Origin of the sequence: Pseudomonas sp. Choline-02u-1 (assembly GCF_002836515.1) — a bacterium.
Taxonomy (GTDB): domain Bacteria; phylum Pseudomonadota; class Gammaproteobacteria; order Pseudomonadales; family Pseudomonadaceae; genus Aquipseudomonas.
The window spans coordinates 1-57,671 of sequence record NZ_PJBC01000002.1; the positions used below are offsets into that span (position 1 = coordinate 1).

The 57,671-nt window shown below is 58.1% G+C and carries 49 protein-coding genes (1 of these 49 running past the window's edge); 37 read left to right on the forward strand and 12 right to left on the reverse strand.

Features of this window, described 5'->3' with window-relative positions; genetic code table 11:
* Positions 1-16 precede the first annotated feature (16 nt).
* Positions 17-943, reverse strand: coding sequence for a GGDEF domain-containing protein (locus CXF97_RS01140; protein ID WP_101155384.1), 927 nt, complete (start codon positions 941-943; stop codon positions 17-19).
* Positions 944-1,099: 156 nt separating this feature from the next.
* On the opposite strand from CXF97_RS01140, the gene CXF97_RS27885 reads away from it, so the two are divergent.
* Positions 1,100-1,318 (forward strand): hypothetical protein, encoded by a 219-nt coding sequence (locus tag CXF97_RS27885; RefSeq protein ID WP_157830849.1) that lies wholly within the window; start codon positions 1,100-1,102, stop codon positions 1,316-1,318.
* Here the strand turns inward: CXF97_RS27885 and CXF97_RS01145 are convergent.
* The 4 genes from CXF97_RS01145 to CXF97_RS01160 are packed head-to-tail and all read right to left on the reverse strand — an operon-like array spanning position 1,305 to position 4,841.
* A complete protein-coding gene (locus tag CXF97_RS01145) occupies positions 1,305-2,045 on the reverse strand; it encodes a YciK family oxidoreductase (protein ID WP_101155386.1) in 741 nt (246 codons plus the stop codon). The two genes, CXF97_RS27885 and CXF97_RS01145, sit on opposite strands and share 14 nt — an antisense overlap.
* A gap of 28 nt (positions 2,046-2,073) precedes the next feature.
* A complete protein-coding gene (gene mupP, locus CXF97_RS01150) occupies positions 2,074-2,745 on the reverse strand; it encodes an N-acetylmuramic acid 6-phosphate phosphatase MupP (protein WP_016770929.1) in 672 nt (223 codons plus the stop codon).
* Between the two features lie 4 nt (positions 2,746-2,749).
* Entirely contained in the window at positions 2,750-3,448 is a 699-nt protein-coding gene (gene ubiG / locus CXF97_RS01155) for a bifunctional 2-polyprenyl-6-hydroxyphenol methylase/3-demethylubiquinol 3-O-methyltransferase UbiG (RefSeq protein WP_007908399.1), read from the reverse strand.
* A gap of 58 nt (positions 3,449-3,506) precedes the next feature.
* Positions 3,507-4,841, reverse strand: a complete 1,335-nt coding sequence (locus tag CXF97_RS01160; protein WP_101155388.1) for a TRZ/ATZ family hydrolase — start codon at positions 4,839-4,841, stop codon at positions 3,507-3,509.
* Between the two features lie 108 nt (positions 4,842-4,949).
* On the opposite strand from CXF97_RS01160, the gene mtnA reads away from it, so the two are divergent.
* The 24 genes from mtnA to CXF97_RS01285 all read left to right on the forward strand — a co-directional run bounded on the left by mtnA (position 4,950) and on the right by CXF97_RS01285 (position 37,184).
* Entirely contained in the window at positions 4,950-6,026 is a 1,077-nt protein-coding gene (gene mtnA, locus CXF97_RS01165) for an S-methyl-5-thioribose-1-phosphate isomerase (protein ID WP_039760044.1), read from the forward strand.
* A 434-nt stretch (positions 6,027-6,460) separates the two neighbouring features.
* Positions 6,461-9,118 (forward strand): DNA gyrase subunit A, encoded by a 2,658-nt coding sequence (gyrA, locus tag CXF97_RS01170; RefSeq protein WP_101155389.1) that lies wholly within the window; start codon positions 6,461-6,463, stop codon positions 9,116-9,118.
* Positions 9,119-9,348: 230 nt separating this feature from the next.
* Positions 9,349-10,434 (forward strand): 3-phosphoserine/phosphohydroxythreonine transaminase, encoded by a 1,086-nt coding sequence (serC, locus tag CXF97_RS01180; RefSeq protein WP_101155391.1) that lies wholly within the window; start codon positions 9,349-9,351, stop codon positions 10,432-10,434.
* On the forward strand, positions 10,434-11,528 hold the full coding sequence (pheA, locus tag CXF97_RS01185; protein WP_016770924.1) for a prephenate dehydratase: 1,095 nt from the start codon (positions 10,434-10,436) through the stop codon (positions 11,526-11,528). Before serC ends, pheA begins: the two co-directional genes overlap by 1 nt.
* Before the next feature lie 12 nt (positions 11,529-11,540).
* Positions 11,541-12,653 carry a histidinol-phosphate transaminase gene (gene hisC, locus CXF97_RS01190; protein ID WP_016770923.1) on the forward strand — a complete coding sequence of 371 codons (1,113 nt, stop codon included), beginning with the start codon at positions 11,541-11,543 and terminating at the stop codon, positions 12,651-12,653.
* A 28-nt stretch (positions 12,654-12,681) separates the two neighbouring features.
* Positions 12,682-14,889: a bifunctional prephenate dehydrogenase/3-phosphoshikimate 1-carboxyvinyltransferase gene (locus CXF97_RS01195; protein WP_256589668.1), complete on the forward strand. Its 2,208-nt coding sequence runs from the start codon at positions 12,682-12,684 to the stop codon at positions 14,887-14,889.
* Positions 14,886-15,575 (forward strand): (d)CMP kinase, encoded by a 690-nt coding sequence (cmk, locus tag CXF97_RS01200; protein ID WP_024013869.1) that lies wholly within the window; start codon positions 14,886-14,888, stop codon positions 15,573-15,575. The genes CXF97_RS01195 and cmk overlap by 4 nt, the downstream gene beginning before the upstream one ends.
* A 119-nt stretch (positions 15,576-15,694) precedes the next feature.
* Positions 15,695-17,380: a 30S ribosomal protein S1 gene (gene rpsA, locus CXF97_RS01205; RefSeq protein WP_016770920.1), complete on the forward strand. Its 1,686-nt coding sequence runs from the start codon at positions 15,695-15,697 to the stop codon at positions 17,378-17,380.
* Positions 17,381-17,572: 192 nt separating this feature from the next.
* Entirely contained in the window at positions 17,573-17,851 is a 279-nt protein-coding gene (locus CXF97_RS01210; RefSeq protein ID WP_101155395.1) for a hypothetical protein, read from the forward strand.
* A 153-nt stretch (positions 17,852-18,004) separates the two neighbouring features.
* Positions 18,005-18,301 (forward strand): integration host factor subunit beta, encoded by a 297-nt coding sequence (gene ihfB, locus CXF97_RS01215; protein WP_007950920.1) that lies wholly within the window; start codon positions 18,005-18,007, stop codon positions 18,299-18,301.
* 30 nt (positions 18,302-18,331) lie between these two features.
* On the forward strand, positions 18,332-18,571 hold the full coding sequence (locus tag CXF97_RS01220) for a LapA family protein (protein ID WP_101155397.1): 240 nt from the start codon (positions 18,332-18,334) through the stop codon (positions 18,569-18,571).
* A gap of 222 nt (positions 18,572-18,793) precedes the next feature.
* Positions 18,794-19,870, forward strand: a complete 1,077-nt coding sequence (rfbB, locus tag CXF97_RS01225) for a dTDP-glucose 4,6-dehydratase (protein ID WP_101155399.1) — start codon at positions 18,794-18,796, stop codon at positions 19,868-19,870.
* Positions 19,867-20,760, forward strand: a complete 894-nt coding sequence (gene rfbD / locus CXF97_RS01230) for a dTDP-4-dehydrorhamnose reductase (RefSeq protein ID WP_101155401.1) — start codon at positions 19,867-19,869, stop codon at positions 20,758-20,760. Before rfbB ends, rfbD begins: the two co-directional genes overlap by 4 nt.
* Positions 20,757-21,647 carry a glucose-1-phosphate thymidylyltransferase RfbA gene (gene rfbA / locus CXF97_RS01235; RefSeq protein ID WP_101155403.1) on the forward strand — a complete coding sequence of 297 codons (891 nt, stop codon included), beginning with the start codon at positions 20,757-20,759 and terminating at the stop codon, positions 21,645-21,647. The genes rfbD and rfbA overlap by 4 nt, the downstream gene beginning before the upstream one ends.
* Before the next feature lie 51 nt (positions 21,648-21,698).
* Positions 21,699-22,622: a glycosyltransferase gene (locus CXF97_RS01240; protein ID WP_101155405.1), complete on the forward strand. Its 924-nt coding sequence runs from the start codon at positions 21,699-21,701 to the stop codon at positions 22,620-22,622.
* Complete coding sequence (locus CXF97_RS01245) at positions 22,619-23,581, forward strand: SDR family oxidoreductase (protein ID WP_101155407.1); 963 nt, start codon at positions 22,619-22,621, stop codon at positions 23,579-23,581. The genes CXF97_RS01240 and CXF97_RS01245 overlap by 4 nt, the downstream gene beginning before the upstream one ends.
* A complete protein-coding gene (locus tag CXF97_RS01250) occupies positions 23,578-24,597 on the forward strand; it encodes a glycosyltransferase family 4 protein (protein WP_101155409.1) in 1,020 nt (339 codons plus the stop codon). Before CXF97_RS01245 ends, CXF97_RS01250 begins: the two co-directional genes overlap by 4 nt.
* Positions 24,598-25,039: 442 nt before the next feature.
* The gene (locus tag CXF97_RS01255) at positions 25,040-25,867 is read left to right on the forward strand and encodes an ABC transporter permease (protein WP_101155411.1); all 828 of its coding nucleotides are present in this window, start codon (positions 25,040-25,042) and stop codon (positions 25,865-25,867) included.
* Positions 25,857-27,281, forward strand: a complete 1,425-nt coding sequence (locus CXF97_RS01260; protein WP_101155413.1) for an ABC transporter ATP-binding protein — start codon at positions 25,857-25,859, stop codon at positions 27,279-27,281. The genes CXF97_RS01255 and CXF97_RS01260 overlap by 11 nt, the downstream gene beginning before the upstream one ends.
* Positions 27,282-27,283: 2 nt before the next feature.
* The gene (locus tag CXF97_RS01265) at positions 27,284-29,887 is read left to right on the forward strand and encodes a methyltransferase domain-containing protein (RefSeq protein WP_178081131.1); all 2,604 of its coding nucleotides are present in this window, start codon (positions 27,284-27,286) and stop codon (positions 29,885-29,887) included.
* The gene (locus CXF97_RS01270) at positions 29,884-33,702 is read left to right on the forward strand and encodes a glycosyltransferase (RefSeq protein ID WP_101155417.1); all 3,819 of its coding nucleotides are present in this window, start codon (positions 29,884-29,886) and stop codon (positions 33,700-33,702) included. Before CXF97_RS01265 ends, CXF97_RS01270 begins: the two co-directional genes overlap by 4 nt.
* On the forward strand, positions 33,703-34,959 hold the full coding sequence (locus CXF97_RS01275) for a hypothetical protein (protein ID WP_218239538.1): 1,257 nt from the start codon (positions 33,703-33,705) through the stop codon (positions 34,957-34,959).
* A 24-nt stretch (positions 34,960-34,983) separates the two neighbouring features.
* Entirely contained in the window at positions 34,984-36,084 is a 1,101-nt protein-coding gene (gene wecB, locus CXF97_RS01280; protein ID WP_101155419.1) for a non-hydrolyzing UDP-N-acetylglucosamine 2-epimerase, read from the forward strand.
* Positions 36,084-37,184: a glycosyl transferase gene (locus CXF97_RS01285; protein WP_101155421.1), complete on the forward strand. Its 1,101-nt coding sequence runs from the start codon at positions 36,084-36,086 to the stop codon at positions 37,182-37,184. The genes wecB and CXF97_RS01285 overlap by 1 nt, the downstream gene beginning before the upstream one ends.
* 161 nt (positions 37,185-37,345) lie before the next feature.
* Here CXF97_RS01285 and CXF97_RS01290 read toward each other — a convergent pair whose 3' ends face one another.
* Both CXF97_RS01290 and CXF97_RS01295 read right to left on the reverse strand, forming a co-directional pair.
* Complete coding sequence (locus tag CXF97_RS01290; protein WP_101155423.1) at positions 37,346-38,269, reverse strand: acyltransferase; 924 nt, start codon at positions 38,267-38,269, stop codon at positions 37,346-37,348.
* A gap of 6 nt (positions 38,270-38,275) precedes the next feature.
* Positions 38,276-38,476: a hypothetical protein gene (locus CXF97_RS01295; RefSeq protein WP_101155425.1), complete on the reverse strand. Its 201-nt coding sequence runs from the start codon at positions 38,474-38,476 to the stop codon at positions 38,276-38,278.
* Positions 38,477-38,712: 236 nt separating this feature from the next.
* Here CXF97_RS01295 and CXF97_RS01300 point away from each other — a divergent pair, with 236 nt between their 5' ends.
* From CXF97_RS01300 to fabF, 3 genes are all read left to right on the forward strand, one after another.
* Positions 38,713-40,707, forward strand: coding sequence for a nucleoside-diphosphate sugar epimerase/dehydratase (locus tag CXF97_RS01300; RefSeq protein WP_101155427.1), 1,995 nt, complete (start codon positions 38,713-38,715; stop codon positions 40,705-40,707).
* Between the two features lie 110 nt (positions 40,708-40,817).
* Complete coding sequence (locus CXF97_RS01305) at positions 40,818-41,156, forward strand: helix-hairpin-helix domain-containing protein (RefSeq protein WP_101155428.1); 339 nt, start codon at positions 40,818-40,820, stop codon at positions 41,154-41,156.
* 205 nt (positions 41,157-41,361) lie between these two features.
* On the forward strand, positions 41,362-42,636 hold the full coding sequence (gene fabF / locus CXF97_RS01310) for a beta-ketoacyl-ACP synthase II (protein WP_101155441.1): 1,275 nt from the start codon (positions 41,362-41,364) through the stop codon (positions 42,634-42,636).
* Between the two features lie 39 nt (positions 42,637-42,675).
* Here the strand turns inward: fabF and CXF97_RS01315 are convergent, their stop codons facing one another.
* Complete coding sequence (locus tag CXF97_RS01315) at positions 42,676-42,843, reverse strand: DUF2897 family protein (protein WP_016770901.1); 168 nt, start codon at positions 42,841-42,843, stop codon at positions 42,676-42,678.
* A gap of 130 nt (positions 42,844-42,973) precedes the next feature.
* Entirely contained in the window at positions 42,974-44,338 is a 1,365-nt protein-coding gene (eat, locus tag CXF97_RS01320) for an ethanolamine permease (RefSeq protein ID WP_101155443.1), read from the reverse strand.
* A 907-nt stretch (positions 44,339-45,245) separates the two neighbouring features.
* Here eat and kdpF point away from each other — a divergent pair.
* From kdpF to CXF97_RS01355, 6 genes are all read left to right on the forward strand, one after another.
* Entirely contained in the window at positions 45,246-45,335 is a 90-nt protein-coding gene (kdpF, locus tag CXF97_RS01330; RefSeq protein WP_007899818.1) for a K(+)-transporting ATPase subunit F, read from the forward strand.
* Between the two features lie 8 nt (positions 45,336-45,343).
* Positions 45,344-47,038: a potassium-transporting ATPase subunit KdpA gene (kdpA, locus tag CXF97_RS01335; RefSeq protein WP_101155446.1), complete on the forward strand. Its 1,695-nt coding sequence runs from the start codon at positions 45,344-45,346 to the stop codon at positions 47,036-47,038.
* 10 nt (positions 47,039-47,048) lie between these two features.
* Positions 47,049-49,106 carry a potassium-transporting ATPase subunit KdpB gene (gene kdpB, locus CXF97_RS01340; RefSeq protein ID WP_101155448.1) on the forward strand — a complete coding sequence of 686 codons (2,058 nt, stop codon included), beginning with the start codon at positions 47,049-47,051 and terminating at the stop codon, positions 49,104-49,106.
* A 124-nt stretch (positions 49,107-49,230) separates the two neighbouring features.
* Positions 49,231-49,776 (forward strand): potassium-transporting ATPase subunit KdpC, encoded by a 546-nt coding sequence (gene kdpC, locus CXF97_RS01345; protein ID WP_101155450.1) that lies wholly within the window; start codon positions 49,231-49,233, stop codon positions 49,774-49,776.
* A gap of 145 nt (positions 49,777-49,921) precedes the next feature.
* Entirely contained in the window at positions 49,922-52,573 is a 2,652-nt protein-coding gene (locus tag CXF97_RS01350) for a sensor histidine kinase KdpD (protein ID WP_101155452.1), read from the forward strand.
* A 48-nt stretch (positions 52,574-52,621) separates the two neighbouring features.
* A complete protein-coding gene (locus CXF97_RS01355; RefSeq protein ID WP_101155454.1) occupies positions 52,622-53,320 on the forward strand; it encodes a response regulator in 699 nt (232 codons plus the stop codon).
* 207 nt (positions 53,321-53,527) lie between these two features.
* Here the strand turns inward: CXF97_RS01355 and CXF97_RS01360 are convergent, their stop codons facing one another.
* Positions 53,528-54,565, reverse strand: a complete 1,038-nt coding sequence (locus CXF97_RS01360) for a patatin-like phospholipase family protein (RefSeq protein WP_101155456.1) — start codon at positions 54,563-54,565, stop codon at positions 53,528-53,530.
* Positions 54,566-54,780: 215 nt separating this feature from the next.
* Between CXF97_RS01360 and CXF97_RS01365 the strand changes: the two genes are divergently transcribed.
* The 3 genes from CXF97_RS01365 (at position 54,781) to CXF97_RS01375 (ending at position 56,866) form a co-directional block, all read left to right on the forward strand.
* The gene (locus CXF97_RS01365; protein ID WP_016770894.1) at positions 54,781-55,059 is read left to right on the forward strand and encodes a hypothetical protein; all 279 of its coding nucleotides are present in this window, start codon (positions 54,781-54,783) and stop codon (positions 55,057-55,059) included.
* Positions 55,060-55,164: 105 nt separating this feature from the next.
* Positions 55,165-55,923 carry a CHAD domain-containing protein gene (locus tag CXF97_RS01370; protein ID WP_101155458.1) on the forward strand — a complete coding sequence of 253 codons (759 nt, stop codon included), beginning with the start codon at positions 55,165-55,167 and terminating at the stop codon, positions 55,921-55,923.
* 148 nt (positions 55,924-56,071) lie between these two features.
* Positions 56,072-56,866: an acyl-CoA thioesterase II gene (locus CXF97_RS01375; protein ID WP_101155460.1), complete on the forward strand. Its 795-nt coding sequence runs from the start codon at positions 56,072-56,074 to the stop codon at positions 56,864-56,866.
* 1 nt (position 56,867) lies between these two features.
* Here the strand turns inward: CXF97_RS01375 and CXF97_RS01380 are convergent, their stop codons facing one another.
* Together CXF97_RS01380 and CXF97_RS01385 are read right to left on the reverse strand one after the other, a co-directional pair.
* Positions 56,868-57,233: an Mpo1-like protein gene (locus CXF97_RS01380; RefSeq protein WP_042607903.1), complete on the reverse strand. Its 366-nt coding sequence runs from the start codon at positions 57,231-57,233 to the stop codon at positions 56,868-56,870.
* 203 nt (positions 57,234-57,436) lie between these two features.
* Positions 57,437-57,671, reverse strand: partial view of a methyl-accepting chemotaxis protein gene (locus CXF97_RS01385; protein WP_101155462.1) — the 3' end only. Its footprint extends 1,247 nt past the window's final position; 235 of the gene's 1,482 nt are visible here — the last part of the coding sequence; its start codon lies off the right edge, out of view — the gene reads right to left on this strand; the stop codon is at positions 57,437-57,439.

Here is a 57,671-nt window from a genome sequence, read left to right on the forward strand (position 1 = left end):
GCTCCCACGATTATTTTCAGCCAGCCATTGCCAGCCGATTACGCCCCTCGCGCTTTGCAACATAGAGCGCACTGTCGGCCCGGCGCAGCAAACTGTCCGCCGACTCACCCGGCAACAGCGTCGAGCATCCCAGGCTTACGGTGATCTCGATCAATCGGCCATCGGCAAAATATTCCTCTGACTGCGTCGCCTGGCGCAAACGCTCACCGACCATCGCCGCTGCTTCGCGTCCGGTGTTGGAGAGCAGGATCAGAAACTCCTCGCCACCATAACGAAACACCATGTCGACGTTGCGCAGCTGCGCCTTGATCGATGCTGCAATAGCTTTGAGCACATCATCACCAGCGCCATGACCGTGTTCGTCATTGACCCGTTTGAAGTGGTCGATGTCGAGCATCAGCACTGACAGCGGCTGCGCATGCCGGCGCGACATGTCGATCTCGCGCTGCAAGGTCTGCTCCATGGCCACACGGTTGCCGGCGCCGGTCAGAGGATCGCGCAAAGCGCTTTGGGTTGCGGCGCGATAGAGCAGGGCGTTGCGCATCGGGTACAGCAAGCAGGACAGCAGTGACTCGAGTTCGCCCTGTTCCTTGTCGTTGAAACGCTGATTGCGGCGAAACACCAGCTCGCCCATGTGCTCACCTTCGTGGCTCAGGGTGTAGCTGACCGGATGATGGCCGCGCGTGCCGAACTCCAGACGCAGGTCACTGGCCTGATGCACATAGCTGAGGGCATCCAGCGGCACCAGGCGTTGGATTTCACGAAAGAACAGGCCAAGGATGCGTTGTGGCTCAAGGCTGGTTTGCAGCTGCAGGCTCATTTGCTGACGAAGTTGCGCCAGGCTGGTCGGGCGCTCGATCCGCGCCGGCAGTTGACCGAAGCCCAGGCGCTGCAATTTGGCACTGTCAAAGTCAATTGCATGGGTCTGGGAAGGCGATTTCATATGGCGTGAGCCCCTAAGCAGTAAGTCTGTCTTACAGGCTGGGTGAGAGCGGCTATGGGCTGCGCGTCGTACTGATCCATCAGTCCCGTAGGACGTTTGGCGTAAGTTTAGTCTGCCGCAAGACGATCAGTCAGCTATCGAAATCGGCGTTGCCCCATGGCCATCACACGGCATGTTTTGAGGGAATTTAGAGCGAAACACGTGCCATTCGGTTCGATTTTATTTAAAGCTTTTCGAATCAATGACTTGCTGGCGGCTGCGGAACTGCCGCGCTGGATAATTGGCGGCGGCGCGAAGCTAATGATCAACAATGACTTGCCGCGACAGCATTCTGCCGCGGCAACAAATGCGACGTATGGCGTTATTGGGCGTTGAAAGCCTGGCCGTTAACGCCCGCACTGTCGGGGCCCATCAGGTACAGATAGACCGGCATGATCTCCTGCGGCGTCGGGTTGTTCAGCGGGTTTTCCCCCGGATACGCCTGAGCGCGCATGCTGGTGCGGGTGCCGCCGGGGTTGATGCTGTTGGAACGCACCGGCGCCACGCCTTCGACTTCGTCGGCAAGGGTTTGCATCAGGCCTTCGGTGGCAAACTTCGACACACCATACGCGCCCCAGTACGCACGACCCTTGCGCCCGACGCTGCTGGAAGTGAATACCACCGAGGCGTCCTGCGAGAGCTTGAGCAGTGGCAGCAGGGTGCTGGTCAGCATGAACATTGCGTTGACGTTGACCTGCATCACGCGCATGAAGTTTTCGCCGGAGAGCTGTTCGATTGGCGTGCGCGGACCGATGATCGAAGCGTTGTGCAACAGGCCATCGAGGTGGCCGAACTCGGTTTCGATCATCGCTGCCAGCTCATCGTACTGATGGGGCAGGGCGGTCTCGAGGTTGAACGGTATCACCGCCGGTTGTGGATGGCCGGCGGCCTCGATTTCGTCGTAGACCTCGGTCAGGTTGGCTTCGGTCTTGCCCAGCAGCAACACGGTCGCGCCGTGAGCAGCATAGGTTTTCGCCGCAGCCGCGCCGATGCCGCGCCCGGCACCGGTAACCAGAATGACCCGATCCTTCAGCAGTTCAGGGCGAGCGGTGTAATCAAACATAAAACCCTCATAGTCCTTTTGATTTTGATCAGCAGCTGCACAGCGCGCTGTCGAGCACCTTGCGCAACTCCAGCGGATGATCCACCACCACGTCCGCGCCCCAATGCCGTGGGTTGTCGTCGGGGTGAATGTAGCCGTAGGTCACCGCAGCGGTCTTGGTGCCGGCGTCGCGACCCGACTCGATATCGCGCAGATCATCGCCGATAAACAGTACCGTCGACGGATCCAGATCAAGCATCTTGCACGCGAGGATCAATGGCTCCGGATCCGGCTTGCTGTTCTTCACGTGATCGGGGCAGATCAGCAGCGCCGAACGCTCGGCCAGCCCCAGGCGTTGCATGATCGGCTCGGCGAAACGCACCGGTTTGTTGGTGACCACGCCCCAGATCAGGTTGGCTTTCTCGATATCGGCGAGCAGTTCGCCCATGCCGTCGAACAATTTGCTGTGCACCGCGCAACCGACCAGATAACGCTCTAGAAACTCCAGGCGCAGCTCTTCGAAGCCTGGCGATTCCGGGTCCATCGAGAACGTCACTGCAACCATCGCCTTGGCGCCGCCGGAAATCTCGTCGCGGATATGCTTGTCGTTGATCGGCGGCAAACCACGATCGGCGCGCATCGCCTGGCAGATGGCGATGAAGTCCGGCGCGGTGTCGAGCAGCGTGCCGTCCATGTCGAAAAGTACCGCTCTGATGGCCATCGGCTTATTCCTCGCGCAGGGTCTGGATCATGTAGTTGACGTCAACATCGTTGGCCAGCTTGTAGTGTTTGGTCAGCGGGTTGTAGGTCAGGCCGATGATGTCCTTGACGGTCAGGCCGGCCATGCGGCTCCAGGCGCCGAGCTCGGACGGGCGGATGAATTTCTTGAAATCGTGAGTGCCGCGCGGCAGCAGCTTCATGATGTATTCGGCGCCGATGATTGCGAACAGGTACGCCTTCGGATTGCGGTTGATGGTCGAGAAGAACACCTGGCCGCCCGGCTTGACCATGCGGAAGCAGGCGCGGATCACCGAGGATGGATCCGGCACGTGCTCGAGCATTTCCAGGCAGGTTACGACGTCGAACTGCTCGGGCATTTCTTCGGCGAGGGCTTCGGCGGTGATCTGGCGATATTCGACGCTGACCCCGGATTCCAGCTGATGCAGTTGTGCAACCGCCAGCGGCGCTTCGCCCATGTCGATACCCATCACCGTGGCGCCGCGCTGAGCCATGGCCTCGCTGAGGATGCCGCCGCCGCAGCCGACGTCGAGGACTTTCTTGCCGGCCAGATTGACCCGTTCGTCAATCCAGTTGACGCGCAGCGGGTTGATGTCGTGCAGCGGCTTGAATTCGCTTTCGCGGTCCCACCAGCGATGGGCCAGGGCCTCGAATTTGGCGATTTCGGCGTGGTCGACGTTGCTCATGTTCAATTCCTCGAAAAACCTGAAAAGGGCTGTAGCCGCGAATATTGCGCCGCGGTGTTTACGATTCGGTGTGGCCGCTGATGCGCTGGCCCCAGTGGCGGGCGGTCTCGCCCAGCTGTTGTTCGTCCATGCGAGTCAGGCGTCGGTCGTCGAGCAGTTGCTTGCCGGCGACCCACAGATGTTTCACGCAATCGCGACCGGTGGCGTAGATCAGCTGCGACACCGGGTCATACACCGGTTGCTGCGCCAGGCCGGACAGGTCGAAGGCGACGATGTCCGCGGCTTTGCCGATCTCCAGCGAGCCGACCTGCGCCTCGATCCCCAGCGCACGCGCGCCATTGAGGGTGGCCATGCGCAAGGCGCGATGGGCGTCCAGCGCGGTGGCGGAACCGGCGACAGCTTTGGCCAGCAGGGCGGCGGTGCGGGTTTCGCCGAGCAGATCAAGATCATTGTTACTCGCCGCGCCATCGGTACCGACGGCCACATTGACCCCAGCCTGCCACAAACGCTCGACCGGGCAGAAGCCGCTGGCCAGTTTGAGATTGGATTCCGGGCAGTGGATCACGCTGCTGTTGCTTTCTACCAGCAGCGCCAGGTCGTCATCGCTGATCTGGGTCATGTGCACGGCCTGGAAGCGCGGGCCGAGCAGGCCAAGACGAGCGAGGCGCGCCAGTGGCCGCTCGCCGGTTTGCTCCACGGCCTGCTGCACTTCGAAAGCGGTCTCGTGCACGTGCATGTGGATCGCGGCGTCCAGCTCCTCGGCGATCACCCTGATTTTCTCAAGGTTCTCATCGCCGACGGTGTAGGGTGCATGAGGACCGAAAGTGATCTTGATGCGCTCGTGGTGCTTGAGATCGCCGAACAGCTCGACGCCCTGACGAATGGCTTCGTCGGCGCTGCTGGCGCCGGGGATCGGGAAATCGAGAATCGGAATGGCGATTTGCGCGCGGATGCCGCTGTTGTGCACGCGCTCGCTGGCGACTTTCGGGAAGAAGTACATGTCCGAGAAACAGGTGATCCCGCCCTTGATCTGCTCGGCGATGGCCAGATCGGTGCCGTCGCGGACGAACGCTTCATCGACCCATTTGCCCTCGGCCGGCCAGATATGATTTTCCAGCCAGGTCATCAACGGCAGGTCATCGGCCAGGCCACGGAACAGCGTCATCGCCGCGTGGCCGTGGGCGTTGATCAGGCCGGGGGCGAGCAGCACATCCGGCAATTCACGGATTTCAGTCGCGTTACACTTCAGCGCTTCGGCGCGCGGGCCGATAAACACGATGCAACCATCACGGATGCCCAGACCGTGGTCCTTGAGTACCACGCCTGCAGGTTCGACGGGGACCAGCCAGGTCGGCAGCAATAACAGGTCGAGCGCAATGGCAGGTTTCGGCATCGAGGGTCGGTTCCAGTGCTTTTGTAAAGGATGGCGAAGTATACCCGAGCGTCTTCGCGGGGGGATCGCTATAATCGGCGGCTTTTGTTCATGAGTGCGGGGTGTGGGATGCGCGATCGACTGTTGGCTGCGGAGAAAGTAAAGGCCATCGATTGGCGTGATGGCGCGCTGCACCTGCTGGATCAGCGTATTTTGCCGTTCGAGGAAACCTGGATCGCTTACACCAGCGCCGCCGGCGTGGCCGAGGCGATTCGCTCGATGGTCGTGCGTGGCGCGCCGGCCATCGGCATCAGCGCAGCGTACGGCATCGTCCTCGCGGCGCGAGCGCGGATTGCCGAGGGCGGCGACTGGTACGCGGCGCTGGAAGAGGATTTCGCCTTGCTGGCCGATTCCCGTCCGACCGCAGTGAATCTGTTCTGGGCGCTGGGGCGCATGCACGATCGTCTGGATCGGCTGAAAAGCAACGCCGATCCGCTGGCGGCGCTGGAAGCCGAAGCCGTCGCCATTCACGAAAGCGATCGCGAAGCCAACCTGACCATGGCGCAACTCGGCGTCGACCTGATCCGCAAACATCAGGGCAATGCTCAGGCGATTCTCACTCACTGCAACACGGGCGCGCTGGCCACCGGCGGTTTCGGCACCGCGCTGGGCGTGATCCGCGCGGCTTATATAGAAGGCATGGTCGAACGCGTCTACGCCGACGAAACCCGGCCGTGGCTGCAGGGCTCGCGCCTGACTGCATGGGAGCTGGCCAACGAAGGCATCCCGGTGACCCTGAACGCCGACTCCGCCGCCGCGCACATCATGAAAACCAAAGGCGTGACCTGGGTGATCGTCGGCGCTGACCGCATCACCGCCAATGGCGACGTCGCCAACAAGATCGGCACCTATCAACTGGCAGTGAACGCCATGCACCACGGCGTGCGCTTCATGGTCGTCGCGCCGAGCTCGACCATCGACATGAATCTTGCCAGCGGCGATGACATTCCGATCGAAGAGCGTGATGGCGCCGAGTTGCTGGAAGTCGGCGGCAAGCGCGTCGGTGCGGACGTTGAGGCGTTCAACCCGGTGTTTGATGTAACGCCTGCTGACCTCATCGATGCGATCGTCACCGAGAAAGGCATCGTCGAACGCCCGGACACCGCGAAAATGGCCCAGCTGATGTGCCGCAAGCGCCTGCATTGATGCGGTGATATTCAGTGTAGGAGCTGCCGAAGGCTGCGATCTTTTGATCTTGCTTTTTAGAGGTCAGGATCAAAAGATCGCAGCCTTCGGCAGCTCCTACAGGTGTGCGTCCCCCTAAAAGTCAATAAACATCGCTAATCCAAGCCACAAATCTGCATTCAACGAAGCTCTGAGCCTCTCTCGTCCCCCTCAAGCCTGTCATCAGTCAACTAACTATGCTCCATGCGCATCTGGGGGATAGGTGCGTGGCGGCCTTTGTGATAACATCCGGCGTTTTCCGAGGCTGCTCCACGGAGCTGTCTTCACTGCGCAAATCCGCGATCCAATGTTGATTTGTCGTAAGTCGGCGCATGGCACTCGGCCGGCCCCGACGAGCTTCGTTGCTCCCACATGGACATGACGAAGTTTCACCAGAAAAAGGAATCAGGCTTCTCATGGGCGAACTGGCCAAAGAAATCCTCCCGGTCAATATCGAAGACGAGCTGAAACAGTCCTACCTCGACTACGCGATGAGCGTGATCGTCGGCCGTGCACTGCCGGATGCGCGCGATGGCCTCAAGCCCGTGCACCGTCGCGTACTGTTCGCGATGAGCGAGCTGGGCAACGACTACAACAAGCCGTACAAGAAATCTGCCCGTGTCGTCGGCGACGTGATCGGTAAGTATCACCCGCACGGTGACACTGCCGTGTACGACACCATCGTTCGTATGGCCCAGCCTTTCTCCCTGCGCTACCTGCTGGTCGACGGCCAGGGCAACTTCGGTTCGGTCGACGGCGACAACGCCGCGGCCATGCGATACACCGAAGTGCGCATGACCAAGCTGGCGCACGAGCTGCTGGCCGACCTGCACAAGGAAACCGTGGACTGGGTGCCGAACTACGACGGCACCGAACTGATCCCGGCGGTCATGCCGACCCGCGTACCGAACCTGCTGGTCAACGGTTCCAGCGGTATCGCCGTAGGCATGGCGACCAACATCCCGCCGCACAACCTCGGTGAAGTCATCGACGGTTGCCTGGCCCTCATCGACAACCCCGAGCTGACCGTCGATGAGCTGATGCAATACATTCCCGGTCCGGACTTCCCGACTGCGGCGATCATCAACGGTCGCGCCGGCATCATCGAAGCCTACCGCACCGGTCGCGGGCGCATTTACATGCGTGCCCGCTCGATCATCGAAGACATCGACAAGGTCGGTGGCCGTCAGCAGATCGTCATCACTGAACTGCCTTACCAGCTGAACAAGGCGCGTCTGATCGAGAAGATCGCCGAGCTGGTCAAGGAGAAGAAGCTCGAAGGCATCACCGAGCTGCGCGACGAGTCCGACAAGGACGGTATGCGCGTCGTGATCGAACTGCGTCGCGGCGAAGTACCTGAGGTGATCCTCAACAACCTCTACGCCCAGACCCAGCTGCAATCGGTGTTCGGTATCAACATCGTCGCGCTGATCGACGGCCGCCCGCGCATCCTCAACCTCAAGGATCTGCTGGAAGCCTTCGTCCGTCACCGTCGCGAAGTGGTTACCCGCCGTACCGTGTTCGAACTGCGCAAGGCGCGCGAGCGTGGGCACATTCTCGAAGGCCAGGCCGTTGCCCTGTCGAACATCGACCCGGTCATCGCTCTGATCAAGGCTTCGCCAACGCCGTCGGAAGCCAAGGAAGCGCTGATCAGCACGCCTTGGGAGTCCTCCGCCGTGGTGGCGATGGTTGAACGTGCCGGTGCCGATTCGTGCCGTCCGGAAAACCTCGATCCGCAATACGGTCTGCGCGAAGGCAAGTACTTCCTCTCGCCAGAACAGGCACAAGCGATTCTTGAACTGCGCCTGCACCGTCTGACCGGTCTGGAGCACGAGAAGCTGCTGGCCGAGTACCAGGAGATCCTCAACCAGATCGGCGAGCTGATCCGCATTCTCAACAGCGCCGTGCGCCTGATGGAAGTGATCCGCGAAGAGCTGGAAGTGATCCGCGCCGAATACGGCGACGTGCGCCGCACCGAAATTCTCGATGCCCGTCTCGACCTGACCCTGGGTGACATGATCCCGGAAGAAGAACGCGTCGTGACCATCTCCCACGGTGGCTACGCCAAGACCCAGCCGCTGGCTGCGTACCAGGCTCAGCGTCGTGGCGGCAAAGGCAAATCGGCTACCGGCGTCAAGGACGAGGACTACATCGCTCACCTGCTGGTCGCCAACAGCCACACCACGCTGCTGCTGTTCTCCAGCAAGGGCAAGGTGTACTGGCTCAAGACCTACGAGATTCCGGAAGCCTCCCGCGCGGCCCGTGGCCGTCCGCTGGTCAACCTGCTGCCGCTGGATGACGGTGAATACATCACCACCATGCTGCCGGTCGAGGAATACACCGAAGGTCACTACATCTTCATGGCCACCGCCAACGGCACCGTGAAGAAGACCCCGCTGGAATCCTTCAGCCGTCAGCGCAGCGTTGGCCTGATCGCGCTGGAGCTGGACGAAGGCGATGTGCTGATCTCCGCGGCCATTACCGATGGCGAGCGTGAAGTGATGCTGTTCTCCGACGGTGGCAAGGTCACCCGCTTCAAAGAGTCCGACGTACGTGCCATGGGCCGTACCGCTCGCGGCGTGCGCGGCATGCGTCTGCCGGAAGGGCAGAAGCTGATTTCCATGCTGATCCCGGAAGAAGGCAGCCAGATCCTCACCGCTTCGGCGCGTGGTTATGGCAAGCGCACCGCGATCACCGAGTTCCCTGAGTACAAGCGTGGCGGTCAGGGCGTGATCGCCATGGTCAGCAACGAGCGTAACGGTCGTCTGGTCGGTGCGGTGCAGGTGCTCGACGGTGAAGAAATCATGCTGATCTCCGATCAGGGCACCCTGGTGCGTACCCGTGTCGACGAAGTGTCGAGCCTGGGCCGTAACACCCAGGGTGTAACGCTGATCAAACTGGCCAAGGATGAAACGCTGGTCGGGCTGGAGCGGGTTCAGGAGCCTTCGGAAATCGAAGGAGAAGAGCTCGAAGGTGAAGAGGGCGAGGAGTTCGCAGGCACCCTCGGTATCGACGACGCCGCCGCAGACGACCAGCAACTCGACGCCGCAGCTGACGAAGAGCCGCAGGAATAAGCGGGCAAACAAGGGGGCGGATGAGAATTCGCCCCCTTGTTATTTGTCCTGTTTGAAATTTGAATCACCCACAGGACTCGGTGTGGGAGCGGGCTTGCTCGCGAAGACGGACTGACATCCGATGACGATGTCGCCTGATCTACCGCTTTCGCGAGCAAGCCCGCTCCCGCATTGAATCCGTGTTGGCTGATGATGTAATGCGTTACCACCAAATCAGAGCGAGATTGGATGTGAGCAAGCGAGCCTATAACTTCTGCGCCGGTCCGGCGGCGCTGCCTGAAGCTGTCCTGCAGCGCGCCCAGGGTGAACTCCTTGATTGGCACGGCAAGGGTCTGTCGGTCATGGAAATGAGCCATCGCAGTGATGAGTTCGTGTCCATCGCCACCCAGGCCGAGCAGGATCTGCGTGACCTGCTGAATATCCCGTCGAACTACAAAGTGCTGTTTCTGCAGGGCGGCGCCAGCCAGCAGTTCGCACAGATCCCGCTGAACCTGTTGCCTGAGGGCGGCTCGGCCGACTACATCGACACCGGTATCTGGTCGCAGAAAGCCATCGAAGAAGCCTCGCGCTACGGTCACGTCAACGTTGCCGCCACCGCCAAGCCTTACGACTATTTCGCCATTCCTGGCCAGAACGAGTGGAGTCTGTCCAAAGACGCCGCTTACGTTCACTACGCGCCGAACGAAACCATCGGCGGCCTGGAATTCCAGTGGATCCCGCAAACCGGTGACGTGCCGCTGGTGGCCGACATGTCTTCCGACATCCTCTCGCGCCCGGTCGACATCTCGCGTTTCGGCATGATCTACGCCGGCGCGCAGAAGAACATCGGCCCGAGCGGCATCGTCGTCAACATCATCCGCGAAGACCTGCTCGGCAAGGCCCGCTCGCTGTGCCCGACCATGCTCAACTACAAGGTCGCGGCCGATAACGGCTCGATGTACAACACCCCGCCGACCCTGGCCTGGTACTTGTCCGGTCTGGTGTTCCAGTGGCTGAAAGAGCAGGGCGGTGTCGAAGCGATCGCCAAACTCAACGACGTCAAGCAACGCACCCTTTACGACTTCATCGACGCCAGCGGCCTCTACAGCAACCCGATCAACAAGTCGGATCGCTCGTGGATGAACGTACCGTTCCGTCTGGCTGACGATCGTCTGGACAAGCCGTTCCTCGCCGGTGCCGACGAGCGCGGTCTGCTCAACCTCAAAGGCCACCGCTCGGTGGGCGGCATGCGCGCCTCCATCTACAACGCCGTCGACATCACCGCGGTCAACGCGCTGGTGGCCTACATGGCGGAATTCGAGAAGGAACACGGCTGATGTCCGAGCAAGAACTCAAGGCACTGCGCGTTCGCATTGACGCTCTGGACACCAAAGTCCTCGAGCTGATCAGTGAGCGTGCGCGTTGCGCCCAGGAAGTCGCCCGCGTGAAGATGGCCTCGCTGGCCGAAGGCGAAGTGCCGGTGTTCTACCGTCCCGAGCGCGAAGCTCAGGTGCTCAAGCGGGTGATGGAGCGCAATCAGGGGCCGCTGGGCAACGAGGAGATGGCGCGGCTGTTCCGCGAAATCATGTCGTCGTGCCTGGCGCTGGAGCAGCCGCTGAAAGTGGCTTACCTCGGCCCTGAAGGCACCTTCACTCAAGCGGCAGCGATGAAGCATTTCGGCCACGCGGTGATCAGCAAGCCGATGGCGGCGATCGACGAAGTGTTCCGCGAAGTGGCGGCCGGTGCGGTGAATTTCGGCGTAGTGCCGGTCGAAAACTCCACCGAAGGTGCGGTCAACCACACGCTGGACAGCTTCCTCGAACACGACATGGTGATCTGCGGCGAAGTCGAGCTGCGCATCCACCATCACCTGTTGGTCGGCGAAAACACCAAGACCGACAGTATCAGCCGCATCTATTCCCACGCGCAGTCGCTGGCCCAGTGCCGAAAGTGGCTGGACGCGCATTACCCGAATGTCGAGCGCGTCGCGGTGTCGAGCAACGCCGAAGCGGCCAAACGGGTCAAGGGCGAGTGGAATTCGGCGGCGATTGCTGGCGACATGGCGGCGGGCCTGTATGGTCTGACGCGACTGGCCGAGAAAATCGAGGATCGCCCGGACAACTCCACGCGCTTCCTGATGATCGGTAACCAGGAAGTGCCGCCGACCGGTGACGACAAGACCTCGATCATCGTGTCCATGAGCAACAAACCCGGCGCGCTGCACGAGCTGCTGGTGCCGTTCCACGACAATGGCATCGACCTGACCCGCATCGAAACCCGTCCGTCGCGCAGCGGCAAATGGACGTACGTGTTCTTCATCGACTTCGTCGGCCACCACCGCGATCCGTTGATCAAAGGTGTGCTGGAAAAGATCAGTCAGGAAGCAGTAGCACTCAAAGTGCTGGGTTCCTACCCGAAAGCAGTTCTCTAAGGGCGGTAGCAAATGAGTGGCAACTTCCTCGCTCTGGCACAGCCGGGCGTGCAACAACTTTCGCCGTACGTTCCGGGCAAGCCCGTGGACGAACTGGCGCGCGAGCTGGATCTGGATCCGGCAAAAATCGTCAAACTGGCGAGCAACGAAAATCCGCTGGGCGCCAGCCCAAAAGCCTTGGCGGCGATTCGCGAAGAGCTGGCTGAGCTGACCCGCTACCCGGACGGCAATGGTTTCGCCCTGAAATCGCTGCTCGCCGAACAGTGCCGCGTCGAGCTGAATCAGGTCACGCTGGGCAATGGCTCCAACGACATTCTTGAGCTGGTCGCCCGTGCCTATCTGGCGCCGGGCCTGAATGCCGTGTTCAGCGAGCACGCTTTCGCGGTATATCCGATCGCGACTCAAGCGGTCGGCGCGCAAGCCAAAGTGGTTCCGGCCAAGGATTGGGGGCACGATCTGCCAGCAATGCTCGCGGCAATCGATGCCAACACCCGCGTGGTCTTCATTGCCAACCCGAACAACCCGACTGGCACCTGGTTCGGCGCCGAAGCGCTGGACGAATTCCTGCAGGACGTTCCCGAGCATGTGCTGGTGGTGCTCGACGAGGCTTATATCGAGTACGCCGAAGGCAGCGATTTGCCGGACGGTCTCGACTTCCTCGCGGCCTACCCGAACCTGCTGGTGTCGCGCACCTTCTCCAAGGCCTATGGTCTGGCGGCGCTGCGCGTCGGTTATGGCTTGTCGACGCCAGTGGTGGCGGACGTGCTGAACCGCGTTCGTCAGCCATTCAACGTCAACAGCCTCGCGCTGGCGGCGGCGTGTGCGGCGCTGAAGGACGAGGAATATCTGGCGCAAAGCCGTCAGCTCAACGAATCCGGCATGCAGCAGTTGCAGGCGGGTTTCCGCGAGCTGGGGTTGGGCTGGATCGAGTCCAAAGGCAACTTCATCTGCGTCGATCTTGGCCAGGTCGCGGCGCCGATTTTTCAGGGCCTGCTGCGCGAGGGCGTGATCGTGCGTCCGGTGGCCAATTACGGCATGCCGAACCACTTGCGCGTGACCATCGGTCTGCCAGCAGAAAACAGCCGTTTCCTCGAGGCGCTGCGCAAGGTTCTGGCTCGTGGTTGATGTCACTGCGCTGCAACCTGCTGCACCTATGATCGGTCGCCTTGTGGTGGTCGGTCTGGGGTTGATCGGTGGTTCGTTTGCCAAGGGTTTGCGTGAAAGCGGCCTGTGCCGTGAAGTGGTCGGCGTCGATCTGGATCCGCAATCGCGCAAACTGGCTGTCGAGTTGGGTGTGGTTGATCGCTGTGAAGACGATTTGGCCGCAGCTTGCATCGGTGCCGATGTGATTCAGCTGGCGGTGCCGATTCTGGCCATGGAAAAACTGCTCGCGCGTCTGGCGGGTATGGATCTGGGGCAGGCGATTCTTACGGATGTCGGCAGCGCCAAAGGCAACGTCGTGCGCGCCGCGACCGAAGCGTTCGGCGGCATGCCGGCGCGTTTCGTCCCGGGGCACCCGATTGCAGGTTCCGAGCAGAGCGGGGTGGAAGCCTCCAACGCCGAGCTGTTCCGCCGGCACAAGGTGATCCTGACGCCGCTGGAGCAAACCGATCCTGCCGCGCTGGCGGTGGTCGATCGCCTGTGGCGCGAACTGGGCGCCGATGTCGAGCACATGCAGGTCGAGCGGCACGACGAAGTGCTGGCCGCGACCAGTCATCTGCCGCACCTGCTGGCCTTCGGTCTGGTCGATTCGTTGGCCAAGCGCAATGAAAATCTGGAGATCTTCCGTTACGCTGCCGGTGGTTTTCGCGATTTCACAAGAATCGCCGGAAGCGACCCGGTGATGTGGCACGACATCTTCCTCGCCAACCGCGAGGCTGTCCTGCGCACACTCGATACATTTCGCAGCGACCTCGACGCCTTGCGCGACGCGGTCGATGCAGGGGATGGGCACCAATTGTTGGGCGTTTTCACGCGCGCCCGGGTTGCCCGCGAGCATTTCAGTAAAATCCTGGCCCGCAGGGCCTATGTGGACGCTATGAATTCCAACGATCTGATCTTCCTGGCTCAACCTGGTGGCCGCCTGTCCGGTCGGATTCGCGTACCGGGTGACAAATCGATTTCCCACCGTTCGATCATGCTCGGCTCGCTGGCCGAAGGCGTCACCGAGGTCGAAGGCTTCCTCGAGGGCGAAGACGCCCTGGCGACCTTGCAGGCGTTTCGCGACATGGGCGTGGTTATCGAAGGCCCACACCACGGCCGCGTGACCATCCATGGTGTCGGTCTGCACGGCCTGAAACCTGCGCCGGGCCCGATCTATCTGGGTAATTCCGGCACTTCGATGCGTCTGCTTTCCGGCCTGTTGGCTGCGCAGAACTTCGACAGTGTCCTGACGGGTGATGCCTCGCTTTCGAAGCGCCCGATGAACCGCGTGGCCAATCCGCTGCGGGAAATGGGCGCCGTGATCGAGACCGCCGCCGAAGGTCGTCCGCCGATGACCATTCGCGGTGGCCACAAGCTCAAGGGCCTGACTTACACCATGCCGATGGCCAGCGCCCAGGTGAAATCCTGCCTGCTGCTCGCCGGTCTCTACGCCGAAGGCAAGACCACCGTGACCGAGCCGGCACCGACCCGCGACCACACCGAACGCATGCTGCGTGGCTTCGGGTACCCGGTCAGTGTCGACGGCGCCACGGCTTCGGTCGAGTCTGGCGGCAAGCTCACCGCGACCCACATCGAAGTGCCGGGCGATATCTCGTCGTCGGCGTTCTTCCTGGTCGCAGCTTCGATTGCCGCGGGTTCGGAGCTGGTGCTCGAGCACGTCGGCATCAATCCGACCCGTACTGGCGTCATCGACATCCTGCGCCTGATGGGCGCTGACATCACTCTGGAAAACCAGCGCGAGGTTGGCGGCGAGCCGGTGGCTGACTTGCGCGTACGGGCAGCTAGACTCAAAGGTATCGAGATTCCGGAAGAACTGGTGCCCCTGGCCATCGACGAATTCCCGGTACTGTTCGTTGCGGCTGCGTGTGCCGAAGGGCGTACCGTGCTGACCGGCGCTGAAGAGCTGCGGGTCAAGGAATCCGACCGGATTCAGGTCATGGCGGACGGCTTGCTGGCGCTAGGCGTCAAATGCGAACCGACTCCGGACGGCATCATCATCGACGGCGGCCAGATCGGCGGCGGGGAAGTGCACGGTCACGGCGACCACCGTATCGCCATGGCTTTCAGCGTCGCCTCGTTGCGCGCTAACGCACCGATCCGCATCCATGATTGCGCCAACGTCGCGACCTCGTTCCCCAACTTCCTCGCGCTGTGCGGGCAAGTCGGCATTCGTGTGGCACAAGAGGCTCAGTCGTGAAAAACATTGCACCGGTCATCACCATCGATGGGCCAAGCGGCTCCGGCAAGGGCACGGTCGCCGGGATTCTGGCCAAGCGTCTGGGCTGGAACCTGCTGGATTCCGGTGCGCTTTATCGATTGCTCGCGTTTGCTGCGCACAACCATGGCGTCGATCTGACCAATGAAGAGTTGCTGAAGACATTGGCCGCTCATCTGGATGTGCAGTTCATCGCGGCGACCGAAGGTCAGCTGCAGCGGATCATTCTGGAAGGCGACGAAGTCAGTGATGTCATCCGCACCGAAAGTGTCGGTTCCGGCGCTTCGCAAGTGGCTGCGCTGCCCGCCGTGCGCGAGGCGCTGCTGCAGCGCCAGCGCGCGTTCCAGGAAGCGCCGGGCCTGGTGGCCGACGGTCGCGACATGGGCACGGTGGTTTTTCCGGACGCACCGCTGAAGATTTTCCTCACCGCCAGTGCCGAGGAGCGGGCGCGCCGTCGATATTTGCAGTTGAAGGGCAAAGTCGAGGGTGTTAGTCTGTCGAGTCTGCTAGATGAGATCCGTGCGCGCGATGAGCGTGACACCCAGCGCGCAGTAGCCCCGCTCAAGCCGGCGGCCGACGCGATTCAGCTGGATTCCACGGAGCTTTCCATCGATCAGGTGCTTGAACGCATCATGAGCGAGATCGCCATTCGCGATATCGCCGGGTGACCAAGAGGGCCACAGGGGACCAGTCATAGTCCTGCGGTGCTTCTTTTAAATGAAACTAACCCACACCGTCTGGGGTGTGGAGATGGGCGTTTTCTTCGCCCTCATCTACAGGAATTAAAATGAGCGAAAGCTTTGCGGAACTCTTTGAAGAAAGCCTGAAAACCCTGAACCTTCAGGCAGGCTCCATCATCACCGGTGTTATCGTTGATATCGATTACCAGGCTCGCTGGGTAACCGTTCACGCTGGTCTGAAGTCTGAAGCACTCATCCCGCTTGAGCAGTTCTACAACGATGCTGGCGAACTGAACATCAACGTTGGTGATGAAGTTCACGTTGCTCTGGATTCGGTTGAAGACGGCTTTGGCGAAACCAAGCTGTCCCGTGAAAAAGCCAAGCGCGCTGAATGCTGGATCGTTCTGGAAGCAGCCTTCGCAGCCGAGGAAGTGGTCAAGGGCGTTATCAACGGTAAGGTTAAAGGCGGCTTCACTGTCGACGTTAACGGCATCCGTGCGTTCCTGCCAGGTTCCCTGGTTGACGTCCGTCCAGTGCGCGACACCACGCACCTGGAAGGCAAAGAGCTGGAATTCAAGGTCATCAAGCTGGACCAGAAGCGCAACAACGTTGTCGTTTCCCGTCGTAGCGTCCTCGAAGCCGAGAACTCCGCCGAGCGTGAAGCTCTGCTGGAATCCCTGCAGGAAGGCCAGCAAGTCAAAGGTATCGTCAAAAACCTCACCGATTACGGCGCATTCGTCGATCTGGGTGGCGTGGACGGCCTGCTGCACATCACCGACATGGCTTGGAAGCGCATCAAGCATCCTTCCGAGATCGTCAACGTTGGTGACGAAATCGACGTCAAGGTTCTGAAGTACGATCGCGAACGCAACCGTGTTTCCCTGGGCCTGAAGCAACTGGGCGAAGATCCATGGGTTGCTATCAAAGCCCGTTACCCAGAAGGTACTCGCGTTACCGCTCGTGTAACCAACCTGACCGACTACGGCTGCTTCGCTGAGCTGGAAGAAGGCGTTGAAGGTCTGGTACACGTTTCGGAAATGGACTGGACCAACAAGAACATCCACCCTTCGAAAGTCGTACAAGTCGGCGACGAAGTGGAAGTCATGGTTCTGGACATCGACGAAGAGCGTCGTCGTATCTCCCTGGGCATCAAGCAGTGCAAGTCGAACCCATGGGAAGACTTCTCTGGCCAGTTCAACAAGGGCGACAAGATCTCCGGCACCATCAAGTCGATCACCGATTTCGGTATCTTCATTGGTCTGGACGGCGGCATCGACGGTCTGGTTCACCTGTCCGACATCTCCTGGAACGAAGTGGGCGAAGAAGCCGTACGTCGCTTCAAGAAGGGCGACGAGCTGGACACCGTCATCCTGTCGGTTGACCCAGAGCGCGAGCGCATCTCCCTGGGCATCAAGCAACTGGAAAGCGATCCGTTCTCCGAGTACGTCTCGGTTAACGATAAGGGCGCTATCGTGACCGGTACCGTGAAAGAAGTTGACGCCAAAGGCGCCATCATCGTTCTGGCCGACGACATCGAAGCTACCCTGAAAGCCTCCGAAATCAGCCGTGACCGCGTTGAAGACGCGCGCAACGTTCTGAAAGAAGGCCAGGAAGTTGAAGCCAAGATCATCAGCGTTGATCGCAAGAGCCGCGTAATCCAGCTCTCGATCAAGTCGAAAGACGATGCTGAAGAGAAAGAAGCCATCCAGAGCCTGAAAGCAGCTCCGGAAGGCGAAGCAGCTGACACCACTATGGCGGCACTGCTGCGTCAAGCAATGGCCAAACAGAACTGAGTTCTGCTTGATCATTAAAAAGGGCGACTTCGGTCGCCCTTTTTTGTGCCTGCGATTTGCCTCTTGTACGTTCGTGCATGAAACCAATGGCTTCGCTTGCGGGTCTGTTTCTTTAATCTGATCAATCGCCTATTCGCGACTAAGCTTGGTCTTGAGCATTAGTCGCCAGGCTTGCCTGGCATAAGGAAGTGGATGAACAAGTTACTTGTTGTTGCAGTGGTCTTGGCGCTCGCAGGGTGCACCACCAGTGCGAAAACCCATGCGGTGCGCGGCGTCAGTGGTATCGAGGTCGACTGTTCCGGGCTGGGCTCCGGCTGGGAAAAGTGCCAGAAGCGTGCAGCGAAGGAGTGCAAAGGCAAGGGCTACAAGGTCATCACTCGGTCGGATGATGCGAAAGATGAAGACGACTATCCGTTCGGCTTCAATCCCGCAGGCTTCGTAACCCGGACCATGTTAGTGATGTGTCGTTAGGACAGCGGCTATCCGACTCGCCAATGAAGTGCCCTGAAAATGTGCGTTTTGACGACAGGAAAGATATGTCAATCCCTGGGCTGTTCAAAATCTCCCGGGCATGCTAAAACCTTTCAAGCGCTGATCTAGCTGCTTGAAAAAGAAGGGAAAAATATGACGAAGTCGGAGTTGATCGAACGAATTGTCACCCATCAAGGGCTACTCTCATCCAAGGATGTGGAGCTGGCAATCAAGACCATGCTTGAACAAATGTCTCAGTGCCTCGCCACCGGTGATCGTATCGAGATCCGTGGATTTGGCAGCTTCTCCCTGCACTACCGCGCACCACGTGTCGGCCGCAATCCAAAGACTGGTCAGTCTGTCAGTCTGGACGGTAAATTCGTTCCGCATTTCAAGCCGGGCAAGGAATTGCGTGACCGCGTGAACGAGGAAGAGGAGGAGGGCGCTTGATCTTCGCTATTCAAATTCAAGGGGGCGTGAATGCGTAACCTGAAACGCATACTGCTTGGCGTTTTTCTTCTGCTGATGGTTCTGATTGTTCTGGCGTTTGTGCTGGAAAACCAGCAATCGGTTTCGCTTTTGTTTCTGGGTTTTTCCGGCCCACAGTTGCCGGTGTCGGTTATTACCGTATTGGCGTTGCTGATTGGTATGCTGATCGGACCTCTATTGGGCTGGTTTCTGGGGCGTGCGACCAGAGCGACTCGCAAACGACTGATCTGAAAATGACAGGCGCACGGCATCTGTCGAAATTGCGCCTCAGCCTGTCTTTATCCATTAGTAAAAGCATCATTAAGCTGTAAAATGCGTCCCTTGTTCGATCGTGCCTTAATGCATATCGATTCAGACTGCTCTGACGGATGCCAAATGATAGTGGCCTCTGCATTCATGGATTAGACCGCGCTCGATTGCAGCGCTGTCCGCAGCTCAAGGGTATCGTTTCGCGTGAAAATTCTAGTTACCGGCGGTGCCGGCTTCATTGGCTCGGCAGTCATCCGTCACATCATCTCCAACACTTCCGATGCAGTCGTTAACGTCGATAAGTTGACTTACGCCGGCAACCTGGAGTCCCTGGCAGAAGTCAGCCAGAATTCGCGTTACGCCTTCGAGCGCGTCGATATTTGCGATCGTGATCAGATCGATCGCGTTCTGCGTGAACACCAACCGGATGCAATCATGCACCTGGCCGCTGAGTCCCACGTCGACCGTTCGATCTCCGGCCCGTCCGAGTTTATCCAGACCAACATCATCGGCACCTACACGTTGCTCGAAGCTGCACGCCATTATTGGGCTGCTCTGGACGACACCCGCAAAGCCAATTTCCGCTTCCACCACATCTCGACTGACGAAGTTTACGGAGACCTCGAAGGTCCGGAAGACCTCTTCACCGAAACCACACCTTACCAGCCAAGCTCGCCTTATTCGGCGAGCAAGGCAAGTTCGGATCACTTGGTTCGTGCCTGGGCGCGCACTTACGGCCTGCCGACACTGGTCACCAACTGCTCGAACAACTACGGCCCATGCCACTTCCCTGAGAAGCTGATCCCGCTGATTATCCTCAATGCACTGGAAGGCAAGCCGCTGCCGGTTTACGGCAAAGGCAACCAGGTTCGTGACTGGCTGTATGTCGAAGATCACGCGCGAGCGTTGTACAAAGTCGTGACCGAAGGTGTTATCGGTGAGACTTACAACATCGGCGGTCATAATGAAAAACAAAACATCGAAGTGGTGCATACCCTGTGTGCGTTGCTCGATGAGTTGCGTCCTGATTCTGCCCATCGCCCGCACGCCAGCCTTATTACCTATGTTCAGGATCGCCCTGGTCATGATGTGCGTTATGCAATCGACGCCAGCAAGATTCAGCGTGAGCTGGGTTGGACTCCGGAAGAGACTTTCGAGACTGGTATTCGGAAGACTGTCGAGTGGTATCTGAATAACACTGAGTGGGTTGAGCACGTGAAGAGCGGCAGCTACCAGCAGTGGATTGATCAGAACTATGCAGATCGTTCGAGCAAAGCATGAAGATCCTGCTTTTAGGAAAGAACGGCCAGGTGGGCTGGGAGCTGCAACGCTCCCTGGCCCCGCTTGGCGAACTGGTCGCTCTTGATCGTCACCTTGTTGATGGCCTCAGCGGTGATCTGTCGAATCTTGAATCCTTGCGTGCAACGATTCGTCAGGTAAGGCCTGACGTTATCGTCAATGCTGCCGCCTACACTGCGGTCGATGAAGCTGAGTCGGAAACCGAGTTGGCGGATCGCGTAAATGGCGTTGCGAGTGGCGTGATGGCGGAAGAAGCCGCATCGCTGGGCGCATGGCTGGTTCACTACTCAACGGATTATGTTTTTAGCGGCCAAGGCTTCACGCCATGGCAGGAGACAGACCCTGTTGCGCCGGTGAACCATTATGGCGCCAGCAAGCTCGCCGGCGAACAGGCAATCATCGCATCGGGTTGCAAGCATCTGATCTTCCGCACCAGCTGGGTATATGGTGCTCGCGGCAATAACTTTGCCAAGACCATGCTGCGCTTGGCCAAAGATCGCGAAACGTTGAGCGTGATTGCGGATCAGATCGGAGCGCCGACCGGGGCTGATCTGATTGCAGACGTAACGGCGTTGGCTATCCAGCAAGTTACCAAGCGACCGGAGTTAGCTGGCCTTTATCACTTGGCTGCTGCGGGCCAAGTGTCTTGGCATGGCTATGCCAGTCACGTCATTGACTTCGCTAAAGCGCAAGGCGAGGAGTTGGGTGTGACAACGGTCAGCCCAATCGAGACGACAGCCTACCCGACACCAGCACGTCGCCCTCTGAACTCACGCTTGAATACTCAGAAACTGCGCGACAATTTTTCTCTACACTTGCCGGATTGGCGAAGTGGTGTAACCCGAATGCTTAGGGAAGTTCTAAACAAATGACCACGACAAATCGTAAAGGCATCATCCTCGCGGGTGGTTCGGGGACCCGATTGCATCCGCTGACGTTAGGCGTCTCCAAGCAGATGCTGCCGATCTACGACAAGCCGATGATCTTCTATCCCTTGTCCGTGTTGATGCTTGCGGGGATGCGTGAAATTCTGATCATCTCCACGCCGGAAGATTTACCTTGTTTTAGGAAGCTACTGGGCGACGGCAGTCTGTACGGCATAAAACTGACGTATGCTGAACAGCCGAGTCCTGATGGTCTGGCGCAAGCGTTTATAATTGGTGAAGAGTTCATTGGCAATGATCCGTGCTGCCTGATTCTGGGCGACAACATCTTTTATGGTCAGCACTTCTCGGACAACCTGCGAGCAGCAAGCAATCAGGCTGATGGGGCGACGGTTTTTGGTTACCACGTCTCCGATCCGGAGCGTTTTGGTGTTGTCGAGTTCGATGCGCAAGGGCGAGCCTTGAGCATCGAGGAAAAACCATTGAAGCCGAAGTCCAACTACGCCGTTACAGGGCTGTACTTCTACGACAACCAAGTAGTTGATATTGCCAAGAGTATAAAGCCCTCGGCCCGCGGCGAACTGGAAATCACCGACATCAACCAGGCTTACCTCGACAAGAAGATGCTTAGCGTCGAAATGTTGGGGCGTGGTTTTGCTTGGCTGGATACGGGGACCCATGACTCGCTTCTGGAGGCGAGTCACTTCGTGCATACCATTGAGCAGCGTCAGGGGTTGAAGGTGGCGTGCCTGGAAGAAATCGCCTTCCACACTGGCTGGATCACTGCGTCGCAGCTGGCTTCCCAGGCTGATGCCTTGAAAAAGACCGGATATGGGCAATATCTGAAGAAACTGCTGGACTCATCTTCTCGCTGACTGGAAGAGAGACCCCTTCAAGATGAAGCGCTCAATTGCGGCAGGAACTGCATGTCAGTAAAACTTCCTCAAATTGCGGTTTTACTGGCGGCCTACAACGGTATGCATTGGATCGAAGAGCAATTGGCTTCCATCCTTGCTCAGACAGGCGTCGACCTCACTGTTTTTATCAGTGTGGATACTTCCGCGGATGGTACGCAAATCTGGTGCGAGCAATATGCGAGCGATCACGCGTCTGTGATCGTTTTACCGCCAGCGGGCACTTTTGGGGGGGCTGCTCGCAACTTTTTTCGCTTGGTTCGCGATGTCGAGCTGGAGCGCTTCGACTTCGTGGCGTTTGCTGATCAAGATGATATCTGGCATCCAGATAAGTTGATGCGTGCTACTTCTATCATCCGTAACCGCCACATTGATGCCTATTCCAGCAACGTCACGGCATTCTGGTCGAATGGCAGCACTCATCTATTGAACAAGGCTCAGCCGCAGGTCGAATGGGACTTCCTGTTCGAGGCTGCCGGGCCTGGATGTACTTACGTGATGAGCAAAAAAGTCATCGAAGCGCTCAAGTCGTCCATGCGTACCAATTGGCAGCAGCTGCAAAATGTCAGTCTGCACGATTGGTATTGCTATGCTTTTGCCCGCAGTCATGGTTTCAGCTGGTTTATCGATCCCGAGCCGTCCATGGAGTATCGCCAGCACGAGCGTAACCAGGTTGGTGCCAATAAGGGGCTTAACTCCCTGATATCTCGTTACAAAACGATTCATGACGGATGGTGGTTCAGTCAGGTTCAACTGATAGCTCGGCTCGTGGGGCGGGAAGCTGATCCATTTGTGCGGGGGTGGCTGGGATTGCGTCGCACACAAATGTTGCGTCTGTCATTTAGTGCCTGGCGTTGCCGCCGACGGCGGCGTGACAAGGTGTTTTTCTTCTGTATTTGCTGGGCAACAGCTCTCATAGGAACGAAGGTCAGATGACGCCCCTGAATGTTTTGGTGACTGGGGCCGGCGGATTTGTGGGCGAGGCGCTGGTTTTGCATTTATTGGTCGGCAAGCGCTTTTGTCCTGTGGCGGCAGCGCGTGGTGCTACTCGCTTACAGGGACTGTGCCGCGTGTTGCCCTTCGATCTGACTCGTAGCAACGTCTTGCCTGCTTTTGAAAATATCCAGGTTGTGGTTCATGCGGCGGCCAGGGTGCACGTCATGCGTGAGGATGTTGCTGATGCGCTGGCTGAGTTTCGCCACGTCAATGTGCAGGGAACGTTGAAGCTGGCCCGGCAGGCTGCGGAGTCGGGGGTCAAGCGCTTCATCTTCATCAGCTCAATCAAGGTGAATGGTGAGAGCACGCCGCCTGGGGGCGTTTTCAGGGCGGATGATCTTCCTTCTCCCATAGATCCCTACGGTATCTCCAAGTGCGAAGCCGAGGAGGCGTTGAAGCTGCTGGCGCGTGAAACGGGTATGGAGATCGTCGTCATTCGTCCACCGCTGGTGTACGGGCCGGGCGTAAAGGCCAACTTCATGAGTATGTTGGGGTGGCTGCGCAGGGGGATTCCGCTGCCCTTGGGGGCTGTGCGGAATCGGCGAAGTCTGGTGTCGATAGGTAATCTGATCAGTCTCATCGTCACTTGTATCGATCATCCGGCGGCAGCCAATCAGGTTTTTCTCGTCAGTGATGGGGAAGATCTGTCCACCACGCAGATGTTGAATCGATTGTCCCGGGCGTTCGGAGGGCGGGCCCGACTGATGCCGATCCCTGAATGGTTGCTCAGGCTTGCGGCTTCAATGTTCGGCATGCAGGCAGTTGCTCAGCGCTTGTGTGGGTCATTGCAGGTCGACATCGACAAAAATCGTGAGTTGTTGGGTTGGCTGCCACCGGTCAGTGTAGATCGTGCGATGCGCCAAACTGTTAATCATTATCTGGATGCAAACACCCAATGAATGTGTGGTGGCTGTTGGCGGCAGTATTTATTCTCTCTTGGGGGCTGACCTTCGTTTTGCGCCGTTATGCGCTGGCCAAGAGTTTGATAGATATTCCCAATGAACGTAGTTCTCACGCGTTTCCTACTCCTCGCGGAGGAGGGGTGGCAATTGTAGTTGCCTTTATTCTGGCTCTTCCCCCGCTTTACAGTTCCGGGTTGCTTGACCTCAATCTATTTTGCGCTTTGCTTGGCTCTGGTCTGTTGGCGGCGCTTATTGGTTTTGCCGATGATCATGGGCATATCGCGGCCAGATGGCGTTTGTTGGGGCACTTCGTTGCGGCTGTATGGGCTTTGTACTGGATGGGAGGAATAGCGCCTGTCTCCATGTTTGGCATGGAGTTCCAGCTTGGCTGGGCGGGCAGTGTGCTGGCGGCGATTTATCTCGTATGGATGCTGAACTTATACAACTTCATGGATGGTATCGACGGGATCGCAAGTGCTCAGGCTATTTTTGTCTGTCTGGCAGGTGGTCTTGTTTCCCTGATAGCTGGAAATCAATCAGTTTTATGGGTGAGTTTGTTCTTGTCCAGCGCGGTGGCGGGTTTCCTGCTGTGGAACTTTCCACCTGCACGTATCTTCATGGGGGATGCAGGAAGCGGATTCCTGGGTGTTGTCTTGGGAATTTTTTCGCTTTATGCCGCGTGGGGTAATTCTGCGTTGCTATGGAGTTGGCTTATCTTATTGGCCGTTTTTACGGTGGACTCAACTGTTACTTTGTTGAGGCGGCTGGTGCAAGGAGAGAAGATCTACCAGGCTCATCGTAGTCACGCTTATCAATATGCAGCCCGGCATTTTTCCAGCCATAAGGTTGTTACATTGGGTGTGACTTGTATAAATGTTTTCTGGGTATTTCCCGTGGCGGTTCTTGTCGTGAATGGCTACCTCGATGGCCTCACAGGTCTGGTTGCAGCCTATTTGCCATTGGTCTTTCTCGCTTTCCGATTTACTGCCGGGAAAGCCGAATTACAGAAATGAATTCCTGCGGGGCTCGTCTGTGTCACGGAATAATGATTATGCCAAGTCGGCGACCACTGCCGTCCTGCCATTGTCCGGAGATGGCCAAACCTGTTAGGATTGACGACTATTTTCCTGCTGTGGATGGCCCCGTTTATTGGCATTTTTGCACGAATATTCCCGGGTTCTCTTTTCTGCTCGCATCGCAAGGGCGTGCGGTGGAAACGTTTCAGCGAGGTTGATCCTGTTGCTCATGAGTCTTGTCGTTAAAGTTGTAGGATGTTCGAATTTTGGTCAAGGAAGCTAATATCGGTCACATTTTATGTCCGGGGCCGGTTCCCATGCAGGGAATGGCTTCCAGGAGCCCCCCGATTACGGTGTGTTTGCGTAGCGGTTGCTGCTGTTAACCTGCCTCGATGGTCGAAAGAAAAATGATATTGACAGAAAAAACAAAGGGCTACGCATGAACCCGCACGCTGTTCGCTCAACATCCCCCCTTACATTGTATCGGTCTATCCGTCAAAATCGCGGTTTGATATACAGCCTGATTAAAAGAGACATCGCCGGAAGATACAGTGGCTCGGTTCTGGGGCTGTTGTGGTCTTTCTTTAACCCTGTGCTTATGTTGGCTGTTTACACTTTTGTATTTAGTGTTGTGTTCAAGGCTCGTTGGGTGGGTGGAAGTGATTCAAAAGCTGAATTTGCACTTGTTTTGTTTGCAGGTCTGATGGTGTTTAACTTGTTCTCTGAGTGTATGAATCGCGCGCCAAGTTTAATTCTGTCGAATGTCAACTATGTAAAAAAAGTAATATTTCCATTGGAAATATTGCCCATTGTTACACTCGGGTCTGCACTTTTTCACCTGATGGTGAACTTTGTGGTTTGGCTGGTTTTCTATGTGATCTTCTACGGTGCGCCTCATCTGGGTGTGCTGTTCTTCCCGCTGATACTTTTACCGCTGGCCCTTTTGACGCTCGGGGTCACTTGGTTCGTGGCTTCCCTGGGGGTATACCTGCGTGATGTGGCGCAGGTGATCAGTACCCTTGTTCCCGTCCTGATGTTTCTGTCGCCGGTTTTTTATCCACTGAAAAGCCTGCCTGAGCGATTCCAGGCAGTGGTGCAAGTCAGCCCCATCACTGTCGCGGTCGAGCAAACACGAGGCCTCATGTATTGGGGAGAGTCTATGGACTGGCGGGTTTGGGGGCTTTATCTGTTGATCTCCTGCGCAATTGCATGGTTTGGTTTTGTTTGGTTCCAGAAGACACGAAAGGGGTTTGCAGATGTCCTCTGATGAGTACTCGATCCGCGTAAATGGTCTTGGTAAATGCTACGAGATTTATGCGACGCCGCGTGACCGCTTAAAGCAGTTCATTATTCCTCCGATTCAACGGTTGGCAGGATGTAAGCCGTCATCGTTTTGCCGCGAGTACTGGGCTCTGGAGAACATTTCGTTCGATATTCGCAAAGGCGAGGCTTTTGGTATTGTCGGTCGCAACGGCAGCGGGAAAAGCACACTTCTGCAGTTGATCACAGGAACCATCGCGCCGACGGTAGGTACTGTTGAAACCCGTGGCCGAGTCGCCGCACTTCTTGAGCTGGGATCGGGCTTCAACCCCGAGTTCACCGGCCGTGACAATGTCTATCTGAATGCGATGCTGCTCGGTATGACCCATGATGAGGTCGACGAGCGCTTTGACAAGATTGCTGCCTTTGCCGATATCGGCGACTACCTCGATCAGCCGGTCAAGACCTACTCCAGCGGGATGCTGGTACGTTTGGCGTTCGCAGTACAGGTTCAAATCGAGCCAGACATTCTGATCGTCGACGAGGCGTTGGCTGTGGGTGATGCGCTGTTTCAGAAACGCTGCTTCGGCCGGATCGAAAAGCTGCTTTCTGATGGCGTGACCCTGTTGTTTGTCTCCCATGATCAGGAGTCGGTTCGAACGCTGACCAATCGGGCGATCCTGCTCAAGGGTGGCCGAGAGGTTTCGATGGGGTCTGCCTCCCAGGTCCTGCTCGATTACCGCAAGCTGCTGCATCAGGAAGAGTCGGATTATTTCTCCAAGCTGATGCAGCCTGCTGCAGACAAGGCTCCCGCTCCGGCTTCGGCTCCTCAGTCCGCTGACTCTGACGCTTCCAGCGAAGGAACCACCGTACCTGAGTCGAGCGAAGTCTCGGAACAAAGCCAGGCGCCTGCCGTCTCGGGACGCGCTGATCAGATGTCTTTCGGTGATGGCGGTGTTGAAGTGTTGTCCGTCGGTACGTTTGGTGTTGATGACGAACCATGCGCGGTTTTTTATCCGGGCGACGTCATTCGCATCCGGGTCAACTGTGTTTCACTCATTGATACCGACAGCATCAACGTCGGTGTGCGCATCCGAAGTCGTGAAGGGATAAAAATATATTCTTGGGGCACCTTGAACCAGGATATGCAGATTCTGGCCGGACTGCGTGAAGGCGAACTGTTCTGGAAGCGCCAGCTCAAGGCCGGAGAGCAGTTCCATGTCTGGCTGGAATGCGACTGCTCCCTGGGTTCGAATCTCTATGAGATTCAGGCATCCATTTCCCATGAAGGCAAGCCTGACTATACCGCCCAAAGAATTTTGCACTGGAAAGATGAAGCAGCATTTTTCCAGACACTGGTGCGGCAGGATGAATACTTTTTCGGTGGAATAGCCGACTTACATATGGCTGCCAGGTGGTAATGATGAGTCCAATCAATTCGATTGATTACAGCTTGCTCAACAACGATTACTGGAAAGCCGTCATTGCATCGGGTGAGAGCAATGGCGATTTTCGCGAGACATCCAGATGGGTCGCCAAAACCTGCGGCACCGGCTCGGTGCTGGATATCGGTTGCGGTCTGGGCGGACTGGTTTCAGAACTCCTGTCGTTGGGTATCAATGCAGTAGGGGTGGACGTTTCGTCCCTTGCCGTGGAAGCTGCCAACAAACGTTTTCCTGGTCGGTTCAGCCGAGGCTCCGCGGTATCGTTGCCGTTTGCTGAAGGCCAGTTTGACACCGTCGTCTCCACTAACTGCCTGGAACATCTTGATCCTGAAGATGTGCCGCAAGCCTTGCGCGAGATGTACCGCGTATCAGCCCGGTACGTTTTTCTGCAGATAACGACATCTGCTGAAGCGGGCGAGCCTTCGCCATTGACGACGGCCAAGCGTGACTGGTGGGAAGCCCAGTGTTTCGAGGCCGGGTTTCGAAAGCATGAGTTGTACTACCAGATCAATCCTTATGAAGCATTGAACGAAGACGGACGGCAGATATTCGTATTGCTGGAGAAGGTGCCTGCCGAGGCGTTGCGCCATTACGATTTGTCGGTTCTGGTTGAAGAGCGGCTGCTCCATACGGACATGCTGCGTGAAGTTGGGCGACGCGGTGACGCGCACTGTATTCGCTATCAGAAGGCCGCCGAGTTCGTGCGCCCGGGCGATCGTGTGCTGGACGTTGCGTGCGGCCTTGGTTACGGCAGTTACATGTTGTACGCGGCTTCGCAGGCCCAATCGGTATTAGGCGTTGATCTGAGTGATTTTGGTATCGCTTATGCGAATGCCCATTACGGTCGCCCTGGCAAGGTCGAGTTCGAGGTTGGTGACGCTCAGGCGCTCAGTTCGATTGCAGACAATAGCATCGACTTCATTGCCGCATTCGAAACCATCGAGCATGTTCCTGAGCCAATGGAATATCTGCTCCAGTTGAAACGCGTGCTCAAGCCGGGTGGTCGCGTGATGGTCTGCGCCCCGAATAACTGGGCGGACGAAACCGGTAAAGATCCTAACCCGCACCATCTGCATGTTTATACCTGGGATCGGCTGGTAGAGGAGTGCGGTACGCATTTCCTTCTGGAACAAGGCATGTTGCAAACGGCGGGTGGCGCCATGAAGTGCCACCACTCACCGCGTAAGTGGGAGACTGTGCCCGTCGATCGCACTCCGGAACAGGAAGCGGAGTGGGTTCTGCTGTTGGGTATGGCCGATCCGCTTGAAGGGGTGTCGGTGCCATATGAGGAAACTCAATGGCAACTGCCGGACTCGCCAGAGTTCTCGGTCAGTGCATTTGCCCGCGACTACCAGAATCCGTGGCTGATACGGGGAATGGTTGCTCAGGGTCAGCGCGCGCGTTCGGCGTCTTTGTTGCAGTCGATGCAGGATCGGGTGTTGGCCACGGCTGCCCCTGATTCGGTTGATTACGGTGCAGCGCTGTGCGGAAAGGTCTATATCCAGTCCCAAGCGGTTGATCTGCCCATCGAGCGCTACCAGGCGCTTTTGGCCGAAATTCGACGCTTCGCTGCGATTGCCAATCCGTCGCCACACCAATTGCGTTGGCAGGTCTCCTTGCTATTTGCCGGCGGTGAGCTTGCGCGGATCCACGGTCGTTTCGAGGATGCGATCGAGTGCTTCACGGCTTGTGCCGGCATTGATGTACTCGCTTACAGCCCATTGCTGGGCAACAAAATCGTCGATGCATTGCACTGGTTGTCGGATTTTGCCGTCGCAAGCGGCGATGAGCTCGCGGCACGAGCCTATCTGGTTCGCGCGGTAGCCGAGGTGCAACGTCTAGTCAGCGGCACATGGCTGAATATCAGTGGTGATCCGCGGTCGCCGCTGCCCTTTGGTTTGGCTGAAGCGGCTCAATTATTGGACAAGGCGTCGCGAGCGGCTTACAGGCTGTCCGTTTTGGACAGTGTTGCGCTACGCCCTGGCATGGTTTACCAGGAATCCAGCGGCTTTTTTGAGCGCCAGCTAGCTGAGCGTGATCAGAAGCTGGACGATGTCGGCGACTCCGTTAATAGCCTCCTTGCTGCGTTGGAGGAGAAAGATGCCGCGTGCAGGGTGCTGGTTGAGCAGGTCAACACGTTGGAAAGCCGAACTCACGAGCTGGCCAGGGAAGTTGTCGCACAAGACAAACACGCTCAGAGTCTTGCTCAGGAAGTGATGAGGCTAGACGCACATGCTCAGAGTCTAGCTCTGGAGGTCATCAAGCAGGACGCCCATGCCCAGAGCCTTGCTGAGGAAGTGATGCAGCAAGATGCCAGTGCCCAAAGTCTTGCTCAGGAAGTGAGAACGCTAGATGCCCACGCCCAGATGCTTGCAGAAGAAGTTGTCAAAAGAGATGCAGAAATAGTTCATCTGCTGACTGAGGCCAATGTAGATGAGGGACCAATCTCGCGGGATCTTCTGCAGGAAATTACTAAAAGAGATATCGAGATCAATCGTTTGCTGAGGCTAAGCAACCAAGGTTCGTTGCGGTCGTTATGGAAGAGAGTCCTGCGTGGGACTGTTCGGAGAGTAGGGAAATGAGTAACAAAGTTACGAAAACCGGGATTGTCATTGTTTCCTACAATGCCTCCGAGGCAGTCAGGATCACGTTGTCGAGCATGCGACGTGCCTATAACGAATCTGCCTACAAAGTATTACTGGTCGATAACGCTTCGGAGTCTGGCGAGCGAGACAAGATTCGCGAAGCGATGACCCATCACATTGCTGAAGTAGGCCCCTCGTGGCGCTATGTCGAGCAAGATACCAATCTGGGCTTTTCCGGCGGGAACAACGTCGGTATTTCCGAGTTTCTTGCCGACGAAGAAATTACTCATATCTGTTTGCTCAACAGCGACGTCATCGTCACGGATTTCTGGCTGGACAATCTGCTGGCAAGCGGTTCGGACCTTATCAGTGCGGTCACTAACAAGGCTGACGGCGAACAATGTGTTCCTGTCGACTATCAGTTGGAGTTTGCTGAGTGTCTGGATCATCGCACAGAGACTCTGCACGATAAGGTATATCAGCGCGTTTCCAATTTTGCCGAGCGCTGGAATGCAGCCTGGAAAGGGAATCTGGTTGAAACGGACGTAACGTTCTTTTGCGTTCTGGTGTCCAAGGCCGCCTTTGAAAAAATCGGTCTGCTTGACGATACGTTCTTCCCGGGCGGATTTGAAGATGACGATTATTGCCTGCGCGCACGGAACGCCGGCTACGAAATTCATTTGGCCCGAGATGTGTTTATCCACCACTGGGGATCGGCATCTTTCGGCCAGTTGCAATATGAGTATTTCAGCGAGAGAGCACAGCGCAACAAGGCATACCTCGAGCAGAAACACGGTATAACCTGGCGCCGCCGACCGGAGAAACCGATTGTCTCTTTTGCAATGGACGTCGAATTCGCGCTGTCGCATCAAGAGCTGCTTTCTCTGCAGGCTCCTTTTCTTGAGCTGTATGTAGACAGTCTTGGCAAACAGATCAGCTACTTTGAGTCAGAATTCAGCAAACTCACCGAGGCGTTGGCCGCTCAGGGGCGTGTTGTGCCTGAGACGCTCCTGAAGGCCGTGTCTTCTGCACGTTCCTATGGGGATTTGATCTCGCTCTGGGATAAAGTCGTCGCACGTATACAGCGTGCATTGACGGGTGGGGGCGTCGACGCCGACGAGGCTGCGGCACTCAAATCGGACCTGAGTACGATCACGAGCGGTGTCTACGAACGGGTTGATTGCAACTTCGCTATTCACACGTTCATCACTTCCCCTGCCGAAGACGGTACCAGCGGTGTCGACATCCCGCCGCCTGCTACTTCTGCAGCATTTTCTGCGCGCCCGGAAACACGGCTGGCCAGATTGCTGTGGTTCGTACGCCGCAGTTTGGACTTTATACTGAAATTCGATGGCATCGTTTTCTTCGGAGGGTACTTCTACCCTGAGCGTCAAAGCGACGGTTATTTCCAGCGTATCCAGATTGTCGATCGTATGTTTGCCGATCGGTGGCGCGTCTATGTCGAAAGTGACGAGCTGAAAGGGCGCAACATCTGGTTTGATCGGCCTGAACCGAATGTGCTGGTCCTGCGTATCAACGGGTCCAAGAAGCGCAGAATGCTGGTGCGCATGTTGGCCTTGATGGCTGTTTTACGTTGTCGGAAGATTTATTTCCACAGCGTATTGCGCATGTACGACAACCGCTTTGGCCAACTTCTGCATCTGCCATTCATTCGCAAGGCTGTGGATATTCACGGTGTTGTGCCTGAAGAGTTCCGCATGCACAACGATTTCTTCAGTGCTGTTCTTTATGAGAAGGAAGAGCGACTTGCTGTGCAGAAGGCGGGTATCGTCATCGTTGTAACTGAAGCGATGAAGAACTATCTCCAGCAGAAGTTTCGCGGGGCGCTGAAAGCTCGTTCGGTTTCTTTCCCGATCTTCCCTCGCTTTACTCCGACACACGCGACCCGTCCGCTCATCGATGGCAAGCCGGTTGTGGTTTACGCGGGTGGCCTGCACAAGTGGCAGCAGGTTCCGAAGATGATTGATGCAATCATCCGCACTGCCGACCAATGCAATCATCGGTTTTACTGTCCAGAACCTCAGATCGTCAAAGACATGCTGCCGGCAGAGCTGCTGGGGTCTGTGATCGTGGAGGGCAAAACCCATGCTGAACTGATGACGCTTTATCCGCAATGTCACTACGGTTTTATTCTTCGGGAAGACATCATCGTCAACCGCGCGGCCTGCCCGACCAAGCTTGTGGAATACCTTGCAATGGGTATCGTGCCGATCGTCGACTGCGAAGATATCGGCGATTTCAAGGCGCTCGGTATGCGCTACATCACCCTGGAATACTTCCTTGCCGGAAACTTGCCTGATGAAGCACAGCGTGTGGCGTTGGCAGAAGCCAACCTATCTGTTTACGATCGATTGAAGGAAGTGCGCCAGACCGGTGCTGATGAAATCTTTAGCTATTTCACTCCACCGGTCAGTAACACGCGCAAGTTGAATATTGGAACGTTGAATGTGCGCCAGTTCGTTGCCGACATTGCGCGCCGCGTGCTGCCAGCAGGCACCCTTCGGGGGCGTGCCGCACGCAAGGGGTGGCGCGTTTTGCGTCCAATGCTGGGAAAGTCCCAACCGCTGGTCCAGACAGTAGACGTTAATCGTGCGTACGACGTTGCGCATGAGACGCTGCCAACCTGCGACGTCCTGGTTCAAGTTGATAACTTTGAGGCTGGCGGACTGGAAAATGTTGTACTTGATTTGAACGAGACAATGATCAAGGCCGGACTGCGTGTTGTACTGCTCGTTCAGGGCACACAGGGCGCTGCGGTCCAGCGGGCTCGTGATATGGGGCAGGTGGTGGTGTGTTGTCCTTACTCAGCGCAATCCCACAGTGAGTTGATCGATCAGCTGCAACCCAAACTTGTTTTGGCTCATTACTCTTTTAGCGGTACGGATGTCTATCGCGAAAAAGGCATCGGTTTTGTGCAGGTCATCCACAATATCTACATGTGGTTCAACGATCAGCAGCGTCAGGAGTTCGCTTCGGTAGCGCAGAAGACCCGTGCCTTTGTGGCGGTATCGCAGCAAGTGAAGGACTACAGCGTTTCGCGTCTGGGCGTGCCCGCACAGAGCTGCGTGGTCATTCCTAACGGCATTGACTTCAAGCCATTCGAAGAACTCAATCGGGACGCCGCCCGTGCTCGCTTGCGTGCACAGTATGGTATTACTGACGATGAATTTGCATTCATCGACGTTGGGTCGATCAACCACCAGAAAAATCATCTGGGTGCGATCAAGGCCTTCGAGATCGCGACACATTCGAGTGACAAGCTCCGCCTGCTCATCTTGGGGCCGGTTTACGAACCACAGTTGCTCGCCGAGATGGTCGCTTATATCGAGGCGCATGGTTTGCACAATCGCGTGACATATGTCGGTACGACGGACAATATTCCTGAGTACTTGGCCATGGCTGATGCTTTTGTCTCTGCAACCTTTTTCGAAGGGGGGCCACTGACTTTGCTTGAGGCGATCAAGGCGGATATCCCGGTTGCCATGTCCAGCGTTGGCTGTGCGTCGCACTTTGCAGAGCATGCTGGTATTGAGCTTGTCGATCCTGTTTATGACATGACGCGATTCACCGGAAGCGTTACCGAGATGCGTTCCAGCGCGCAGTTTGAACAGCGTCTGGCCGATGCCATGTTGCGCGTGTTGAACAATGGTGCTCGTCCGCAACTGTCGGGAGCAGAGCTTGGCGCACTCGACAAAGAGCGCACCTATCAAAGTTATGTGAACCTGGTCCAGCGACTGATCGGTGATCAAACGCTCCAAGTGACTGAATCTCTCGCGGTGAAGCTCGGTTAAATGGCCAATCGTTCCCGAATTTCAGTGCACTCACTGGCTCGCCGTTGTTTCTGGTTGTTGCCGGCTACCCTGCGTAACCGGCTGCATGGTGTCCGGCATGCGATTGTTCGCTGGCTGCGCAGCCGTAGCGTTCGCACGTCGATCCGAGCCGGAGATCTGACGGGCGCCGAGTTTCAGAGCCAGGTGCTGAGCGCGGCCAGTGATCGTCTTATCATCATTTTCGAAGCGAATGTCGATTGGGGGATAACGCTGTTTCAGCGTCCTCATCACATGGCAATGGCACTGGGACGTCTCAACTGTCTGGTGGTTTTTCGGACCATGGGTGATGACGTCCTCGGTTTCAGGCAAGTGGCCGAGAATGTATGGATCGCCAATGATGCGGGCGTGAATGCCATTCCCGATGCGGTGCGCTGCTTTTACAGCACATCGCTTTTGGCCACGCGTGAGGCGATGGCGGCTGCGCGTACTCGGGGCCGGGTGGTCTACGAGTATATCGACCATATAGACGCCTCGATTTCCGGTGGCAAGGGCGCTATCCGTCGACTGCTTGACCTGAAAGCTGCAGCATTTGAAGGGGAGGCCGATGTCATCGTGTCCTCGGCTACGGCACTCCACAAGGAGGCGCTGGCGGAGTGCGGGGACAAACGTTGTGTGTGCGTCCCCAACGGCGTAGATGTGGCGCATTATCGTGCTGCACGACAAGACGTCTCTGTCCCCCCGGCACTCACCCAATTCAGAGGCCGTTACAAGCACATCGTCGGCTACTTCGGTGCCATTGCCCCTTGGCTCTGGTATGAAGTAGTGGAGCAGGTGTGCGCGGACATGCCGGATGTGGGGTTCGTGTTTATCGGACCAGACTACAGCGGTTGCGTCCCGTTGTTACCGCAGCGCGCGAATGTGCTTTATCTTGGCCCGGTCAACTATGCCCAGCTACCTGCGTCTGCCCGCTTGTTTGACGCCTGCTTCATTCCGTTCAAGCCTGGCGATGTCGCGCGCTCTACATCTCCTCTGAAGCTTTATGAGTACTTTGCGCTTGAGAAGCCGGTTGTCGTGACTGCCGATATGAACGAGTGCACGGTTTATCCAGAGGTTTTCTCCGGTGGCGACGCCGCCGGGCTCACCGTGGCGATCCGCCAAGCCCTTAACGTCTGCAACGATCAGGCATATCGTGAGCGGCTACGTACCTTGGCTGATCAGAACAGTTGGGACGTCAGAGCGGCTGTCTATGCAGACAAGCTCCAAAGTCTCGAAAGCTAATAACTGATTTGTGGGAATACTCTTGTGAAACGAAAAATACTTTGCGTTGTTGGGACCCGTCCGGAAGCGATCAAAATGGCCCCGGTCATTCTGGCGTTGAAAAACGAGCCTTGGGCCGATGTGCGGGTTCTCGCTACCGCCCAGCATCGCCATATGCTTGATCAGGTCATGAGCTTTTTCGGTATAGAGCAAGATATCGACCTGAACATCATGCGTCCAAACCAGGCCCTGACCACGTTGACTGCTCGTCTCCTGCTGGAAATGGACGACGTGCTGAGCGCAGAGAAGCCGGAAATCGTGCTGGTTCAAGGCGATACAACGACTGTAATGACCGTTGCTCTGGCCTGTTTCTACCACAGAATCCCTATTGGTCACGTAGAGGCCGGGCTCCGCACCTGGGATATGCAGAACCCGTTCCCGGAAGAAGCCAACCGCGTCATCGCCGGCAAGCTGGCTCGCTGGCACTTTGCGCCTACTGAAGGCTCGCGCCAGAACCTGCTGCGTGAAGGTGTTCCCGACGCTGATATCATCGTCACTGGCAACACTGTGATCGATGCACTATTGATGACAGCTGCAAAGGACTTGGATCTGGGCATCGAACTTGATCCGGGCAAGCGACTGGTGCTCGTGACCTCGCACCGCCGTGAAAACTTCGGTGAACCGTTTCTCAACATCTGCCGCGCATTGCGCACCTTGGCTGAGAATAACCCGGATGTGCAGTTCCTTTACCCGGTGCATCCAAACCCTAACGTAAAGGACGTTGCCCACGAGTTGCTTGGCCCGGTAGCTAATTTCGTGCTGTGCGACCCCTTGGATTATGCGCCGTTCGTAGCAGCTATGAAGCGTGCCTATCTGATTCTTACTGACTCGGGCGGTGTTCAGGAGGAAGCGCCTGCCTTGGGCAAGCCGGTTCTCGTCTTGCGCGAAGAAACTGAACGTCCAGAGGCTGTGGAGCACGGGGTTGTAAAACTGGTCGGTTCCAACTACGACGCAATTGTCAATGAAGCTCAACGCTTGTTGGACGACGAAGCTGCCTATCGCGAGATGGCCCGTGGTGTTTCTCCTTATGGAGATGGGCACGGTGCAGAGCGCATCGTCAATTCGTTGCGAGAGTACTTCAGCTGATGTGTTTGATTTATTTGTCGCCTGTTCCTTGGGCAAGTTTTTCTCAGCGGCCTCACAAGTTTGTTGAGTGGTTTCACCGGCGCACCGGGCGACAAGTAATCTGGATAGAGCCGTATCCCACGCGTTTTCCAAAATTGAGTGATCTGAGAAGAGGCAAAGGGGCGGGACAAGGCGCGAATCAATCGACACCTCAATGGCTGCGACTGTTAACTCCCCGTGCCCTCCCCATTGAGCCTTTACCCGGTTCAGGATGGCTGAATGGTCGTTTCTGGTCGACCTTGATCAGTGATCTGAAATCTCAACTCGGCAATGAAGAGCCACTGATTGTTGTCGGGAAGCCCTCCGTTTTAGCATTGAAGCTGTTAGATTTTTTCAGTCCGGAACACTCAATCTACGATGCGATGGATGATTTCCCCGCGTTTTATTCCGGTTTGTCCCGCCAGGCGATGTCTCGGCGAGAAGTCCGTATAGTACAAGCCGTCGAGAGCGTATGGGTTTCAAGCACGGCTCTGAAGATTCGTTGGGAGCGGCAAAAAGCGCGTATCTGCTTTGTTCCCAATGCTCTTGACGAGGCTCTATTGCCTGTAGCACGTCAAGTTAAAACCGAACACAGACGCAAGGTTTTGGGCTACGTAGGGACTATCGGCGCGTGGTTCGACTGGGATTGGATTCTAGCGCTTGCAAAACTACGTTCCGGCGATGTTGTGCGCTTGATCGGGCCGATATTTTCTCCTGCACCCTTTGAATTGCCTTCAAATGTCGAGTTGTTGCCTCCTTGTTCTCATGCCGAAGCGTTGCTAGCAATGTGTAAGTTTGACGTAGGCCTCATTCCGTTCAAACGAAGTGAGCTGACAGTTTCTGTTGATCCTATCAAATACTACGAATATCGAGCGTTAGGGTTGCCAGTAGTATCGACTGATTTTGGAGAGATGGGATTTCGCGAGGGCGCTACTGGGACTTACATTAGTCGGTCGGTGATGGATATAGATCGCTTGCTTGTTGTTGCTACGGATTTTCAGGATGCTAGCGATAGTCGTCTCGATTTTATTGCCGAGAATACGTGGTCGGCGAGGTTTGATAGCGCGGGCATTCCGCTGTAGATGGTTCGGTCAGGGCATTTTCTGATTCCCCGTAAAATAACATCGCCTCAAGAATACACCGCTGTGCCGGCTATTCTTGAGGACAATGTACAGTAGTATCACCAAATAAGGTTTACAAAGGTTACTAATGTGCTTTGACTTTAATGTCTTGGGCTCGTGACCTATATGTCCCTTTGCTGTGCTTGCAGTTTTTTTGTATTGGCTGGCATGCTTCTAAACTTTCCAAGCGCTCGAAGAACCACTTTCTGTGCTGGTTTTTCGATCAGTCCGTGGGCAATGGCAGCGGCCAGTAGGGAAGCTGCGTAGTAAGCGGCAAAAGCACTAGCGGAACTCAAGCCGGCCGTCAGGAAGGGATACATATCAAACAGTCGGATCACGACCTGATGAACCATGTACAGAGCAAAGCTGATTTCTCCCAGGTAAACCAGAGGTCGGGCCTGTAGCGCCTTGGAGATGAGTCCGCGTTGCTGCGCCAATATTACGATTAGAAATGCGAATGCCAAGGCTCCGCCGCAGTTGATAAACCAAATGGTCACTGGGGTATTGAGCTTTGCGGGTAGGTTAGAGAATAAGTGTAGATTTGGCGACCACATGGCAAAGGCTGCAATAACTATCGCGATTAATTCGACTCCGCTATAGCCAGCACTTGGAGTGTCGGTCGCTTTAAATATTTTCAAATAGATCTGGTAGGCGGCGATGCCAAGCATAAATTCGCTCAACCTAGTCAATGGAGATATATAAGTGGACCATGTCATTAAGGCCGCATCGCTATCTTTGAAAGCAAAAAGCATCAGTCCTGTGATGGCGATGGTGGTTGCAAGCTTTATTTTCCAAGTATTTTTAATGTTTAATATTAGAAGCGGAAAAATCGCATAGAAAAATATCTCATTGGAAAGACTCCATGAAACGCCGTTCAGTGAGAAATAGGTATCTTGGTTAGGGATCCAAGACTGTAGCAGGGTAAAGTTAAGGAAGCTATCTTGAAGCGGTATGTTGTAGTTGTAGTGTTTCATTATCAAAATCACGGCAACGGCAGTGATCAAGTGCAACGGCCAGATTCTCGCGAAACGACTGGCGTAAAACATTCCCAGTTAACGCCCCGACGTGATGGTCTTGTGAGTATGGGCCAGAATAAAGCCCGAGAGCACATAGAACATCGATACAGCTTGAGTAAGCGAAAAATCATCGACGAACGTGAAGCCGCCGAAGCTATGCTTTGAATGGAATATTACGACGAGTGCGGCAGCGAAGAACCGCAATGATGTCAGTGAATCAATTTGTCTTGCGCGCATTTTTTCATCCTTTTGCCAGCAGCAAAGGATGCCATGGCATTGATATGACTACAATGGCCTAACGCGAGCAGCTCAGGAGGCTGACATTGCGCGGGCACCGAGCCGGGTTGCTGGAGCCCACGAAATCAGGCACCGAAGCAATCTGTTGAGTGTTAAGCTACGCTTCGTGGAACGATTCAGCCGCTTTCTACACGAAGCAACCTATGAACGCGGCCAAGCCTCGTCGGTAGAGACTTATGGATAAAATACGCGATTTTCTTTTGAATCTGCCTCGCCGCCAGAAGCGGCTGATTCAGATAACCACTGACTCTCTGCTGGTCTGGACATCGCTCTGGTTAGCTTTTATCGTCCGTCTTGGCCTGGACGATATGTACAACCCCTTGCGCGTGCATTTCTGGCTCTTCGCATGCGCACCAGTCATTGCTATTCCGCTTTTCATTCGATTCGGTATGTACCGTGCCGTAATGCGTTATTTTGGCAATGATGCGCTCATTGCAATCATTAAGGCGGTGAGCCTCTCCTCGCTTATTCTGGCGTTGGTTGTTTACTTGTACAGCAACCACGAAGCAGTCGTTCCGCGTTCTATAATATTCAACTACTGGTGGCTTAGCCTCGTCATTATTGGCGGCTTGCGACTATTTATGCGCCAGTACTTCATGGGCGACTGGTTCAATGCCGCTCAACATGTACCTTTTACCAATCGAGACGACGGATTGATCAAGGTTGCCATTTATGGTGCAGGTGTCGCGGGTAACCAATTGGTTGCAGCCCTGAGAATGGGGCGCGTGATGCGGCCAGTTGCTTTTATCGACGACGATGCCAGTATTGCTGATCGCTCAATTTCTGGACTTCAAGTATACAAACCTAAACATATTCAACAGATGATCGACGTTACGGGAGCGCAGGAGATTCTTCTGGCCCTGCCTTCTTCGACACGCGCCCGGCGCAGAGAGATTTTGAACTTTCTTGAACGTTATCCGCTTCATATACGAAGTGTTCCCAATTTCACCGACCTCGCAAGTGGCAGAGTAAAGGTTGAGGATATTCAGGAGGTTGACATTGCCGATTTGCTGGGACGTGATGCAGTTCCCGCCCAGTCTGATCTACTGGAGCGCTGCATCAAGGGAAAGACGGTAATGGTGACCGGCGCAGGCGGATCCATCGGGTCAGAGCTTTGTCGGCAAATATTTTCTCTTGAACCCAAGACTCTGCTGCTGTTTGAACATAGTGAATTCAACCTCTACAGCATCTTGTCGGAACTTGAGCAGAGAGCCGTTCGCGAGTCTTTATCGATCAGACTGTTACCCATCCTTGGTTCCATCCGGCATCAACACAAGCTGTTGGATGTCATGAAAACTTGGGATGTGGATACCGTGTACCACGCGGCTGCCTACAAACATGTGCCCATGGTCGAACACAACATTGCCGAAGGTGTGCTGAACAATGTGATCGGTACGCTCAATACCGCTCAGGCCGCACTGAAGTGTGGCGTGGCTAACTTTGTGCTGATCTCCACTGACAAAGCGGTTCGGCCGACCAATGTCATGGGAAGCACCAAGCGTCTGGCGGAATTGACTCTTCAGGCCCTGAGCCGTGAAATCGCCCCTGTTTTGTTCGGCGACAAAGCCAACGTTTCAAGAGTCAACAAAACCCGTTTCACCATGGTCCGCTTCGGCAACGTGCTCGGCTCTTCCGGTTCTGTCATCCCGCTGTTCCATAGCCAGATCAAAGCCGGCGGGCCGTTGACCGTCACCCATCCAAAAATCACCCGCTACTTCATGACCATCCCCGAAGCCGCGCAGTTGGTGATCCAGGCTGGCTCAATGGGGCAGGGCGGGGATGTGTTCGTGCTGGATATGGGCGAGCCGGTGCGGATCGTCGAGCTGGCGGAAAAAATGATCCATCTGTCCGGCTTAAGCATCCGTTCCGAGCGAAACCCGCAAGGCGACATCTCCATCGAGTTCACCGGTTTGCGCCCGGGCGAAAAACTCTATGAGGAATTGCTCATCGGCGACAACGTCGCAGCCACATCGCATCCGATGATCATGAGCGCCAATGAGGATCACCTTCCTTGGGACGTTCTGAAAACCCGCTTGGATGAACTGCTGAAAGCCGTCGAAGCCGACGACTACACCCGCGTCCGCCAGCTCCTGCGCGAAACCGTCTCCGGCTACACCCCCGATGGCGAGATCGTCGACTGGATTTACCAGCAGCGCCGTCTCGAGCCCTGATTGTTTCACATTCTGTAACGCTCGCATTTTTGACTTCCCTCCGTCATGACCTACGTTTGGAGAGCAGCTTGGGAAAAGCTGCTTTCTAAAACGATGATGGAGCGTCACTTATGCGTACCGGTTATTTCTACTCGCTGATCTTTGCTTTCCTCACCAGCGCCTCGATTGCTGCGATCGCTGCGCCTGTAGCAACTTCGGAGACAACGAAGGCGCCTTTGATGATGGATGCTGCGGCAGTTCCTTCGCAGAGTGCCAAAGTCGATCTCAACGGCGCGGATGCGGCAACGTTGCAGAAGGAGTTGGCGGGTGTAGGGGAGGCTAAGGCGCAGGCAATTGTTGCGTATCGGGATACAAATGGGCCGTTCGCGTCGGTGGATGAGTTGCTGGAAGTGAAGGGGATTGGCAAGGCGATTCTGGATCGCAACCGTGAAAAGCTGGATGTGAACTAAGCTGACAGTTCAACGCCGAGAGGCCGGTCATTGACCGGCCTTTTTATTGGGCGCGATTGGGTGAAGTCCTGAAGACAAGAAATTATGGGTATCATATTGCGCTGCGATTATGCCTATAATAAATTCCGTTCGGGTCTGGTTTAGCATCCGAATCGCGGCACTCCGCTACACGCTTGTATTTGAATTGGATAAGGGGAACCACGGTATGAACCAACGTCGAGTCGTCGTCACGGGCATGGGCCTGGTTTCACCTTTGGGCAGTGATCTTGAAGTTGTCTGGCAGCGTTTGCTCGCCGGTCGTTCCGGGTTGCGCAATCTGCCCGACGCTGTGGTAGCTGATCTGCCGACACGGGTTGGCGGCAGTGTGCCGACGGTGGAGGAGGATGCCGAGGCCGGATTTGATCCGGATCGTGCGACGCCGCCCAAAGAACAGAAAAAGATGGATCGCTTCATCATGTTTGCCATGGAAGCGGCGCGGCAGGCGCTGGAGCAGGCCGGTTGGCATCCAGCGGATACTGGAAGCCAAGAGCGTACCGCGACAATCATCGGCTCAGGTGTCGGCGGTTTTGGTGCCATTGCCGATGCGGTGCGTACCACCGACAGCCGCGGCCCTCGGCGTTTGTCGCCGTTCACCATTCCATCGTTTCTGGTCAATCTCGCGGCTGGTCATGTGTCGATACAGCATGGCCTCAAGGGACCATTAGGCGCACCAGTTACTGCTTGTGCCGCCGGGGTTCAGGCGATCGGTGATGCGGCGCGTTTGATTCGCGCAGGTGAGGCAGACATCGCGGTATGCGGCGGTGCGGAGGCGTCGATCGATCGCGTCAGTCTCGCCGGTTTCGCGGCAGCGCGGGCGTTGTCCAGCGGCTACAACGACACCCCTGAACGTGCCTCACGTCCGTTCGACAGCGGGCGCGATGGTTTTGTGATGGGCGAGGGCGCCGGTCTGCTGGTGATCGAGTCACTGGAGCATGCGCTTGCACGCGGTGCGAAGCCGTTGGCCGAGTTGGTAGGCTACGGCACCACGGCCGATGCCTACCACCTGACCGCCGGGCCCGAAGACGGCAGTGGCGCGCGTCGGGCAATGCAGCTCGCATTGGCTCAGGGTGGCGTGATGCCGGAGCAGGTGCAGCACCTCAACGCTCATGCCACTTCAACACCGGTCGGCGATCTGGGCGAGTTGGCGGCAATCAAGGCTGTGTTCGGTTCGCAGAACAAAATCGCTGTAACGTCGACCAAGTCTGCAACAGGGCATTTGCTCGGCGCGGCGGGTGGACTGGAGGCGATTTTCACGTTGCTGGCAATCCGTGATCAGGTGGTGCCGCCGACACTCAACTTTGAAAAACCGGATCCAGCCAGCGAAGGGGTAGACATCGTCCATGGCGAGGCGCGCGCGATGGCGATCGAATATGCCTTGTCCAATGGTTTCGGTTTTGGCGGGGTCAATGCGAGCGTGCTGTTCAAGCGCTGGGAAGGTTGATCGCAAAAAACAAACCCCGCCATGGCGGCGGGGTTCATGTCAGCGGTCCTGTGCGTCCTTGGCGTCCGCTTCGGCATTGCGCTGTGCGACGCGCTTGCGTTCTTCATCGGTCAGTTCGACCTTGTTGGCGGTGTCGCGCAACATCATCAATCCGCCGACAATCGAGCCGATCGCAACGACCAGAATCAACCAGGCATACCAAGGCATAACGGCTCTCCTTAAATGGCAGCTCGACGGGCGAGGACTTCGCCGTGCGATGCTGCATACCACCTTTGAGCGAAACGACTTCGCAGTGGTTCCATTCTAGGCCGCTTATGCCCGGCACACCCGAACCGTGTTACAGACCAGTCAACATCGCATCCGCTGGCGCATCGGCGCGCAGTTGCCCGGTGAGCATGAAGTAGCAGAACCCCACCGCCATGAAGCCGAGGAAAATAAGCCCGATCAACGTGTTGAACCATGCCATCGCCACCAGGCACACCACCGCCAGCACCAGCGCAATCATTGGCACCAGCGGATAGCACGGCGCGCGGAAAGTGCGTTCCAGATTCGGTTCCGATTTACGCAGTTTGAACAGGCTGAGCATGCTCATGATGTACATCACGATGGCGCCGAACACGGCCATGGTGATCATCGCCGCTGTCAGCGTCATGCCGCCGAGGTTGATCAGGCCGTCGCTGTAGATTGCGGCGATGCCGATGAGGCCGCCGGCGATGATTGCGCGGTGCGGAGTCTGGAAGCGCGACAGTTTCGCCAGTGAGGCTGGCAAGTAACCGGCGCGGGCCAGGGCGAAGAACTGTCGCGAGTAGCCGAGGATGATGCCATGAAAACTGGCGACCAGGCCGAACAGGCCGATCCAGACCAGCATGTGCAGCCAGCCGGAGTTGTCGCCGACCACGGTTTTCATCGCTTGCGGCAATGGGTCGTTGATGTTGGACAAAGTGCGCCAGTCGCCGACGCCGCCAGCGAAGAACATCACGCCCATCGCCAGCAGCACCAGGGTCAGAATGCCGCTGATATAGGCTTTCGGGATCGTGCGTTTCGGGTCCTTGGCTTCTTCGGCGGCCATGGCGGCGCCTTCGATGGCGAGGAAGAACCAGATGGCGAAGGGGATCGCCGCGAACATCCCGGCAATTGCCGGCGCGCCGAAGACGTCAGAACCGGCCCAGCCATTAAGCGCAAAGTTGCTGAAGCTGAACGCCGGCGCGACCACGCCCATGAACACCAGCAACTCAGCCACCGCCAGCACGCAGACGATCAATTCGAACGTCGCGGCCAGTTTCACCCCGAGGATATTCAGGCCCATGAACACGATGTAGGCGCCAACCGCCGCGTGTTTCGGGTCGAGTGCCGGAAATTGCACATTCAGGTAGGCGCCGATCGCCAAGGCAATCGCTGGCGGGGCGAAGACGAATTCGATCAGAGTAGCCAGTCCGGCGATCAATCCGCCTTTTTCGCCAAACGCGCGGCGGCTGTAGGCGAATGGCCCGCCGGCGTGGGGAATCGCGGTGGTCAGTTCGGTGAAACTGAAGATGAAGCAGGTGTACATGGTCGCGACCATGAATGAAGTCACCAGAAAACCAAGCGTGCCGGCGACGCCCCAGCCGTAACTCCAGCCGAAGTATTCCCCGGAAATAACCAGCCCTACGGCAATGCCCCACAAGTGCAGAGTGCCCAGCGTGGGTTTGAGTTGTGTGTTCATGCGCTTGCTCCCGCAATGGTTGGAAAGCTCGGGAAGGCCGTGTGCAGTGGGCGTGCCATTACCGTGAAACAAGTCGTAATAGGTTGAAAGGTGTCGCAGAGGGAATGATTCACGCTGAATGTGCAGGCAAAGTGCGCCAGTTGGGTGCGATGTCGCCGATTCTGCCGCTTTCGCGAGCAAGCCCGCTCCCGCAGGACAGCGCATTTCAAAGTGGGGCCGGGCATGCCCGCGAAGGGGCCTGTTTGGGCAGCACAAAGATCTGCTCGGCCGGGTGCGATGTTGACTGCGCCGGCGCCTTCGCGAGCAAGCCCGCTCCCACAGGGGAACGCATTCCAAATGCGGGAGCCGGGCATGCCCGCGAAGGGGCCTGTTTGGGCAGCACAAAAATCAGATCGGGCGGGTGCGATGTTGACTGCACCGGCGCCTTCGCGAGCAAGCCCGCTCCCACAGGGGAACGCATTTCAAAGTGGGGCCGGGCATGCCCGCGAAGGGGCCTGTTTGGGCAGCACAAAGATCTGCTCGGCCGGGTGCGATGTTGACTGCGCCGGCGCCTTCGCGAGCAAGCCCGCTCCCACAGGGGAACGCATTCCAAATGCGGGAGCCGGGCATGCCCGCGAAGGGGCCTGTTTGGACAGCACAAAAATAGCTCGGCCGGGTGCGATGTTGACTGCACCGGCGCCTTCGCGAGCAAGCCCGCTCCCACAGGACAGCGCATTTCAAAGTGGGAGCCGGGCTTGCCCGCGAAGGGGCCAGTCAAAACACCGCATAAATCAGCCGTAAAAGCTGCATAAACCCACTATTTACGCTTTCTTTATGCCCCACGCCGCGCCTCGCTCTCGTTCCTTTACAGCCTCCTTCCCGACAATCAGCGCACACACGGCAATATGCCGTAACACGGAGATTTTCCATGAGCGTTCTGGACGGGGTGTCACTGCTGTTGGCAGTGGGGCTGTTCATTTATCTGTTGGTTGCGCTGTTGCGCGCGGACCGGAACTAGGAGCGGCTATGCACAGTTACGACTATTGGCTGATCCTCGGGTTTTTTGCGCTGGTCCTGCTGCCGGCGCCGTTCCTCGGGCGTTTCTATTACAAGGTGATGGAAGGTCAGCGCACCTGGCTGACGCCAATCCTCGGTCCGGTCGAGCGCGGTTGCTATCGACTCGCCGGGGTCGATGCGCAGGCGGAGCAGAGCTGGCAGAAGTACACGCTGGCGCTGCTGGCGTTCAACCTGGCGGGTTTCCTGCTGCTGTTTTCAATTTTGCTGTTTCAGGATCACCTGCCGCTGAACCCGCAAAACCTGCCGGGCCAGGAATGGACCCAGGCGTTCAATACCGCGGTCAGTTTCATGACCAACACCAACTGGCAGTCCTACAGCGGCGAGGCGACGCTCAGCTACCTCAGCCAGATGGCCGGCCTCACCGTGCAGAACTTCGTCAGCGCCGCCACCGGCCTCGCCGTGCTGGTCGCGCTGTGCCGAGGCATCGGGCGCAAATCGGCGCAGACCCTCGGCAACTTCTGGGTCGACATGACCCGCGCCACCCTTTATGGCCTGCTGCCGCTGTGCCTGCTGCTGGCGCTGTATCTGGTCTGGCAGGGCGTGCCGCAAACCTTCGCGCAGTATGTAAATGCCGTGACGCTGCAGGGTGTTGATCAAGTCATTCCGCTCGGCCCGGCCGCCAGTCAGATTGCGATCAAGCAGCTGGGCACCAACGGTGGTGGTTTCTTCGGCGTCAACTCGGCGCATCCGTTCGAGAACCCGACCGCGTGGAGCAACTTGTTCGAAGTCGCCTCGATCATTCTGATCCCGGTGGCACTGGTGTTCACCTTCGGCCACTACGTGAAAGACCTGCGTCAGAGCCGCGCAATCATCGCCTGCATGCTGGCGCTGTTTCTGATCGGCGGCGCGACGTCGTTGTGGGCCGAGTATCAGCCGAATCCGACCCTGAACAACGCCGCCGTCGAGCAGACTGCGCCGCTGGAAGGCAAGGAAGCGCGTTTCGGCACCACCGCCACGGTGCTGTGGTCGGTGACGACGACGGCAGCCTCGAACGGTTCGGTCAACGGCATGCACGACAGCCTCAACCCGCTGAGCGGCATGGTTGCGCTGGTCAACATGATGGTTGGTGAAGTGATCTTCGGCGGCGTCGGCGCCGGGCTCTACGGCATGCTGCTCAACGTGTTGATCGCGGTGTTCCTTGCCGGCCTGATGATCGGGCGTACGCCGGAATACCTCGGCAAGAAACTCCAGGCCCGCGAAGTGCAATTGCTGGTCGTCACGCTGCTGGTGATGCCGGTCGGCGTGCTGGTGCTCGGTGCGATTGCCGCCACGGTTCCCAGTGCGGCGGCAACCATCAGCAACCCCGGCCCGCACGGTTTCAGCCAGTTGCTGTACGCCTATACCTCGGCGAGTGCCAACAACGGTTCGGCGTTCGGTGGCCTGAGCGCGAACACACCGTTCCACAACCTGATGCTCGGCCTGGGCATGTTGATCGGTCGCTTCGGCTACATCCTGCCGGTGCTGGCACTGGCCGGCAGCCTGGCGATGAAGAAAAGCGCACCGGTCGGCCAGAACAGCTTTCCGACTCACGGCCCGCTGTTCGTGACCTTGTTGACCGTGACCATTCTGTTGGTGGGCGGCCTGACCTTTCTGCCGACGCTGGCGCTGGGCCCGATTGCTGAACATCTGAGCCTGGGCTTCTAAGGAGCTGACGATGAATATGCCCGCAATAAAACCTGTGGCTGCCAAAGCGCCGGAACAAGCGAAAACCGCGATCTCCGCCCTGTGGCGTCCGGCTCTGGTGAAAGCCTTCGTCAAGCTCGACCCACGGCAACTGGCGCGTTCGCCCGTGATGCTGGTGGTCGAACTCACGGCGATTTTCACCACCGTGCTGTGCTTCATTCCGGACGCTGACGTGCCGACCTTCGTCGCCGCACAGATCGCTCTGTGGCTGTGGTTCACCGTGCTGTTCGCCAACTTTGCCGAGGCCTTGGCCGAAGGTCGCGGCAAGGCTCGCGCCGACAGCCTCAAGGCTGGCAGCGAAGGCCTCAGCGCACGCTGCCGCCAGCCGGATGCGAGTTTCAAGATTGTCCCGGCCGCCAATCTGCGCAAGGGCGATGTGGTGCGCGTCGAGGCCGGGGAAATGATCCCCGGTGACGGCGAAGTCATCGACGGCATCGCCGCGGTCAACGAAGCGGCGATCACTGGCGAGTCGGCACCGGTGATCCGCGAGTCCGGCGGCGACCGTTCCGCTGTCACCGGCAACACGCGGCTGGTGTCCGACTGGCTGTTGGTGAAAATCACCGCCAACCCCGGTGAGTCGACGCTCGATCGCATGATCGCCCTGGTCGAAGGCGCCAAACGCCAGAAGACCCCGAATGAAGTGGCGCTGGACATCCTCCTGATCGGCCTGACCCTGATCTTTCTGCTGGTGGTCGTCACCCTGCAACCGTTCGCGCACTTTGCCAATGGCAGCCTGCCGCTGGTGTTCCTCGTGGCGTTATTGGTCACGCTGATCCCGACCACCATCGGCGGCCTGCTGTCGGCCATCGGTATTGCCGGGATGGATCGGCTGGTACGCCTGAACGTGATCGCCAAGTCCGGCCGTGCGGTGGAAGCAGCGGGGGATGTGCACGTGCTGTTGCTCGACAAGACCGGCACCATCACCTTCGGCAACCGTCGTTGCAGCGCGGTGTATGCCGCGCCGGGTGTGACCGGCCGTGAGCTGGCCGAAGGCGCGCTGTTCGCTTCGCTGGCCGACGAAACCGCTGAAGGCAAATCGATCGTCGAGTTCCTCCGTGGCCTGCATCCACAACCGGAGCCGGCCCCGGAAACCCTGACTGCCGTGCCGTTCAGTGCCGAAACCCGCTTGTCCGGTGTTGATTATCAGGGCCGTGTGTATCGCAAAGGCGCGGTGGATTCGCTGCTGGCATTTCTCGGTCAGCAACGTAGCGATCTGGCCCCGGCGCTGGCGCGGGAAATCGACAAGATTGCGCAGAGCGGCGGCACGCCATTGCTGGTTTGCGCTGACGGAAAATTGCTTGGCGCGATCCATCTCAAGGACGTGGTAAAACCCGGGATCCGTGAACGCTTCGCCGAGCTGCGCAAGTTGGGGATTCGCACGGTGATGGTCACCGGCGACAACCCCCTGACCGCCGCAGCCATCGCCGCTGAAGCGGGTGTCGATGATGTGCTCGCTGAAGCCACGCCGGAGAAAAAACTCGCGCGCATCCGTCACGAGCAGAACGACGGCCGCCTGGTCGCCATGTGCGGCGACGGCGCCAACGACGCCCCGGCGCTGGCCCAGGCCGACGTCGGCATGGCCATGAACGATGGCACGCAAGCGGCGCGCGAGGCGGCGAACATGGTCGATCTCGACAGCGACCCGACCAAGCTGCTCGACGTGGTGCAGATCGGCAAGGAATTGCTGGTGACACGCGGCGCGCTGACGACCTTTTCGATCGCCAACGACATCGCCAAATACTTCGCGATTCTGCCGGCACTGTTTGCTTCGATTTATCCGCAGCTGGGTGTGCTGAACATCATGCACTTGGGCAGTCCGCAGAGCGCGATTCTGTCGGCGATCGTGTTCAACGCGCTGATCATCGTTGTGCTGATTCCATTGGCGCTGCGCGGCGTACGGGTGCAGGCGGCGAGTGCGGCGGCGTTACTGCGGCGCAATCTGCTGATCTATGGCGTGGGCGGGATTGTTGTGCCGTTCGTGGGGATCAAGGCGATCGACATGCTGCTGACGGCGTTGCATCTGGTGTGATGCTTTCGCGAGCAGGCTCGCTCCCGCCTGAAACTGAATTTCCCTGTGGGAGCGAGCCTGCTCGCGAAGAATGCGCCACGGTTTAACTGACTCAAGTACTGATTTCTGAATCGAGGATTCTGCAATGTCCACAACCCTACGCCCGGCCCTGACCCTGTTGGCGCTGATGACCCTGATTACCGGCGTCGCCTATCCATTGGTAGTCACCGGCATCGCCCAGGTCGCTTTTCCGGCTCAGGCCAATGGCAGCCTGATCCGCGATGCCGACGGCAAAGTCCGTGGCTCGTCGCTGATCGCTCAGGATTTCAGCGGCGACAACTGGTTTCACCCACGCCCGTCCGCCGGGGCTTTTGCCACGGTGGCCAGTGGCGCCAGCAACCTCGCGCCGAGCAATCCAGCCCTCGCTACCCGAGTGATTGAAGACGCTCACAAACTCCAAGTCTCCGGGCAAGGCCCGGTGCCGCTGGCACTGCTGACCACCTCCGCCAGCGGCCTCGATCCGCACTTGCCACCAGCGGCAATTGCCTATCAACTGGCGCGTGTCGCGGCGGCGCGCCATCTGCCGGTGTCGACCTTGCAGCAATTGCTCGATAAGCACATCGAACAACCGCTGGTAGGCCCGCCGGTAGTCAATGTGCTGGAGCTGAATCTGGCACTGCTAAGCCTGTAATTCAGTTGATACCGATCGTTCCCACGCTCTGCGTGGGAATGCATCAATAGACGCTCTGCGTCTGCTTTTATGGGACGCAGAGCGTCCCGGGCTGCATTCCCACGCAGAGCGTGGGAACGATCATTCTGAAGAGAGAACACTAAGCATGAGCGACTCCGGCCGCGCCGACGCACTGTTAGCAGACCTGCCCCGCGATGGCCGTGGCCGGCTCAAGGTTTTCCTCGGCGCCGCCGCCGGTGTCGGCAAGACCTACGCCATGCTCCAGGCCGCGCACACGCAACTGCGCCAGGGCGTGAAAGTCCTCGCTGGCGTGGTTGAAACCCACGGCCGCGCCGAAACCGAAGCGTTGCTCGGCGGCCTGCCGCAGCAACCGCTGGTGCGCAGCGAATACCGTGGCGTGCTGCTTGAGGAAATGGACCTCGACGGCATTCTTGCCGCCAGACCGAAACTGGTACTGGTCGATGAACTGGCCCATAGCAACGCCCCCGGCAGTCGTCACGCCAAGCGCTGGCAAGACATTCAGGAACTGCTCGCCGCCGGCATTGACGTGTTCACCACGGTCAACGTCCAGCACCTGGAAAGCCTTAACGACCAAGTGCGCGGCATCACCGGCGTACAAGTGCGCGAAACCTTGCCGGACTGGGTCCTGCAGGAAGCCTTCGAGCTGCTGCTGATCGACCTGCCGCCCCGGGAATTGCTCGAGCGTCTGCGCGAAGGCAAGGTCTACGTGCCCGAGCAGGCGCGCGCCGCTATCGATGCATTTTTTACCCAGACCAACCTCACCGCGCTGCGCGAACTGGCGATGCAGACTGCCGCCGCGCAAATCGATAACGATCTTGCCCAAGGCTATCGTCAGTTGGGGCAGGCCGCGCCGGCGGTGCGCGGGCGTTTGCTGGTCGGCGTCGATGGCGATGCGCAGGCCGAGCGTCTGGTGCGACACGCCAGCCGCGTCGCCCAGCGCCGGCATCTGCCGTGGAGTCTGGTGCATGCCGACAACGGCAGCGCCCGTGACGAGCAATCGCGGTTGCGCCTGCAAAGCGCGCAGCAACTGGCCGAACGCCTCGGTGGTGAAGTGGTGCTGTTGCGCGCCGGCGAAGTGGCGAAAACCCTGATTCAACACGCCGCCGAGCGCCGCGCCAGTCTGCTCTTGGTCGGCCAGTCGCGGCCGCGCTTGCGCCGGCGATTGTTCGGCGGGGGCCTGGCGGCGCGCCTGCTGCGGCAGGCGCACGGTCTGGAAATCAACGTCCTCGACAGTGACCACGAACAGCACCAACCGCGCCCGCGCAATCCAGCCACGCTGGTGTGGTTCGACTACGCGCTGGCGCTGGTCGCCACGTTGTTGGCCAGTGCCTTGGCCTGGGCGGTGTCGAGCGTGTTGCCGCTGCCGAACATCTCGCTGGTGTTCCTCGCAGCGGTGTTGCTGGTGGCGGTGCGCAGCAGCCTGGGCCCGGCGCTGGCCTGTGCAGCGCTGTCGTTTCTGACGTACGATTTTCTGTTCATCCCGCCGAATTTCTCTTTCAGCATCCAGCGCGAAGAAGACGTGCTGACGCTGTTGTTCTTTCTGCTGATGGCGGCGCTCACTGGCAACCTTGCAGCGCGACAGCGCCGACAATTGCAGGCCTTGAGCGATACCCAGGAAGAGACCAGCGAGCTGCTCGACCTGTCGCGCAAACTCACCGCTGCGACCGACCGCCAAGCCGTGGTCAGCGCCGCCGCGCAGCACCTCGAAGGCTGGAGCGACCTGCAATTGTGCCTGCTCAACCGCGACGGGCAGGGCGGCTGGAAAGTCGAAACCGGTGGGCCGCTGCAATTCACCGAGGCCGAACGCGCCGCTGCCGATTGGGCCTGGCAACACGATCAACCGGCGGGCAAGGGCACCGGCACGTTGCCGCTCGGGCGTTGGTGGTGGTGGCCGTTATCGGTCGAGGACGGGCCGCTGGCGCTGCTCGGTGTGTGCGCCCGGGAAGGCCAGAGCTTGAGCGGTCAACGCCGTCGCTTGCTCACTGCGCTGAGCCAGCCGCTGGCGCAAGCCCTGGCCCGCGCGCAGTTGGCCGATGATCTGGAGGCGGCGCGCCTGCATGGCGAAACCGAGCAATTGCGCAGCGCCTTGCTGGCCTCGGTGTCGCACGATTTGCGCACGCCGCTGACCGCTATGCGCGGCAGCATCGACAGCCTGTTGGCCCTCGGCGAAGCGATCCCGCTGGAGGACCGCCGCGAGTTGCTTGAAGGCACCCGCGATGAGGCCGAACGCCTCGACCGTTACATCCAGAACCTGCTCGACATGACCCGCCTCGGCCACGGCGCCCTGAAGCTGGCGCGGGACTGGGTGTCACCGGCCGACATCGTCGGCAGTTCGCTCAATCGCCTGCGCGCCGTGTTGGCGCCGTTGCAGGTCAGCACCGAGGTGCCGGCCGAGTTGCCGCTGCTTTATGTGCACGCTGCGCTGATCGAACAGGCGCTGGTCAACGTGCTGGAAAACGCCGCCCGTTTTTCGCCGAGCCACGGTCGTTTGCAACTGCGCGCCGGCGCCGATGAGCAGGAGATTTTTTTCGCGGTCAGCGATGAAGGCCCGGGGATTCCCGAAGAGGATCGAGCGAAGATTTTCGACATGTTCTACACCGCCGCGCGCGGTGATCGCGGCGGGCAGGGCACCGGGTTGGGCCTGGCGATCTGTCAGGGCATGGTCGGCGCGCACGGCGGGCGTATCTCCGTGGCTGACGGCATCGACGGGCGTGGCACCTGCATCACCTTGCATCTGCCGTTGCAGGCGCAACCGAGGATGGACAGTGAAGCTTGAAGTCGACTGCGCTACTCTCTTGCCACTCTTTTGTGTTGATGTGAATCCATGAGCCAGACCGCGACCATTTTGGTCATCGACGACGAACCGCAGATTCGCAAATTCCTGCGCATCAGCCTCGCTTCACAGGGCTATAAAGTGCTCGAAGCGGGCACCGGTGCCGAAGGCCTGGCGCAAGCCGCGCTGAGCAAACCGGACCTGGTGGTGCTCGACCTCGGCCTGCCGGACATGGACGGTCAGCAAGTGCTGCGCGAGTTGCGCGAGTGGGCGAGCACGCCAGTGCTGGTGCTGTCGGTGCGCGCCAGTGAAGGACAGAAGGTCGAAGCGCTGGATGGCGGCGCGAATGACTATGTGACCAAACCGTTCGGCATCCAGGAATTTCTCGCCCGTGTTCGCGCGTTGCTGCGCCAGGCCCCGGCGGGGCAGGCGCAACCGGCGGCGCTGAATTTCGGCCCGTTGACTGTGGATCTGGCCTATCGACGGGTACTGCTCGACGGCGCCGAAGTCGCCCTGACCCGCAAGGAATACGCGGTGCTGGCGCAACTGGCGCGGCATCCGGGGCGGGTGATCACTCAGCAGCAATTGCTCAAGGATATCTGGGGGCCGACGCACACCGAGGACAGTCATTACCTGCGGATCGTGGTCGGGCATCTGCGCCAGAAACTGGCGGATGACCCGACCCAGCCACGGTTTATCGTGACGGAGGCGGGGGTTGGGTATCGGTTGTTGGGGGAGGGTGGTCTGTAAGTATTGTGTTGTCGGGGCTGGCCCCTTCGCGAGCAAGCCCGCTCCCACAGTGAACTGTGTATGACACAGATATCCTTCAACCCTGAAAACCTGTGGGGGCCAGCACAGTGAACTGTGTATGGCACAGATCCCATTCACACCCATACCCCGTGGGAGCGGGCTTGCTCGCGAAGAGGTCAGCAATCACTCTGAAAAATCCGGATCAGCTCAACCCTGCTCCTGCTCATACCGATCCAGCGTATCACTGGCAATCTCCCGCCCCAGCGCGATCAGTTCCGGCGCCTTGTAGAACTCGAAAAAACGGCACACCCGCTTCGGCACGTTGATCAGGATATCCGGCGGATACCCGGCGATCTTGTACTGCGCCAGTGAGGTCTGCATCACCTCGAAACTCTGGTTGATCAGATCCAGCAGCGATGCCGGCCCGACGTTATCGATGATGAACGATCCGGTGGCGGATTTCGGCGCGCCTTCGCGCTCGGGCGCGGCCGCCGGTTGCTGGCTTTCCGGTTCGACGCCTTCGAGCCACGGATTGATCTCTGCCGCTTCGGCGCGCAGCGCTTCCTGCTCCAGTTTCAACAACTGCTCGGCCTGTTTGCGCCGGAATGGCAACTTCGAACCCAGCGAATTGATCAGGCTGTCAAAACGCGAGCGGAACGCCGGCGGACGTTCGATGACCGGCAATTTGTACTGACGCTGGTTGGTCGCATTAAGGTTGACCGCGATGATCAGGTCGCAATGGCTGGACACCACCGGAACGATCGGCAACGGATTGAGAATGCCGCCGTCGACCAGCATGCGGTTGCCCTGCATCACCGGGGTAAACAGGCTGGGAATCGCCGCCGAGGCGCGCATGGCCTGATGCAGGCAGCCTTCCTGAAACCAGATTTCTTGCTGATTGGTCAGGTCGGCGGCGACGGCGGTGTAGGGAATGCGCAAGTCTTCGATGTTGATCTCGCCGACGATCTTGCGGATCTGCCCGAAAACCTTTTCACCGCGGATCGCACCGAGACGGAAACTCACATCGACCAGGCGCAGCACGTCGAGGTAATCAAGGCTTTCGATCCAGCGCCGGTAGTCATCCAGTTTGCCGGCGGCATAGATCCCGCCGACCACTGCACCCATCGAACAGCCGGCGATGCAGGCGATTTCATAACCGCGTTTCTCAATTTCTTCAATGACGCCGATATGGGCATAACCCCGAGCGCCACCGGAGCCCAGCACCAGTGCGACACGCTTTTTCATCAAACTTCCTCCGGACAAGCCTGCACAATGCACGCATCGGCCAGGCGGCTCAATCGCCAAGGTCGTTGCGCGAAGCTGTGACGTCGTTTTTCACTCGCGCTTCAAGCTTGCGCGCTATGCTCTGCGCCACGCTGGTTTCGTTGGCGTGCGAGGCACTTTTTCGCCGCTTGACCGTCTTACCTGCACGACTGTTGACCTACCTTGAGGTGTGAGTGATGAAAGCCTGGATCTGTGTACCGTTGATGGCGTTGGTTCTGGCCGGTTGCGCCGGCAAAACCGCCTACCGCGACAGCTGCGGCAGCCAACTCGACGCGGCCTGGCACGAACTGGACCTGGCCAAGGCTGAAGGCTTCGCCGGCACCGTCAGCTATTCCAAAGCACTGTCGTTGCTGACCGCCGCCAAGACCCAGCAGCAATTTGAAGGCTTCGAAGGCTGCAGCAAGAAAGCCGAGAAAGCTCGCTTCTACATTCGCGAATCCCGCGCAGGAAGATAAAAAGCAGCTGCAAGTTTCAAGCGGCAGGCGGCAAGCTTTGAAGCAAACGCATTCAACTTGAAGCTTGTAGCTTGCAACTTGCAGCTGTCTACGGAGTAGATCCCCATGATCGATCGCTTGGTGGCTCATGTGTTGAGCCTGGATGTGCGGCTGCTGGCGTGTCAGGCGCGTTTGACTGCACGTACCGATCCCGAGGCGTTGCATGATTTGCGCACCACGGTGCGACGCTTGCGCAGTCTGTTGCGGCCGTTGCGCGGCTTGCCGGGTGTCGAGCAATTGGAGGCGGCGGCTTCGGCAGTGGGCGAGCTGACCACGCCGTGGCGTGATCGCGAAGTGCTGGCGGCGTATCTGCTCGAGCATGGTCAACCCGAGGCTGCGCAGCGGCGTCTGGCGCAAATGGCCGAGGCGTATCCGGCACTGGCGGCGAGTGCGCAAGTGGCGTCGTTGCTGATGATTCTCGACGCCTTTCCACGGTTTCTGCGCGCGTCCGAGCGTCAGGGGCTGCTCAAGAATCTGGATAAACGCATCGAAAAACGTCTGGGCAAACAATGGCAGAAACTCGATGCGGCGCTGCACGATCCCGCCCATGACCGCCATCGTCTGCGTTTGTTGATCAAGCGCGTACGCTATGGCATCGAAGCTTATCCCGAGCTGGATCGCCTGCCGAAACCGGCATACAAACGCCTGAAATCGGCGCAAGGCGCATTGGGCGACTGGCACGATTGCTGGCAATGGCTGGCGCGCGCCGAGCAGGAGGCCGACCTGCAACCGTGTGTGGCAACCTGGCAGGCCGGGCTGATCAAGGCAGAGCTGAAGGCCGATCAAGTGCTGGAAAAACTCAGCGCTACGTGTTTCAAATCCTGAAGCTTGCGCATCCCCTACAGGGATTCCCCAGATCCATCTGAAAAGTGCCAAGGCCTATCTGTCAGCCCATTTGACCGGAATAGACGCTGCGCCGCGGCTGCGGGCTGGGTAAGATCCGCGCATCCCTTTCTCGCTTTCCGAGGTTGCCATGCGCCTTTGCGATTTGCTCGATGCTGTCCGCCAACAACCTGAAGTGACCATCCCCGCCGAATGGGGTCAGGGGCGGGCCAGTTTTGGCGGGCTGGTGGCCGCGCTGCAATTTGAAGCCATGCGTGCCAGAGTGCCGACGGAGCGCCCGGTGCGTTCGCTGGCGATCACGTTTGTCGGCCCGGTCGAGCCGGGAGTGCCGGTGAGTTTCGAAGTCGACGTGTTGCGCGAAGGCAAAGCGGTCAGCCAGGTGTTGGGCCGTGCCATGCAAAATGGCCAAGTGGTGACGATCATTCAGGGCAGCTTCGGTGCCTCGCGGCCCTCGGAAGTCGCCGTCCAGGCCTATCCAGCGCCCACCATGAAACACTGGGACGAGTGCCAGGAGCTGCCGTACATCAAAGGCGTGACCCCGGAATTCATGCGCCATCTGGCCATGCGCTGGAGCGTCGGCGGCATTCCATTCTCCGGCACGGCATCGCGCTTGATGGGCGGTTGGGTGCGGTTGCGTGGGGATGTCAAAGAGGAGCCGGTCAACGAGGCGCATCTGCTGGCGCTGGTGGATGCCTGGCCGCCGGCGCTGTTGCCGTATCTGAAAAAGCCTGCACCGGGTAGCACGCTGACCTGGACCATTGAATTCGTGCAGCCGTTACACGACTTGAGCACGCTGGACTGGTGCCAATATCTGGCGGATATCGAATACGCGGCCGACGGTTACGGTCATGTCGCCGCCAAACTGTGGAGCGCGAAGGGAGAGTTGATTGCGATGAGTCGCCAGACTGTGACCATCTTTGCCTGAATCAATGCCGACGATGGCGCTCACGCCAGGCGCGCCACCAGCCGCCGCTGAGAAAGAACCGCGGAAAGGTCAGGAATTGTTCGACCAGCAACCGTGAAACTGCATCCTGGCGATCACTGAACGGCTCGGAGGCTTGCGCCTCCAGGCTATGGCCGTGGCGCTGCAGCCCCAGCGCCGCGACAATCCCGATCACACCGATGGCGACGCTGGCCAGACTCAGGCTGAACACCCCCGACACGATCAGCAGAAACGCCACGATGAACAGCGGCACGGCAATCAGGTGCAGGACCAGATTGGTCGGGTGCTGATGATTGCCCGGGTAGGCGCGCCATTGCCACGCGGGAAGGTTGGGGTGACGTTTGCCCATGTTTACTACTCCTCGATCCATGTTGAACTGCATGGTTGAAGAATAGGCCCGGGCGCGGAGGGCGGCGAATCAAGGTTGGCTATTGGCATCATAGCCATGATGGACAAAAAAGATCGCAGCCTTCGGCAGCTCCTACATTTTGAAATGCGTTCCCCCTGTAGGAGCTGCCGAAGGCTGCGATCTTTTGATCTTGATTTTTGATCTTAAAGCTTCAACTGGCCTATCGCCTTGTTCAATTCCCCGGCCATCGTCGCCAACTCATTACTGGTCGTCGCCGACTCCACTGTCTGCTGCACGGTGTTTTCGGTCACATCACGAATACTCACCACCGCCCGGTTCATCTCCTCGGCAACCTGGCTCTGCTGTTCCGCCGCGACGGCAATCTGCGTATTGCTTTCGCGCATCTGCGCGACTGCGCCGGTGATTTGCGCCAGCGCC

What these genes read in the sequence shown, in the direction of transcription:
- CXF97_RS01195 (WP_256589668.1), top strand. Translation starts at nt 12,682, where the DNA reads ATGATCGGTCGCCTTGTGGTGGTCGGTCTGGGGTTGATCGGTGGTTCG.
- kdpA (WP_101155446.1), top strand. Translation starts at nt 45,344, where the DNA reads ATGCACAGTTACGACTATTGGCTGATCCTCGGGTTTTTTGCGCTGGTC.
- mupP (WP_016770929.1), bottom strand. Translation starts at nt 2,745, where the DNA reads ATGGCCATCAGAGCGGTACTTTTCGACATGGACGGCACGCTGCTCGAC.
- fabF (WP_101155441.1), top strand. Translation starts at nt 41,362, where the DNA reads ATGAACCAACGTCGAGTCGTCGTCACGGGCATGGGCCTGGTTTCACCT.
- CXF97_RS01240 (WP_101155405.1), top strand. Translation starts at nt 21,699, where the DNA reads ATGTCAGTAAAACTTCCTCAAATTGCGGTTTTACTGGCGGCCTACAAC.
- CXF97_RS01275 (WP_218239538.1), top strand. Translation starts at nt 33,703, where the DNA reads ATGGCCAATCGTTCCCGAATTTCAGTGCACTCACTGGCTCGCCGTTGT.
- CXF97_RS01255 (WP_101155411.1), top strand. Translation starts at nt 25,040, where the DNA reads ATGAACCCGCACGCTGTTCGCTCAACATCCCCCCTTACATTGTATCGG.
- CXF97_RS01300 (WP_101155427.1), top strand. Translation starts at nt 38,713, where the DNA reads ATGGATAAAATACGCGATTTTCTTTTGAATCTGCCTCGCCGCCAGAAG.
- pheA (WP_016770924.1), top strand. Translation starts at nt 10,434, where the DNA reads ATGTCCGAGCAAGAACTCAAGGCACTGCGCGTTCGCATTGACGCTCTG.
- ihfB (WP_007950920.1), top strand. Translation starts at nt 18,005, where the DNA reads ATGACGAAGTCGGAGTTGATCGAACGAATTGTCACCCATCAAGGGCTA.
- CXF97_RS01245 (WP_101155407.1), top strand. Translation starts at nt 22,619, where the DNA reads ATGACGCCCCTGAATGTTTTGGTGACTGGGGCCGGCGGATTTGTGGGC.
- CXF97_RS01370 (WP_101155458.1), top strand. Translation starts at nt 55,165, where the DNA reads ATGATCGATCGCTTGGTGGCTCATGTGTTGAGCCTGGATGTGCGGCTG.
- CXF97_RS01285 (WP_101155421.1), top strand. Translation starts at nt 36,084, where the DNA reads ATGTGTTTGATTTATTTGTCGCCTGTTCCTTGGGCAAGTTTTTCTCAG.
- CXF97_RS27885 (WP_157830849.1), top strand. Translation starts at nt 1,100, where the DNA reads ATGGCCATCACACGGCATGTTTTGAGGGAATTTAGAGCGAAACACGTG.
- gyrA (WP_101155389.1), top strand. Translation starts at nt 6,461, where the DNA reads ATGGGCGAACTGGCCAAAGAAATCCTCCCGGTCAATATCGAAGACGAG.
- CXF97_RS01260 (WP_101155413.1), top strand. Translation starts at nt 25,857, where the DNA reads ATGTCCTCTGATGAGTACTCGATCCGCGTAAATGGTCTTGGTAAATGC.
- CXF97_RS01295 (WP_101155425.1), bottom strand. Translation starts at nt 38,476, where the DNA reads ATGCGCGCAAGACAAATTGATTCACTGACATCATTGCGGTTCTTCGCT.
- eat (WP_101155443.1), bottom strand. Translation starts at nt 44,338, where the DNA reads ATGAACACACAACTCAAACCCACGCTGGGCACTCTGCACTTGTGGGGC.
- mtnA (WP_039760044.1), top strand. Translation starts at nt 4,950, where the DNA reads ATGCGCGATCGACTGTTGGCTGCGGAGAAAGTAAAGGCCATCGATTGG.
- CXF97_RS01160 (WP_101155388.1), bottom strand. Translation starts at nt 4,841, where the DNA reads ATGCCGAAACCTGCCATTGCGCTCGACCTGTTATTGCTGCCGACCTGG.
- hisC (WP_016770923.1), top strand. Translation starts at nt 11,541, where the DNA reads ATGAGTGGCAACTTCCTCGCTCTGGCACAGCCGGGCGTGCAACAACTT.
- CXF97_RS01355 (WP_101155454.1), top strand. Translation starts at nt 52,622, where the DNA reads ATGAGCCAGACCGCGACCATTTTGGTCATCGACGACGAACCGCAGATT.
- CXF97_RS01315 (WP_016770901.1), bottom strand. Translation starts at nt 42,843, where the DNA reads ATGCCTTGGTATGCCTGGTTGATTCTGGTCGTTGCGATCGGCTCGATT.
- CXF97_RS01265 (WP_178081131.1), top strand. Translation starts at nt 27,284, where the DNA reads ATGAGTCCAATCAATTCGATTGATTACAGCTTGCTCAACAACGATTAC.
- CXF97_RS01145 (WP_101155386.1), bottom strand. Translation starts at nt 2,045, where the DNA reads ATGTTTGATTACACCGCTCGCCCTGAACTGCTGAAGGATCGGGTCATT.
- rfbA (WP_101155403.1), top strand. Translation starts at nt 20,757, where the DNA reads ATGACCACGACAAATCGTAAAGGCATCATCCTCGCGGGTGGTTCGGGG.
- CXF97_RS01305 (WP_101155428.1), top strand. Translation starts at nt 40,818, where the DNA reads ATGCGTACCGGTTATTTCTACTCGCTGATCTTTGCTTTCCTCACCAGC.
- kdpC (WP_101155450.1), top strand. Translation starts at nt 49,231, where the DNA reads ATGTCCACAACCCTACGCCCGGCCCTGACCCTGTTGGCGCTGATGACC.
- rpsA (WP_016770920.1), top strand. Translation starts at nt 15,695, where the DNA reads ATGAGCGAAAGCTTTGCGGAACTCTTTGAAGAAAGCCTGAAAACCCTG.
- CXF97_RS01290 (WP_101155423.1), bottom strand. Translation starts at nt 38,269, where the DNA reads ATGTTTTACGCCAGTCGTTTCGCGAGAATCTGGCCGTTGCACTTGATC.
- CXF97_RS01350 (WP_101155452.1), top strand. Translation starts at nt 49,922, where the DNA reads ATGAGCGACTCCGGCCGCGCCGACGCACTGTTAGCAGACCTGCCCCGC.
- rfbD (WP_101155401.1), top strand. Translation starts at nt 19,867, where the DNA reads ATGAAGATCCTGCTTTTAGGAAAGAACGGCCAGGTGGGCTGGGAGCTG.
- CXF97_RS01250 (WP_101155409.1), top strand. Translation starts at nt 23,578, where the DNA reads ATGAATGTGTGGTGGCTGTTGGCGGCAGTATTTATTCTCTCTTGGGGG.
- CXF97_RS01360 (WP_101155456.1), bottom strand. Translation starts at nt 54,565, where the DNA reads ATGAAAAAGCGTGTCGCACTGGTGCTGGGCTCCGGTGGCGCTCGGGGT.
- CXF97_RS01220 (WP_101155397.1), top strand. Translation starts at nt 18,332, where the DNA reads ATGCGTAACCTGAAACGCATACTGCTTGGCGTTTTTCTTCTGCTGATG.
- CXF97_RS01365 (WP_016770894.1), top strand. Translation starts at nt 54,781, where the DNA reads ATGAAAGCCTGGATCTGTGTACCGTTGATGGCGTTGGTTCTGGCCGGT.
- CXF97_RS01140 (WP_101155384.1), bottom strand. Translation starts at nt 943, where the DNA reads ATGAAATCGCCTTCCCAGACCCATGCAATTGACTTTGACAGTGCCAAA.
- CXF97_RS01210 (WP_101155395.1), top strand. Translation starts at nt 17,573, where the DNA reads ATGAACAAGTTACTTGTTGTTGCAGTGGTCTTGGCGCTCGCAGGGTGC.
- kdpB (WP_101155448.1), top strand. Translation starts at nt 47,049, where the DNA reads ATGAATATGCCCGCAATAAAACCTGTGGCTGCCAAAGCGCCGGAACAA.
- CXF97_RS01270 (WP_101155417.1), top strand. Translation starts at nt 29,884, where the DNA reads ATGAGTAACAAAGTTACGAAAACCGGGATTGTCATTGTTTCCTACAAT.
- ubiG (WP_007908399.1), bottom strand. Translation starts at nt 3,448, where the DNA reads ATGAGCAACGTCGACCACGCCGAAATCGCCAAATTCGAGGCCCTGGCC.
- CXF97_RS01380 (WP_042607903.1), bottom strand. Translation starts at nt 57,233, where the DNA reads ATGGGCAAACGTCACCCCAACCTTCCCGCGTGGCAATGGCGCGCCTAC.
- kdpF (WP_007899818.1), top strand. Translation starts at nt 45,246, where the DNA reads ATGAGCGTTCTGGACGGGGTGTCACTGCTGTTGGCAGTGGGGCTGTTC.
- CXF97_RS01375 (WP_101155460.1), top strand. Translation starts at nt 56,072, where the DNA reads ATGCGCCTTTGCGATTTGCTCGATGCTGTCCGCCAACAACCTGAAGTG.